The organism is Mycetocola sp. Y719 (assembly GCF_056713205.1).
Map to the genome: position 1 here is coordinate 797,161 of NZ_JBWYGY010000001.1, position 56,278 is coordinate 853,438.

At 66.2% G+C, this 56,278-nt stretch carries 55 protein-coding genes and 1 tRNA gene (2 of these 56 running past the window's edge); 16 read left to right on the forward strand and 40 right to left on the reverse strand.

The features are described 5' to 3' along the window. From AC1M0F_RS03670 to AC1M0F_RS03680, 3 genes are all read right to left on the reverse strand, one after another. A protein-coding gene (locus tag AC1M0F_RS03670; protein ID WP_480236836.1) for an AAA family ATPase crosses the window boundary here: on the reverse strand, window positions 1-568 show its 5' portion. Its footprint begins 470 nt before the window's first position; only the first 568 of its 1,038 coding nucleotides appear in the window; it begins with the start codon at window positions 566-568; the stop codon falls past the left edge of the window. Next, window positions 565-1,047: a pantetheine-phosphate adenylyltransferase gene (gene coaD / locus AC1M0F_RS03675; RefSeq protein ID WP_480236837.1), complete on the reverse strand. Its 483-nt coding sequence runs from the start codon at window positions 1,045-1,047 to the stop codon at window positions 565-567. Before coaD ends, AC1M0F_RS03670 begins: the two co-directional genes overlap by 4 nt. A gap of 90 nt (window positions 1,048-1,137) precedes the next feature. Continuing rightward, window positions 1,138-3,321 carry an ATP-dependent DNA helicase RecG gene (locus AC1M0F_RS03680; RefSeq protein WP_480236838.1) on the reverse strand — a complete coding sequence of 728 codons (2,184 nt, stop codon included), beginning with the start codon at window positions 3,319-3,321 and terminating at the stop codon, window positions 1,138-1,140. A 56-nt stretch (window positions 3,322-3,377) separates the two neighbouring features. Between AC1M0F_RS03680 and rsmD the strand changes: the two genes are divergently transcribed. Then, entirely contained in the window at window positions 3,378-3,947 is a 570-nt protein-coding gene (gene rsmD, locus AC1M0F_RS03685) for a 16S rRNA (guanine(966)-N(2))-methyltransferase RsmD (RefSeq protein ID WP_480236839.1), read from the forward strand. 234 nt (window positions 3,948-4,181) lie between these two features. Here rsmD and thiL read toward each other — a convergent pair whose 3' ends face one another. Next, window positions 4,182-5,195, reverse strand: a complete 1,014-nt coding sequence (gene thiL, locus AC1M0F_RS03690; RefSeq protein ID WP_480236840.1) for a thiamine-phosphate kinase — start codon at window positions 5,193-5,195, stop codon at window positions 4,182-4,184. A 24-nt stretch (window positions 5,196-5,219) separates the two neighbouring features. On the opposite strand from thiL, the gene AC1M0F_RS03695 reads away from it, so the two are divergent. Next, window positions 5,220-5,741 (forward strand): DUF3515 family protein, encoded by a 522-nt coding sequence (locus AC1M0F_RS03695; RefSeq protein WP_480236841.1) that lies wholly within the window; start codon window positions 5,220-5,222, stop codon window positions 5,739-5,741. Here AC1M0F_RS03695 and AC1M0F_RS03700 read toward each other — a convergent pair. From AC1M0F_RS03700 to AC1M0F_RS03730, 7 genes are all read right to left on the reverse strand, one after another. Continuing rightward, on the reverse strand, window positions 5,730-6,848 hold the full coding sequence (locus AC1M0F_RS03700; RefSeq protein ID WP_480236842.1) for a D-alanine--D-alanine ligase family protein: 1,119 nt from the start codon (window positions 6,846-6,848) through the stop codon (window positions 5,730-5,732). The genes AC1M0F_RS03695 and AC1M0F_RS03700 overlap by 12 nt on opposite strands. Continuing rightward, window positions 6,751-7,878 carry an NAD(P)H-dependent glycerol-3-phosphate dehydrogenase gene (locus AC1M0F_RS03705; RefSeq protein ID WP_480236843.1) on the reverse strand — a complete coding sequence of 376 codons (1,128 nt, stop codon included), beginning with the start codon at window positions 7,876-7,878 and terminating at the stop codon, window positions 6,751-6,753. Before AC1M0F_RS03705 ends, AC1M0F_RS03700 begins: the two co-directional genes overlap by 98 nt. Further along, entirely contained in the window at window positions 7,875-8,636 is a 762-nt protein-coding gene (locus AC1M0F_RS03710; protein WP_480236844.1) for a lysophospholipid acyltransferase family protein, read from the reverse strand. Before AC1M0F_RS03710 ends, AC1M0F_RS03705 begins: the two co-directional genes overlap by 4 nt. Before the next feature lie 7 nt (window positions 8,637-8,643). After that, window positions 8,644-9,969, reverse strand: coding sequence for a UDP-N-acetylglucosamine 1-carboxyvinyltransferase (gene murA / locus AC1M0F_RS03715; protein ID WP_480236845.1), 1,326 nt, complete (start codon window positions 9,967-9,969; stop codon window positions 8,644-8,646). 63 nt (window positions 9,970-10,032) lie between these two features. Further along, a complete protein-coding gene (leuD, locus tag AC1M0F_RS03720) occupies window positions 10,033-10,629 on the reverse strand; it encodes a 3-isopropylmalate dehydratase small subunit (RefSeq protein ID WP_480236846.1) in 597 nt (198 codons plus the stop codon). 2 nt (window positions 10,630-10,631) lie between these two features. Continuing rightward, window positions 10,632-12,122: a 3-isopropylmalate dehydratase large subunit gene (gene leuC / locus AC1M0F_RS03725; protein ID WP_480236847.1), complete on the reverse strand. Its 1,491-nt coding sequence runs from the start codon at window positions 12,120-12,122 to the stop codon at window positions 10,632-10,634. 210 nt (window positions 12,123-12,332) lie between these two features. Next, entirely contained in the window at window positions 12,333-13,334 is a 1,002-nt protein-coding gene (locus AC1M0F_RS03730; protein ID WP_480236848.1) for a TerC family protein, read from the reverse strand. A gap of 342 nt (window positions 13,335-13,676) precedes the next feature. On the opposite strand from AC1M0F_RS03730, the gene AC1M0F_RS03735 reads away from it, so the two are divergent. Both AC1M0F_RS03735 and AC1M0F_RS03740 read left to right on the forward strand, forming a co-directional pair. Further along, a complete protein-coding gene (locus AC1M0F_RS03735; protein WP_480236849.1) occupies window positions 13,677-14,348 on the forward strand; it encodes a TIGR00645 family protein in 672 nt (223 codons plus the stop codon). A 92-nt stretch (window positions 14,349-14,440) separates the two neighbouring features. Then, window positions 14,441-16,228 carry a glycoside hydrolase family 15 protein gene (locus tag AC1M0F_RS03740; protein ID WP_480236850.1) on the forward strand — a complete coding sequence of 596 codons (1,788 nt, stop codon included), beginning with the start codon at window positions 14,441-14,443 and terminating at the stop codon, window positions 16,226-16,228. Window positions 16,229-16,247: 19 nt separating this feature from the next. Here the strand turns inward: AC1M0F_RS03740 and AC1M0F_RS03745 are convergent, their stop codons facing one another. From AC1M0F_RS03745 to AC1M0F_RS03775, 7 genes are all read right to left on the reverse strand, one after another. Further along, window positions 16,248-17,255: a DUF418 domain-containing protein gene (locus AC1M0F_RS03745; RefSeq protein ID WP_480236851.1), complete on the reverse strand. Its 1,008-nt coding sequence runs from the start codon at window positions 17,253-17,255 to the stop codon at window positions 16,248-16,250. Window positions 17,256-17,276: 21 nt separating this feature from the next. Continuing rightward, the gene (locus tag AC1M0F_RS03750) at window positions 17,277-18,965 is read right to left on the reverse strand and encodes an ABC transporter ATP-binding protein (protein WP_480236852.1); all 1,689 of its coding nucleotides are present in this window, start codon (window positions 18,963-18,965) and stop codon (window positions 17,277-17,279) included. Continuing rightward, window positions 18,962-20,020, reverse strand: coding sequence for an ABC transporter permease (locus AC1M0F_RS03755; protein ID WP_480236853.1), 1,059 nt, complete (start codon window positions 20,018-20,020; stop codon window positions 18,962-18,964). Before AC1M0F_RS03755 ends, AC1M0F_RS03750 begins: the two co-directional genes overlap by 4 nt. 2 nt (window positions 20,021-20,022) lie before the next feature. Further along, window positions 20,023-21,141, reverse strand: a complete 1,119-nt coding sequence (locus AC1M0F_RS03760) for an ABC transporter permease (RefSeq protein WP_480236854.1) — start codon at window positions 21,139-21,141, stop codon at window positions 20,023-20,025. A gap of 81 nt (window positions 21,142-21,222) precedes the next feature. Beyond that, window positions 21,223-22,851 (reverse strand): ABC transporter substrate-binding protein, encoded by a 1,629-nt coding sequence (locus AC1M0F_RS03765; protein ID WP_480236855.1) that lies wholly within the window; start codon window positions 22,849-22,851, stop codon window positions 21,223-21,225. A gap of 252 nt (window positions 22,852-23,103) precedes the next feature. After that, window positions 23,104-23,176 (reverse strand) — tRNA-Glu (locus AC1M0F_RS03770). Between the two features lie 41 nt (window positions 23,177-23,217). Continuing rightward, window positions 23,218-24,132 carry a diacylglycerol/lipid kinase family protein gene (locus AC1M0F_RS03775; protein WP_480236856.1) on the reverse strand — a complete coding sequence of 305 codons (915 nt, stop codon included), beginning with the start codon at window positions 24,130-24,132 and terminating at the stop codon, window positions 23,218-23,220. 79 nt (window positions 24,133-24,211) lie between these two features. On the opposite strand from AC1M0F_RS03775, the gene AC1M0F_RS03780 reads away from it, so the two are divergent. Continuing rightward, on the forward strand, window positions 24,212-24,850 hold the full coding sequence (locus AC1M0F_RS03780; protein WP_480236857.1) for an MBL fold metallo-hydrolase: 639 nt from the start codon (window positions 24,212-24,214) through the stop codon (window positions 24,848-24,850). Here the strand turns inward: AC1M0F_RS03780 and AC1M0F_RS03785 are convergent. From AC1M0F_RS03785 to AC1M0F_RS03820, 8 genes are read right to left on the reverse strand one after another with little or no spacing between them, the layout of a single operon-like run. Beyond that, window positions 24,847-26,610, reverse strand: a complete 1,764-nt coding sequence (locus AC1M0F_RS03785) for an ATP-binding protein (RefSeq protein WP_480236858.1) — start codon at window positions 26,608-26,610, stop codon at window positions 24,847-24,849. The two genes, AC1M0F_RS03780 and AC1M0F_RS03785, sit on opposite strands and share 4 nt — an antisense overlap. Next, window positions 26,607-27,008, reverse strand: coding sequence for a response regulator (locus tag AC1M0F_RS03790; RefSeq protein ID WP_480236859.1), 402 nt, complete (start codon window positions 27,006-27,008; stop codon window positions 26,607-26,609). The genes AC1M0F_RS03785 and AC1M0F_RS03790 overlap by 4 nt, the downstream gene beginning before the upstream one ends. Then, window positions 27,001-27,366 (reverse strand): response regulator, encoded by a 366-nt coding sequence (locus AC1M0F_RS03795; protein ID WP_480236860.1) that lies wholly within the window; start codon window positions 27,364-27,366, stop codon window positions 27,001-27,003. Before AC1M0F_RS03795 ends, AC1M0F_RS03790 begins: the two co-directional genes overlap by 8 nt. Continuing rightward, window positions 27,363-27,533, reverse strand: a complete 171-nt coding sequence (locus tag AC1M0F_RS03800; RefSeq protein ID WP_480236861.1) for a hypothetical protein — start codon at window positions 27,531-27,533, stop codon at window positions 27,363-27,365. Before AC1M0F_RS03800 ends, AC1M0F_RS03795 begins: the two co-directional genes overlap by 4 nt. Next, complete coding sequence (locus AC1M0F_RS03805) at window positions 27,530-29,029, reverse strand: glycosyltransferase family 2 protein (protein WP_480236862.1); 1,500 nt, start codon at window positions 29,027-29,029, stop codon at window positions 27,530-27,532. Before AC1M0F_RS03805 ends, AC1M0F_RS03800 begins: the two co-directional genes overlap by 4 nt. Further along, window positions 29,026-29,760 carry a PHP domain-containing protein gene (locus tag AC1M0F_RS03810; RefSeq protein WP_480236863.1) on the reverse strand — a complete coding sequence of 245 codons (735 nt, stop codon included), beginning with the start codon at window positions 29,758-29,760 and terminating at the stop codon, window positions 29,026-29,028. The genes AC1M0F_RS03805 and AC1M0F_RS03810 overlap by 4 nt, the downstream gene beginning before the upstream one ends. After that, window positions 29,757-30,758 (reverse strand): ATP-grasp domain-containing protein, encoded by a 1,002-nt coding sequence (locus AC1M0F_RS03815; RefSeq protein WP_480236864.1) that lies wholly within the window; start codon window positions 30,756-30,758, stop codon window positions 29,757-29,759. The genes AC1M0F_RS03810 and AC1M0F_RS03815 overlap by 4 nt, the downstream gene beginning before the upstream one ends. Continuing rightward, complete coding sequence (locus tag AC1M0F_RS03820; RefSeq protein ID WP_480236865.1) at window positions 30,755-31,834, reverse strand: PIG-L deacetylase family protein; 1,080 nt, start codon at window positions 31,832-31,834, stop codon at window positions 30,755-30,757. The genes AC1M0F_RS03815 and AC1M0F_RS03820 overlap by 4 nt, the downstream gene beginning before the upstream one ends. Before the next feature lie 251 nt (window positions 31,835-32,085). Here AC1M0F_RS03820 and treS point away from each other — a divergent pair, with 251 nt between their 5' ends. Further along, window positions 32,086-34,326: a maltose alpha-D-glucosyltransferase gene (gene treS / locus AC1M0F_RS03825; protein WP_480236866.1), complete on the forward strand. Its 2,241-nt coding sequence runs from the start codon at window positions 32,086-32,088 to the stop codon at window positions 34,324-34,326. Between the two features lie 24 nt (window positions 34,327-34,350). Here the strand turns inward: treS and AC1M0F_RS03830 are convergent, their stop codons facing one another. Beyond that, window positions 34,351-34,935, reverse strand: coding sequence for a M23 family metallopeptidase (locus AC1M0F_RS03830; RefSeq protein ID WP_480236867.1), 585 nt, complete (start codon window positions 34,933-34,935; stop codon window positions 34,351-34,353). A gap of 252 nt (window positions 34,936-35,187) precedes the next feature. Here AC1M0F_RS03830 and AC1M0F_RS03835 point away from each other — a divergent pair, with 252 nt between their 5' ends. From AC1M0F_RS03835 to AC1M0F_RS03855, 5 genes are all read left to right on the forward strand, one after another. Beyond that, window positions 35,188-36,339 carry a LacI family DNA-binding transcriptional regulator gene (locus AC1M0F_RS03835; RefSeq protein ID WP_480236868.1) on the forward strand — a complete coding sequence of 384 codons (1,152 nt, stop codon included), beginning with the start codon at window positions 35,188-35,190 and terminating at the stop codon, window positions 36,337-36,339. A gap of 101 nt (window positions 36,340-36,440) precedes the next feature. Continuing rightward, a complete protein-coding gene (locus AC1M0F_RS03840; RefSeq protein ID WP_480236869.1) occupies window positions 36,441-37,706 on the forward strand; it encodes an extracellular solute-binding protein in 1,266 nt (421 codons plus the stop codon). Continuing rightward, the gene (locus tag AC1M0F_RS03845; RefSeq protein WP_480237357.1) at window positions 37,706-38,662 is read left to right on the forward strand and encodes a carbohydrate ABC transporter permease; all 957 of its coding nucleotides are present in this window, start codon (window positions 37,706-37,708) and stop codon (window positions 38,660-38,662) included. Before AC1M0F_RS03840 ends, AC1M0F_RS03845 begins: the two co-directional genes overlap by 1 nt. 10 nt (window positions 38,663-38,672) lie before the next feature. Next, entirely contained in the window at window positions 38,673-39,563 is an 891-nt protein-coding gene (locus AC1M0F_RS03850) for a carbohydrate ABC transporter permease (RefSeq protein ID WP_480236870.1), read from the forward strand. Between the two features lie 40 nt (window positions 39,564-39,603). Beyond that, complete coding sequence (locus AC1M0F_RS03855) at window positions 39,604-40,809, forward strand: glycoside hydrolase family 1 protein (RefSeq protein ID WP_480236871.1); 1,206 nt, start codon at window positions 39,604-39,606, stop codon at window positions 40,807-40,809. Between the two features lie 47 nt (window positions 40,810-40,856). Here the strand turns inward: AC1M0F_RS03855 and AC1M0F_RS03860 are convergent, their stop codons facing one another. The 6 genes from AC1M0F_RS03860 to AC1M0F_RS03885 form a co-directional block, all read right to left on the reverse strand. Then, window positions 40,857-41,285 carry a hypothetical protein gene (locus AC1M0F_RS03860; RefSeq protein ID WP_480236872.1) on the reverse strand — a complete coding sequence of 143 codons (429 nt, stop codon included), beginning with the start codon at window positions 41,283-41,285 and terminating at the stop codon, window positions 40,857-40,859. Window positions 41,286-41,403: 118 nt separating this feature from the next. Further along, the gene (locus AC1M0F_RS03865) at window positions 41,404-42,087 is read right to left on the reverse strand and encodes a flagellar basal body-associated FliL family protein (RefSeq protein WP_480236873.1); all 684 of its coding nucleotides are present in this window, start codon (window positions 42,085-42,087) and stop codon (window positions 41,404-41,406) included. A 382-nt stretch (window positions 42,088-42,469) separates the two neighbouring features. Further along, complete coding sequence (locus tag AC1M0F_RS03870; protein ID WP_480236874.1) at window positions 42,470-42,787, reverse strand: ArsR/SmtB family transcription factor; 318 nt, start codon at window positions 42,785-42,787, stop codon at window positions 42,470-42,472. Then, complete coding sequence (locus AC1M0F_RS03875) at window positions 42,784-43,263, reverse strand: SRPBCC domain-containing protein (RefSeq protein WP_480236875.1); 480 nt, start codon at window positions 43,261-43,263, stop codon at window positions 42,784-42,786. The genes AC1M0F_RS03870 and AC1M0F_RS03875 overlap by 4 nt, the downstream gene beginning before the upstream one ends. A 118-nt stretch (window positions 43,264-43,381) precedes the next feature. After that, window positions 43,382-44,368 carry an aldo/keto reductase gene (locus AC1M0F_RS03880; RefSeq protein WP_480236876.1) on the reverse strand — a complete coding sequence of 329 codons (987 nt, stop codon included), beginning with the start codon at window positions 44,366-44,368 and terminating at the stop codon, window positions 43,382-43,384. Between the two features lie 49 nt (window positions 44,369-44,417). Further along, complete coding sequence (locus AC1M0F_RS03885; RefSeq protein ID WP_480236877.1) at window positions 44,418-45,299, reverse strand: helix-turn-helix transcriptional regulator; 882 nt, start codon at window positions 45,297-45,299, stop codon at window positions 44,418-44,420. Between the two features lie 133 nt (window positions 45,300-45,432). On the opposite strand from AC1M0F_RS03885, the gene AC1M0F_RS03890 reads away from it, so the two are divergent. From AC1M0F_RS03890 to AC1M0F_RS03905, 4 genes are read left to right on the forward strand one after another with little or no spacing between them, the layout of a single operon-like run. After that, window positions 45,433-46,680, forward strand: coding sequence for a multidrug effflux MFS transporter (locus tag AC1M0F_RS03890; protein WP_480236878.1), 1,248 nt, complete (start codon window positions 45,433-45,435; stop codon window positions 46,678-46,680). A 32-nt stretch (window positions 46,681-46,712) separates the two neighbouring features. Beyond that, window positions 46,713-47,735: a zinc-dependent alcohol dehydrogenase family protein gene (locus AC1M0F_RS03895; protein ID WP_480236879.1), complete on the forward strand. Its 1,023-nt coding sequence runs from the start codon at window positions 46,713-46,715 to the stop codon at window positions 47,733-47,735. A 58-nt stretch (window positions 47,736-47,793) separates the two neighbouring features. Then, window positions 47,794-48,204, forward strand: coding sequence for a (R)-mandelonitrile lyase (locus tag AC1M0F_RS03900; protein WP_480236880.1), 411 nt, complete (start codon window positions 47,794-47,796; stop codon window positions 48,202-48,204). 14 nt (window positions 48,205-48,218) lie between these two features. Continuing rightward, entirely contained in the window at window positions 48,219-48,560 is a 342-nt protein-coding gene (locus tag AC1M0F_RS03905) for a carboxymuconolactone decarboxylase family protein (protein ID WP_480236881.1), read from the forward strand. Between the two features lie 11 nt (window positions 48,561-48,571). Here AC1M0F_RS03905 and AC1M0F_RS03910 read toward each other — a convergent pair whose 3' ends face one another. From AC1M0F_RS03910 to AC1M0F_RS03940, 7 genes are all read right to left on the reverse strand, one after another. Continuing rightward, window positions 48,572-49,189 carry a dihydrofolate reductase family protein gene (locus AC1M0F_RS03910; RefSeq protein ID WP_480236882.1) on the reverse strand — a complete coding sequence of 206 codons (618 nt, stop codon included), beginning with the start codon at window positions 49,187-49,189 and terminating at the stop codon, window positions 48,572-48,574. 106 nt (window positions 49,190-49,295) lie between these two features. Then, window positions 49,296-50,234 carry a patatin-like phospholipase family protein gene (locus tag AC1M0F_RS03915; RefSeq protein WP_480236883.1) on the reverse strand — a complete coding sequence of 313 codons (939 nt, stop codon included), beginning with the start codon at window positions 50,232-50,234 and terminating at the stop codon, window positions 49,296-49,298. Window positions 50,235-50,447: 213 nt separating this feature from the next. Further along, window positions 50,448-51,524: a thioredoxin gene (locus AC1M0F_RS03920; protein ID WP_480236884.1), complete on the reverse strand. Its 1,077-nt coding sequence runs from the start codon at window positions 51,522-51,524 to the stop codon at window positions 50,448-50,450. A gap of 221 nt (window positions 51,525-51,745) precedes the next feature. Beyond that, the gene (locus tag AC1M0F_RS03925; protein WP_480236885.1) at window positions 51,746-52,408 is read right to left on the reverse strand and encodes a TetR family transcriptional regulator; all 663 of its coding nucleotides are present in this window, start codon (window positions 52,406-52,408) and stop codon (window positions 51,746-51,748) included. An 11-nt stretch (window positions 52,409-52,419) separates the two neighbouring features. Beyond that, the gene (locus AC1M0F_RS03930; protein ID WP_480236886.1) at window positions 52,420-53,340 is read right to left on the reverse strand and encodes a shikimate dehydrogenase; all 921 of its coding nucleotides are present in this window, start codon (window positions 53,338-53,340) and stop codon (window positions 52,420-52,422) included. Then, window positions 53,340-53,639, reverse strand: coding sequence for a Dabb family protein (locus AC1M0F_RS03935; protein ID WP_480236887.1), 300 nt, complete (start codon window positions 53,637-53,639; stop codon window positions 53,340-53,342). The genes AC1M0F_RS03930 and AC1M0F_RS03935 overlap by 1 nt, the downstream gene beginning before the upstream one ends. Continuing rightward, complete coding sequence (locus AC1M0F_RS03940) at window positions 53,636-55,480, reverse strand: bifunctional sugar phosphate isomerase/epimerase/4-hydroxyphenylpyruvate dioxygenase family protein (RefSeq protein WP_480236888.1); 1,845 nt, start codon at window positions 55,478-55,480, stop codon at window positions 53,636-53,638. Before AC1M0F_RS03940 ends, AC1M0F_RS03935 begins: the two co-directional genes overlap by 4 nt. A gap of 135 nt (window positions 55,481-55,615) precedes the next feature. Between AC1M0F_RS03940 and AC1M0F_RS03945 the strand changes: the two genes are divergently transcribed. Further along, window positions 55,616-56,278, forward strand: partial view of an IclR family transcriptional regulator gene (locus AC1M0F_RS03945; RefSeq protein ID WP_480236889.1) — the 5' portion only. 93 nt of this gene lie beyond the right edge of the window; only the first 663 of its 756 coding nucleotides appear in the window; it begins with the start codon at window positions 55,616-55,618; the stop codon falls past the right edge of the window.

Consider the following 56,278-nt stretch of genomic DNA (forward strand, 5'->3'; position numbering starts at 1 on the left):
ACCGGTCGCGCTGGGCCTCAGGGAGCGCGTACGTCCCCTCCATCTCGATCGGGTTCTGGGTGGCGATCACGGTGAACGGGCTCGACAGCGGGTAGGTGGAGCCGTCGACGGTGACCTGGCGTTCCTCCATGCATTCGAGGAGCGCCGACTGGGTCTTCGGCGACGCACGGTTGATCTCGTCGCCGATGACGATGTTCGCGAACACGGCTCCCGGTTTGAACTCGAACCGGCGGTCGGCCTGGTTGTAGACCGAGATTCCGGTGACGTCGCTGGGCAGCAGGTCGGGGGTGAACTGGATCCGCGACACCGTCGCATGCACCGATTTCGCCAGAGCCTTGGCGAGCATCGTCTTGCCCACACCGGGAACGTCCTCGATGAGCAGGTGCCCTTCGGAGAGCAGGACCGTGAGGGCGGTGCGCACGGCGTCACGCTTGCCGTCGATCACCGACTCGACGTTGCGGATGATGTCCCCAGCCAGCCGGTGGGCCTCGGTCGTCGGCAGCCCGTCGACGCTTGGCGCGAAAGCCGATGAGCCGTCGGTCGGGGCGTGGGTGGGCAGGCTGGTCATGATCGCTGGAGGAATCGGGCCACTGCCGGCGGAACGTAAGGCGAGACATCGCCTCCGAGCGACGACACCTGTCTCACCAGCGAGCTGGAGACGTGGGCGTGGGCGGGGTCTGGAAGCATGAAGATCGTCTCCACTCCTGCGAGGTGCCTGTTGACGATCGCCATCGGTGTTTCGTAGGCGACATCGACCTGCGATCGAATGCCCTTCACGAGAACGGATGCTCCGACATCTGTCGCGTAGTCGACGAGGAGTCCGACGTTCCAGGAGGCGATGACGATGTTGCCGGGAGAACCGGCATCCTCGATCGACTTCTCCAGGAGCGAGACACGCTCGGCGATCGGCAGGAGCGCCGTCTTGGCCGGGTTGTGCACGACGAGGACATGGAGCTGGTCGAAGAGCCCTGCGGCGCGCTGGATGACATCCATGTGCCCCAGGGTGACGGGGTCGAATGAGCCCGGAACGACGGCGATCCTCTGCATTGCTCAAGCCTAGCGGGAGCACCAATCCCGCGGCCACGACAGACAGAAAACGGTCAGGCTCGGAAACCGTCCGTCAACGGCCCGATTTCGTCAGTTCTTCGACAGCGCGGCTCGCGCCGAGGCGTCGACGCGCTGCTCGAGGGCGGCGCGGAGCGCCGGGTGATCAGACAACGCCGGGTCGGCGTCGAGCACCGCGGATGCCTCCGACCTGGCCCTGGCGATGAGGTCGGCGTCGTGGACGACCCGGAGAAGCTTGAGCGACGACCGCCCGCCGGACTGGGCGCTGCCGAGGACGTCGCCCTCCTGCCGCAGTTCCAGATCCACCTGGGCGAGCTCGAAACCGTCGAGTGTCGCCGCCACGGCGTCGACGCGTTCCCGCGCGATGCTTCCCGGCTCCGCTGCCGTCACCAGCAGGCACAGGCCCGGAAGGCTTCCGCGCCCGACCCGGCCGCGCAGCTGGTGCAGCTGCGACACCCCGAAGCGGTCGGCGTCGAGCACGACCATCGCGGAGGCGTTGGGGACGTCCACCCCGACCTCGATGACCGTCGTGGCCACGAGGATGTCGATACCCCCCGAAGCGAAGAGCCGCATCACGGCATCCTTCTCGTCACTGGGCATCCGGCCGTGGAGTGCGGCGATGCGCAGCGAACGGGTGGCTTCCGTGGCCGCGAGTTCGGCGACGGTGCCGACGACGGTCGCGCGCTGCCGCTCCTGTGCGCCTTCCGTGGCAGGCGGTTCGTCGTCGACGGCGCTCTCCCCGTCGTCTTCAGGCTGCCCGACGTCGATGGCCGGGCAGACGACGAAGGCCTGCCGCCCGGCGGCGACCTCCTCTGACACGCGCGCCCAGACCCGGTGGATCCACGCCGGGTGGTCGACGAGACCGACGACGAACGATTCGATTCCCGCCCGTCCCGCCGGCAGCTCACGGATGGTGCTCACGTCGAGGTCTCCGAAGACGGTCATGGCGACCGTTCGCGGGATCGGAGTCGCCGTCAGCACGAGCACGTGCGGCGGCTTGTGACCCTTCTGCCTGAGCGCCTCACGCTGCTCGACGCCGAACCTGTGCTGCTCGTCGACGACGACGAGGCCGAGGTCGAAGAAGGTCACGTTCTCGCTGAGGAGCGCGTGGGTGCCGATCACGATCTTCGCCTGGCCGCTGACGATCCGGAGCATGGCCCGTTTGCGCTCCGCTGTCGGCAGCTGCCCGGTGAGGAGGGTCGGCATGAGGGTGGCGGCGAGATCGGGTCCGAGCGACCGCACGATGGAGCGGAGGTGCTGGGCGGCGAGCACTTCCGTCGGCGCGAGAAGGGCGGCCTGCCCGCCGGAATCCGCGACGGCCAGCATGGCGCGGAGGGCGACGAGGGTCTTCCCGGAGCCTACCTCGCCCTGCACGAGCCGGTTCATCGGGACGGGATCGGCGATGTCTCCGGCGATCTCGGCGCCGACGAGCTGCTGGTCGCCGGTGAGATCGAACGGCAGCGCTGCGTCGAAGCGTTCGAGGAATCCGCCCGGCGTCGGCACTCGTGGGGTCGTCTCTTCGAAGCGTGCGATCTGCCGCTGCTGGAGCAGGGCGGCCTGCAGGAGGAACGCCTCCCGGTGACGGAGGGTGTCGCGGGCGACGTGCGCGTCTGCATCCGTTTCCGGGCGATGGATGCGTTCGATCGCCTCGCGGTAGCCGAGGAGGTTCTCGCGTTTGCGGACGGCGTCCGGCAACGGGTCAGGGAGCTCGCCGAGGCCGTCGAGAACGATGGCCATGGCCTTCGCGACCTGCCAGCTGGCCACACTCGCCGTTGCCGGGTAGATCGGGATCGGTGTCAGGGCCCACTTGCGTGCGGCTTCTGCACTCGTGCCCTGCTCCGCCGCTTCGAAGAGTTCGTAGTCGGGATGCGCCAGCTGCAGGGCGCCCTTGTAGTCGCCGACCTTGCCGGCGAAGATTCCGCGGACGCCAGGCGCTAGCTCCTTGGCCCGCCAGGCCTGGTTGAAGAAGGTGAGGATGAGGATGCCCTGGCCGTCGGTGATGCGGACCTCGAGGATCGATCCCCGCCTGGCCTTCATCGGCCGCTCGCGTACGTCGACGACCTCGGCGACGATGGTGACGCTGTCACCGACCGGGATACGGCTGAGCGCGGTGAGTTCGCCCCTGCTGGCGTACCGGCGCGGATAGTGCTCGAGGAAGTCTCCGACGGTGACGACGCCGAATGCACGCTGGAACGCCGCGGCCGTCCTGCCGCCGAGCACGCCCTCGAGCTTCATGGCGGTGGCGTCGATCGGCATACGTCGAGTCTAGGCACCGCCGCCGACGCAGGAGGCTGCACCGGTACTGTTGAGCGGTGACGAGAATCGTGTCCGGGTTTGCCGGCTCCCTGACGCTGAAGGTGCCGAAGTCGGGCACCAGGCCCACCAGCGACCAGGTGCGAGAGGCGATGTTCTCCGCCCTCGAGGCACGCGACGCCATCGACGGGGCACAGGTGCTCGACCTCTACGCCGGGTCCGGTGCCCTCGGCCTCGAAGCGGCGAGCAGGGGTGCCGTCGAAGTGGTCCTGGTCGAACGGGCCGCCCCCGCTGCTGCCGTGTGCCGCGAGAACGCGCGCGCCGTGCAGAAGGCGGCTCCAGGCAAGCTGCTGGTCACCGTCGCCCCGCGTTCGGTGCAGAGTTACCTGGACTCGGCGGTCGGAACGTTCGACCTCGTCTTCCTCGACCCGCCGTACGACCTGCCTGAGGGCGAACTGTCGTCCAACCTCGCCGCGCTCCCTCGCGTGCTCTCGGAGCACGCCCTCGTCGTGGTCGAGCGGAGCACCCGGTCGCCTGAGCCGACCTGGCCTGGCGGTCTCACCCCGTTGCGCTCGAAGAAGTACGGCGAGACGACGGTGTGGTGGGCAGAGCCCGCGCACGAGGAGTAACGCCGCCCGCCCTGCTGGTCGGCCCCGAAGGGCTGCCCGGGCCCCCGGCGAACGACCACTCGGAGCCACCCGAACACAACGAAGGAGCGACCGTAGGCGCGGATCGCGATTCGCCACGATTCGTCGTCCACTGCGCGCCTGGAGGACACGTTGTGGCGACCCGCGCACGCTGACGACGCATTGTGGAATCTCGAGCGCATACGGGCGTCAGGAACACCGGCCCGCCGCAGGCGCCTAGCCCGCGCGGCCGTCCCAGCCGACGTACGGGTCCCAGCCGAGCACCCCGGCGATCTCTTCGCCGTCGAGGGTCACTCCGCTGCCGTCCACAACACTTCCGATCACCCGGAACGCCTCGGGGAGCGTGGCTTCGGCAGGGAACGTGGCGAGTAGCGCGTGGTCCTCCCCACCCCGCAGCGCGGACTCCGCATCCTCGCCGAGCGCGGACGCCCACAGGTCGACACACACGCCGCTCGCTGAGGCCAGGCGTCCGGCGTCGAGGGCGAGTCCGTCCGACACGTCGAGCATGGCGGTCGCGCCCGCGACGGCGGCATCCACGCCGGACGAGATCGGCGGTTCAGGGGCCAGTTGAGCCCCGACGAGGCCCGGCTCGCTCTCGCGCAGCCGGGTGGCCGCCTCACGATCCGGGATGCCGTCGAGGTCGACCCCGCGCTCGAACAGCAGGCGAAGCCCGGCAGCGGCATGACCGGCCTTCCCGGCCAGCGCGACAACGTCCCCGACTGCCGCGCCAGACCTGAGCACCGGGGCGCGCCCATCGAGGTCGCCGAACGCCGTCACGGCGATGGTGAGCGTGTCGGAGACGGAGAGGTCTCCCCCGACCACGCCGCAGCCCGGTGCGAGCTGCGCGCAGGCATCCCTCAGTCCGGCGGAGATTCCCTCGAGGACGCCGACCGGCGTCTCTGGGGTGGCCGCGATCGCGACGACGAGCGCCGTCGGCCGAGCACCCATGGCGGCCACGTCGGCGAGGTTGGATGCCGCGGCCTTCCAGCCGAGATCGTGCGGTTCCGACCAGGCGAGTCTGAAGTCAGGGCCGTGGATCATCATGTCGGTCGTGACGACGTAGCGTCCGTCAGGCGCGGCGACGACGGCCGCATCGTCACCAGGGCCAAGCAGCTGGGCCGACGAGGTGGGCAGCAGGGGGAAGATCCGCCGGAGGATGGCCGACTCGTGCACCTCGTGCACGGTATCGGCGCCTGGGGCTGCCGCCGGCTGCTCACCGCTTTCTGTCATGCGTTCAACGGTAGCCTGAGAGTGATGTCTCCCCGCACCGTGCTTCTCCGTTCCCTCGCCCGCACGACCGTCCTCGTCGCTGTCGCCACCACGCTCCTCACCGGGTGCGCCCAGGCCGTGCCGCTGTCCGCCGCAGACGACGCGAACAACCCGGCGTGCGCGGACGTCACCGTGCGACTGCCTGAGGTCGTCGCCGAGAAACCGCAGCGCGAGACGGCCGCACAGGCGACCGGTGCATGGGGCGACCCCGCAGCGGTGATCCTGCACTGCGGGGTCGCCGTTCCGGGTCCGACCACCGACGCGTGCATCTCGCTCAACGGTGTCGACTGGATCGCCGACGAGTCCGAAGCCGCAGACGACACCTACCGCTACACGACGTACGGCCGCGACCCCGCGATCGAAGTCGTGGTCAACGCGGATGCCGCAACAGGCGGCGTCTCAGGGACGACGGCACTGATCGACCTGACCGCCGCCGTGCAGGCGGTCCCGGCCACATCGGCGTGCGTCGGCGCCGAAGACCTCCTCGAGCCGGAATCAGCCGACTAGCACCGCGGCCGCCGGGCGACGCGCTGCAGCGACGTCGAGCAGTTCGGTGATGAGGTCTTCGTAGCTCAGCCCCGACTTGATCCAGCAGGTGGGGAACATCGAGATCGGCGTGAATCCGGGCATCGTGTTGACCTCGTTGACGATGATGCGGCCGTCTGCGGTGAGGAAGAAGTCCACCCGGGCCAGCCCCTCGGCACCGATCGCGTCGAACGCGCGGATCGCGACGCCTTGCACGCGCGCGAGTTCGTCAGCAGAGAGGTCTGCGGGGCAGACGAGGTCGATACCAGGGGCGTCGAGGTACTTGGCGTCGAAGTCGTAGAACTCACGACCACTCAGCACGATCTCACCGGCGACGGATGACCGGGCGGGCTCCCCAGGACGACCGCCGAGGACGGCGATCTCGACTTCACGCCCAGGCACACCGGCCTCGATGAGCACCTTGGAGTCCTCGGCGAGAGCGACGCGCATCGCGGCATCCAGTTCCGAGACATCTGACACGCGGCTGACGCCGACACTGGAGCCGGCGCGGGCAGGCTTGACGAAGACGGGGGTTCCCAGCGCCTCGAGTGCCTCAGCGGCCACCTCGGGTCGCGCCAGGTACTCGCTGTCGCTCACGGTGCGCCACGGCGCAACGGCGATGCCTGCGTGCTCGAGCACGGTCTTGGTGAAGTGCTTGTCCATCCCGAGCGCAGACGCGAGGACACCGCTGCCGACGTAGGGATAACCGACGAGTTCGAGCATCCCCTGCAGGGTGCCGTCCTCGCCGAACGGCCCGTGGAGGATGGGGAACACGATGTCAGGACTGCCGAGCGAGCGTTCAGCACCGTCCGCGTCTGTGACACGGAGTTCGCGGGAACGGATGCTGTCAGGCCAGCGCACCCGGCTGCCGTTGTCGACGACCTCTGGGAGCCTGGCAGGGTCGAGCGCGAATTTCGCCGGGTCGTCCTGCTCGAGCACGAAAGCGCCGTCACGGGTGATCCCGACAGGGATCACGTCGAAGCGGCTGCGATCAATTGCTTTGAGGACTCCGCCCGCCGTCGCGCAGCTGATCGAATGCTCGCTTGATCGACCTCCAAACAACACCACCACCAGGCGCTTCTGCGTCATCGTTCGTCCTTTCGCCCTGCGGCTCGTCGCTGTCTGTCGTGAGGTGAGGTGCAATGTCTTTGGGGTCGAGGGTGCCGTCGAGCACCTGTTTGACCTGCTCGACGATCGGCATCTCCACGCCGATCGACCTGGCGAGTTCGAGCACGGGCGCGACGGATGCGAGGCCCTCTGCGGTCTGCTGCATCTGCTTCACCACCGCCGAGTAGCTGTAGCCCTGACCGAGAAGCCTGCCGGCCGTGTTGTTGCGTGACAGAGGCGACTGGCAGGTGGCGATGAGGTCGCCGAGACCGGCCAGCCCTGCGAGGGTCTCGGCCTGCGCGCCCTGGGCCACCGCGAAGTCTGTCATCTCGACGAGACCACGGGTGATGATCGACGCCTTGGTGTTCTCGCCGTAGCCGACGCCGTCGACGATGCCGATGGCCACGGCGATGAGGTTCTTGAGCACACCGCCGAATTCGGTGCCGATGACATCCGTGTTGACGAACGTGCGGAAGTAGCGGTTGCGGGCGAGCAGAGCGACGGCCTGGGCCGTCTCCAGGCTCACCGAGGAGACCACGGCGGCCGTGGGCTGTTCCCTGGCGATCTCGAGCGCGAGGTTCGGACCGGATGCCACGGCGATGCGCGTCGGGTCGATGTCGAGACCCTGCCGGATCACCTCACTCATCCGCAGTCCCGAACGCTTCTCGACGCCCTTCATCAGCGACACGACGATGGTCTCAGGCCCGATGAACGGTCGGATCGCGACGAGGTTGTCCCGGAGCGACTGGCTCGGGACGGCGATGAACACCTGCTGGGCGCCGTGCAGGGCCTCGGACAGGTTCGACGTCGCCGTGAGGTTCGCAGGAAGGTGGATGCCAGGCAGGTAGTCGCTGTTGCGGTGCTGCTTGGCGATCTCCCTGGCGAGCTCTGGTCGACGGGCCCACATGGTGACGTTGGCACCGCCGTCGGCGAGGATCTTTCCGAAAGTGGTGCCCCAGCTGCCGGTCCCGAGCACGGCGACGCGCGCCGGTGCTGTCAGTCGTCGGCTCAAAATCGACCTGTGTCCTTCTGGTTGTGCTTGCTCGGGTCCCAGGGCTCGGCGGGTGCCTTCTCGCCGCGGAGGTCTTCGAGCAGAGCCGTGATCTCGGTCATGACGACAGCGGTCGCCTCGGAGAGGGTGGCCGCGTCGAGTGGACGGTCGGCGAATGCCGAGAGGTCGACGGGGTCGCCGACCTTGACGCGGATCTCTTTGGGCGGGAAGAAGCTGATCTTGCGTGAGTATCGCGCCATCACTTTGTCTGTGCCCCAGTGGGCGATCGGAGTGATGGGGATGCCGTGGGTGAGCGCCACCCGCACGGCACCGGTCTTGCCGCGCATCGGCCACATGTCTGGGTCGCGGGTGAGCGAGCCCTCCGGGTAGATGACGACGCCCTGACCCTTCTCGACGAGCACTCCGCCGGCGCGAACGGGATCGTTCCCCCGCGTCGTCCCGGCCCGCTCGACAGGGATCTGGCCTGACTTCGTCAGCAACCAGCCGATGACGGGAACCTTGAACAGCCCGGCCTTCGCCATGAACCGGGGCTGCCTGCCCATCTTCCAGACAGCGACGCCGATCACGATCGGGTCGATCTCACTGAAATGATTCGGAGCGAGCACGAACGGGCCGTCGATGGGCAGCTTGTGCCCGTCCGTGATCCGAACCTTCATCATCAATCCGGCAGGCGGGAGTGCGATGCACGCCAACAGCCAGTAGATCGAGGGCCTGGTCTTCTCGTGGCTCGCCCTCCTGCGCTTCTGCGTCGTGGTCACCCGCGCATCAACCTTCGAGAACGAAGTCGGCTCCCAGCTGCTCCAGCTTGGTGATGAACTTCTCATAACCGCGGCTGATGATGCCGACGTTCGAGACCCTCGAGGTTCCCTCCGCACTCAGGGCCGCGATGAGGTGGGAGAAGCCACCGCGCAGGTCAGGAACGACGATGTCGGCGCCGTGCAGGTGGGTCGGACCGGAGATGACGGCCGAGTGGTTGAAGTTCCGCTGTCCGAACCGGCATGCCTGGCCTCCCAGGCACTCCTTGTGCACCTGGATGGTCGCGCCCATCTCGACGAGCGCGTCGACGAACCCGAAACGCTGTTCGTAGACGGTCTCGTGGACGATGGAGACACCCTTCGCCTTGGTCAGCGCGACGACGAGAGGCTGCTGCCAGTCGGTCATGAAGCCGGGGTGCACGTCGGTCTCGATGATGACCGGGTTCAGTTCGGTTCCCGGGTGGTAGAACCGGATGCCGTCGTCAGCGATGTCGAACTTGCCGCCGACCTTGCGGAAGACGTTGAGGAAGGTGAGCATCTCCGGCTGACGGGCCCCGCCGACGAAGATGTCTCCCTCGGTGGCGAGTGCGGCTGCGGCCCAGCTGGCGGCCTCGTTGCGGTCGAAGAGTGCGGTGTGCGAGTACCCCTCGAGGCGGGCGACACCCTCGATGCGGATGACGCGGTCGGTGTCGACCGTGATGATCGCACCCATCTTCTGCAGGATGTTGATGAGATCCATGATCTCGGGCTCGATCGCCGCGCCGCGGAGTTCGGTGATGCCCTCGGCACGGACGGCGGTGAGCAGGACCTGCTCCGTCGCCCCGACGCTCGGGTACGGCAGGTGCACTTTCGTGCCCTTGAGCCCGTTCGGCGCGGTCATCTTGATGCCGCTGGGCAGCTTGTCGACAACGGCGCCGAACTGGCGGAGCACCTCGAGGTGGTAGTCGATCGGGCGGTCGCCGATGCGGCATCCGCCGAGGTCGGGGATGAACGCCTCGCCGAGACGGTGCAGCAGTGGACCGCAGAACAGGATCGGGATCCTGCTCGAACCCGCGTGCGCGTCGATGTCGGCCATGTGGGCGCTCTCGACGTTGGACGGGTCGAGGTGCAGCACACCGTCTTCGTCACTGGTGACCTTGACGCCGTGGACGTCGAGGAGGCCGCGGACGACTCGGACGTCGCTGATGTCTGGCACGTCGCGCAGGACGCTGGGAGTCTCACCGAGGATCGCTGCGACCATGGCCTTGGTGACCAGGTTCTTCGCGCCCTTCAGTTCGATACGGCCGCGGAGCGGACGTCCACCGTGAATGGTGATTGTGTCGCCTGTGAGGCCCACGCTGGCTCCTGCCCGTGATGCGTCCTGAAGAAGTGAAGTCAAATGAGTTACCTGCGCTGCCTGTTACTTGATCGGAAGAGTCTTGGGTCTCCAGGACTCTCGTGCGGCCTCGAACCGGGTGATTTGCGCTTCGTTACGCAGGGTGAGACCGATGTCGTCGAGGCCTTCGAGGAGCCGCCACCTAGTGTAATCATCGATCTCGAATGAAACCGTGAGGTCACCTATAGTGGCCGTCTGTGCAACCAGATCCACCGTGATCTCTATTCCCGGCTGCTCGTCGATCTTCGCCCAGATCTTTTTCGTGTCCTCTTCGGAGATCTGCGCGGCCAGCAGGCCCTGCTTGCCCGAATTGCCTCGAAAGATGTCGCCGAAACGCGGGCTCAGGATGACCTGGAACCCGAAGTCCCTGAGCGCCCAGACGGCGTGTTCACGCGACGAACCTGTGCCGAAATCCTGACCGGCGACCAGGACTTTGGCGCCCTGGAACGGAGGCTGGTTGAGCACGAAGTCGGGATCCTGCCTCCACGCGGCGAAGAGGGCATCCTCGAAGCCGGTCTTGGTCACCCGCTTGAGGTATACGGCGGGGATGATCTGGTCGGTGTCGACATTCGACCGGGTGAGCGGCGCGGCGATACCGGTGACTATGGTGAATTTCTCCATGGTCAGTTCGCTCCTTCGAGGTCGGCGGGGCTGGACAGGGTGCCGCGGATCGCCGTCGCCGCTGCGACCAGCGGTGAGACGAGGTGGGTGCGTCCGCCCTTGCCCTGGCGGCCTTCGAAGTTACGGTTGCTCGTCGATGCGCATCGCTCCCCCGGGGCCAGCTGGTCCGGGTTCATTCCCAGGCACATCGAGCAGCCGGCGAAGCGCCACTCGGCGCCGAAATCGGTGATGATCTTGTCGAGGCCCTCTGCCTCCGCCTCGATCCGCACGCGGGCCGAGCCCGGCACGACCATGACACGAACACCGTCGGCTTTCTTCTTGCCTTCGATGACCGAGGCGAACGCCCTGAGGTCCTCGATCCTGCTGTTCGTGCACGAGCCCATGAACACGGCGTCGACGGGGATCTGCTTCATCGGCGTGCCCGCCGCGAGGTCCATGTATTCGAGGGCGCGCTCGGCTGCTGCGCGTTCGTTCGGGTCTGCGATGTCGTGCGGGTTCGGGACGGCGTCGCTGAGCGAGACACCCTGCCCGGGGTTGGTTCCCCAGGTCACGAACGGATCGAGCGTGTCAGCGTCGAGGAACACTTCGGCGTCGAACGTTGCGCCCTCGTCAGTGGGCAGGGTGTCCCAGTAGGCCACGGCCTCGTCCCAGTCGGCTCCCTGAGGAGCGTGCGGGCGACCCTTCAGGTATTCGTAGGTCGTCTCATCCGGTGCGACCATCCCCGCGCGGGCGCCGGCTTCGATCGACATGTTGCAGATCGTCATCCTGCCCTCCATCGAGAGCGCACGGATGGCCGAGCCGCGGTATTCGAGCACGTAGCCCTGGCCGCCGCCTGTGCCGATCTTCGCGATGACGGCGAGGATGATGTCCTTCGCAGTGACGCCGGGTCGCAGCGTCCCCTCGACGTTGATCGCCATCGTCTTGAACGCTTTGAGCGGAAGGGTCTGGGTGGCGAGCACGTGCTCCACCTCGCTCGTCCCGATCCCGAACGCCATGGCGCCGAAAGCTCCATGCGTCGAGGTGTGCGAGTCACCGCAGACGACGGTGATCCCCGGCATGGTCAGTCCGAGCTGGGGCCCGACGACGTGCACGATGCCCTGCTCGATGTCGCCGAGCGAGTGCAGGCGGACACCGAATTCGACGGCATTCTTCCGCAGCGTCTCGATCTGGGTGCGGCTCGTGAGGTCGGCGATGGGCTTGTCGATCGCCAGTGTCGGCGTGTTGTGATCCTCGGTGGCGATCGTCAGGTCGGGCCGGCGCACCGGGCGGCCCGCGAGCCGGAGTCCGTCGAACGCCTGCGGGCTGGTGACCTCGTGCACGAGGTGGAGGTCGATGTAGATGAGGTCAGGGGTGCCGTCTTCGCCCTTGGCGACGAGGTGGTCTTCCCAGATCTTTTCGGCCAGGGTGCGCGGCTGACGTGCCGGCGCGGCATGGCGGGGGTGCTTGGCGGTGTCGGTCTCCTGACCGGCAGACGTCACGGTGTTTTGCTGCATCAGTGTCCTCGCAAGAAAGGGTGGATCAGGCAAGTCGAACCCCGCGACGGGGAGGCCTGGAAAGTTAGGCCCCGTCGCGGCGACTAAGAAGGAGCCCGAACAGCACGAAGCCAGAATAACATCCGCTCGCGGTCGCCTCCCGCTGGCGCGCCTGAAACGAGGACGGCGCCCCGGGAGGAAACCCGGGACGCCGACATCTGCTGAGCGTGGTCAGTCGATCGAGATCGATTCCTTCTTGCGCGCGTCGCGGCCTGACTTGATGAGGCTTGCGATGGTGGCGACGGCCATCGAGATGATGATGACGCCGAGCGAGGTCCAGGTGTTGATCTCGGGCGCCCACTCGATGTGCTGGCCGTTGTTGATGAACGGAAGCTCGTTCTCGTGCATGGCGTGCAGCACCAGCTTCACGCCGATGAAGGCGAGGATGAAAGCGATGCCGTACTTGAGGTACTCCAGGCGCTCGAGAAGACCGCCGAGCATGAAGTAGAGCTGGCGGAGACCCATGAGCGCGAAGATGTTGGCGGTGAACACGATGAACGGACTCTGCGTGATTCCGAAGATCGCGGGGATCGAGTCCAGAGCGAACATCACGTCGGTCGTACCGATCGCGATGAACACGATGAGCATCGGCGTCCACACCTTCTTGCCGTCGATGACGGTGCGAAGTTTCGAGTCGTGGAACTCGGGCGAGATGCTGATGTGGCGCTTCATGTATGTGATGAGTGCGGTCTCGCCGTCCTCGGCATCGTCGTTGTGGCCGAACGCCTGCTTCCACGCCGTGTAGAGCAGGAAGGCGCCGAAGAGGTAGAACACCCAGCTGAAGCTCTCGATCAGCTGCGCGCCGAGGACGATGAAGATTCCGCGGAAGATGAGGGCGATGATGATGCCCACCATCAGCACTTCCTGCTGCAGCCGCTTCGGCACCGAGAACCGCGCCATGATGATGACGAAGACGAACAGGTTGTCGATCGACAGGCTGTACTCCGTCAGCCAGCCGGCCAGGAACTGCCCCGCGAACTCACCGCCGGAAATGAGGAACATCAGCCCGGCGAAGATCAGCGCGAGGGTGACGTAGAAGACGACCCAGAGGGTGGATTCCTTCATCGATGGGATGTGCGGCCGCTTGACGACGAGCAGGAGGTCGGCGAGCAGGATGAGTCCGAGCACGACGTATGAGCCGATTTCGAACCAGAGGGGCAATACCGGGTGCATCCGGGACCTTTCGGTGGGAGTGTGAGTGGGTGCGGTGAACGCCCGAAAGTCTCTCCCGCATCGGCCGGGGAACGGCCGTGCCACGACGCCCGGGGTCTCAACGATGTGACCCGTGATGACGGATGCCGTGCAGAGGGATACTCCCCTTCGCTGTGTCCACTTTAGCCGATCCTCACGGCCTGCCGTGCACACCACCGCGGCGGAAACTCGCAGGTTCTCCACCCTAGGATTTACGCAACGCGCCTTCGCGCGGCATCCGTCGCCCCTCATCCCCCAGGAGCTCCTGTGTCCTCATCCCCGAATCCGCCCGTTCGCAGTTTGGCGGTTTCCAGCATCGGCTACATGATCTTCCTCAGCCGCTGGCTGCAGGCTCCGCTCTACCTGGGACTCATCGTCGCCCAGCTCATCTACGTGTGGGTCTTCATCCAGGAACTGTGGCACCTGGGTGATGACGTGATCAACCACTCCGCCGACGTCACCGAAGCGAGCGTGATGCTCGCCGTGCTCGGCCTCATCGACGTGGTGATGATCGCGAACCTGCTGATCATGGTCATCATCGGCGGGTATGAGACGTTCGTGTCGAAGATCAACCTCAACGGGCACCCTGACCAGCCCGAGTGGCTCTCCCACGTCAACGCCAACGTGCTCAAGGTCAAGCTGGCGATGGCCATCATCGGGATCTCGTCGATCCACCTGCTCAAGACCTTCATCGAGGTGGGCAACATGACGGATGCCGGAAGCGGCCAGGAGGTGACGGACGAGAACTACACCTCGCTCGGCGTCCTCTGGCAGGTCGTCATCCACATGGTGTTCATCGTCTCGGCGCTCGCTCTCGCCGCCATCGACCGGATGTCGAAGAGCACGGCACACCCCGCGCAGCCGCTGCCGGGGATGCCGGGTGCCGACGCGGACCCTGCGGGACACGGAACGGCCGAACGACGGCTGACCGACAGCCATGTCGACCACGACGCGATCGCCAGGGCCGCAGCGGACCGCTCGCCCGCCCGGTTCTGAGGCAACTCCCGCCTTCAGCTCCGTGATCGGCTTTGCTGGGGAACCGGCGGGAGAACGCCGACGACCCGGTCCACGGATGACACACTGAACCCGTGGCCATGGGAATCGAAGACTACGCACTGATCAGCGACTGTTACACGGCGGCGCTCGTCGGCGCCGACGGCAGCATCGACTGGCTGTGCATGCCGAGGTACGACTCCCCGTCGATGTTCGGCGCACTGCTCGGCACCGAGGACCACGGCCGCTGGCACCTGGCGCCGACCGACCCCGATGCGACAGCGACCCGGTCGTACGAAGGCGATTCATTCACACTCATCACACGGTGGACGACCGCGACCGGCATCGTGGAGGTCACAGACGTGATGCCTCGCGCCGACCACCGCGCCGACATCATCCGCCGCGTGCGTGGCATCTCCGGCCACGTCGAACTCAGCCAACGGCTGCGCATCAGGTTCGGCTATTCGATGGCCATGCCCTGGGTGCGGAAGATCCACGGTGAAGACGGCACAGCGCTCGTCGCCGTTGCCGGACCCGATGGCGTCATCGTCCGCGGGCCGGAGATGGCCGCCACCGACCACGAGCACGCCGGTTCCTTCGTCGTGACCACGGGCGAGATCGTCGACATCACGATGACCTGGTTCCCCTCCCACCGCGAACCGCCTGCCGCGATCGACGTCGACTCCCAGCTCGCGATGACCCGCGACTGGTGGGAGGACTGGTCGGGGATCTTCGAGCAGCACGGCGCGTACTCCAGCGAGGTGGCCAGGTCCCTGCTCGTGATGCGGGCGCTCACGCACGAGGAGACGGGCGGCATCGTCGCAGCCGCGACGACGTCTCTGCCCGAGAACTTCGGTGGCAGCAGGAACTGGGACTATCGGTACGTCTGGCTTCGCGATGCGTCGCTCACGGTCACCGCGCTCCTCTCGTGTGGCATCACCGAGGGAGTCGACCGCTGGCGGCTGTGGCTTCTGCGGGCCATCGCCGGCGATCCGAAGGACGTGCAGATCATGTACGGCCTCGGGGGTGAGCGCGACCTGCTCGAGCGGGAGATGCCGAGCCTGCCCGGTTACGCCGGGTCGTCGCCGGTGCGGATCGGCAACGCAGCGGCACTGCAGTTCCAGTCGGACGTCATCGGCGAGGTCATGATCGCCCTCCACGATGCTCGCGTCGCCGGGGTCGAGGAGACCTCGTTCTCATGGTCGCTGCAGCGCTCCCTGGTGAGCTTCATCGAGACCCACTGGCAGACACCCGACCAGGGCATCTGGGAGATCCGTGGGGAGCCCCGCCGCTTCACCCACTCCCGCGTCATGATGTGGGCGGCGTTCGACCGCGCGATCCGGGCGGTCACCGACTTCGGTCTCGACGGCCCTGTCGACCGGTGGATCGAGATGCGGGCGCTCATCCGTGAGGAGATCGAAGCTGAAGGCTTCGACGAAGCGCGGAACACCTATACGCAGTTCTACGGCACCACCGAGGTCGACGCCTCGCTGCTGCAGCTCGTCGACGCCGGTTATTGTCGAGCGGACGACCCGCGGATGCTCGGCACGGTCGCCGCCATCGAGGCAGACCTGTTGCGCGAGGGCCTGCTGCTGCGCTACCGGACACAGGCGGGAGTCGACGGGCTGCCGGGCGACGAGCATCCATTCCTGGCCTGCTCGTTCTGGCTGGTCTGTCAGTACGCCCGCACCGACCGGCTCGATGAGGCGCGTGCGCTCATGGACCGGCTCGTCGGCTTCTCGAACGATGTCGGCCTGCTGAGCGAGGAATACGATGTGACGAACGGCCGCCAGGCGGGCAACACCCCTCAGGCGTTCTCCCACCTCGCGCTCGTGCTCGCCGCGAAGGCGATCCGCGCCGGTGACGCCCGCAGGGCCGCCTGATCGCCGGGGCGGCCGCTGATCACCTCCTGCCGGACGCCAGGGCCATCAGCCGCTCCATCGGCCCGCGACCGAAGACGTACCGCCACAGACTCGCTCCGACGATCGACGCCACCGCCAGACCGATCAGCAATGGCCAGCCCGGGTAGTCGGGACCACCGGCATCCCGGGCCCCTGCCACCATCGCGAGCACGACGATCTGGGTCGTGTAGACGGTGAGCGCCAGCGCCCCTGTCGCACCGAGAGGCCACAGCACGAACCGGACGGCGCGGGGCGCCCCTTCGCCCGTCGTGGCGAGGACAAGGAGACCGATGACGGCGAACGCCGTTCCGCCCGAACCGAGCATCTCGGCTGTCGATGAGGAATGGGCTGCCGCCGTGACGTCGGGAAGCACGGCTGCGCCGCCGTAGCCGGCCACTGCGCCCGCTGACCCGCCGAGAATCATCCAGGCCTGCGTTCGGCGCCGGCGCAGGCCGGACCGCGCGGCGATGAGTCCGGCGATGAGGACGGGTAGCCAGACGAGTGCCGGGTACGCCCCCGTCAGGAGATAGTCCCGGGCGAGCTCGATCGCCGAACGGACGACATCATCCTCCGGAGCGACCTGCCGCGCGAGCGCAGGCGCTGCGAAGAGGAGCACGGCGGCGATCACCGCCAGCGCGACCCGCGGCAGGAAGAGGAGCGGGAGCAGAAGCAGGAACATGACGGCGTAATAGTCGAGGATGATGGCGATCTCGCTGCCGAGGGTGGCGAGCAGCACGCCGAGCAGGAACACGAAGAGGGCACGGACGAGGACGACGCGTCGGATGCCTCCGCGCGCACCGCGAGCAGGCGGCTCCTCCCCTCCTGACAGCAGCCCGAGCGAGACGCCGGCGAGTGCGGCGAAGAGGATCGATGAACGCCCGTCGACGAGGAGTTCACCGTCACCGTCCCTCGGCATCGCGTGAGCTACGAACATCCCGAGGATGGCGAGGCCGCGCGCGATGTCGACCCCGGCGATGCGGGGAGTTCCCACAGCGACGGGGTCGGACACGGCGGTCACCTGCGGTGAGACTCAGGCAGGCGCGTCTGCTGAACGCAGGGTCGCCAGCACGCGGCGTCGTTCGGCCTGCGCGATCGGATCCGGCACCGGCAGCGAAGCCAGCAGCCTCTGTGTGTACGGGTCCTTCGGGGCCCCGAGGACCTCGTCGCCCGTCCCCTCCTCGATGAGTTTGCCGTGGTAGAGCACGGCGATCCGGTCGGAGAGGATGTCGACGACCGCGAGGTCATGGCTGATGAACAGCGCTGCGAAGCCGAGTTCACTCTGCAGCTCGGCGAACAGCTCGAGCACACGGGCCTGGACGGAGACGTCCAGCGCCGATGTGGGCTCGTCGGCGATGAGCAGGCTCGGGTCCAGGGCGAGGGCGCGCGCCAGGCTGGCACGCTGACGCTGGCCTCCGCTGAGTTCGTGCGGGTACCTGTTGCCGAAAGCCTTCGGCAGCTGAACCGCCTCGAGGAGTTCACCCACACGCTGGGTGACGGCTCTCTGGTCGAGATCCTTACGGTGCACCTTGAGAGGCTCTGCGACGCACTCGGTGATGGTCAGCAGCGGGTTGAAGCTCGTTCCGGGGTCCTGGAACACGAATCCGATGGAGCGGCGGAGCGGCCGGAACCTGCTCTCCTTCACCCCGTTCATCTCGGTTCCGAGCACGGTCAGCGACCCGCCGGTCACCGTGGTGAGTCCGGCGATGGCGCGACCGATCGTGGTCTTGCCTGACCCCGACTCCCCCACCAGTCCGACGACCTCACCGGGGGCGATGGAGAAGGAAACGCCGTCCACGGCGACGAACCCAGGCCGGCCGAGACGGCCGGGGTATTCGATCTGCAGGTTCTCGGCACGAACGACAGGGACGGCGGCTGTGTCGACCGGAGCCTTCCTCTCGGCGGCCTCGATCTTCTGCCCGATCCTCGGCACTGCGGCGAGGAGCTTCTTCGTGTAGTCGTTCTGCGGGTTCGCGAAGAGGGTCAGGGCATCCGCTTCCTCGACGACGCGCCCCTGATACATCACGGCCACCCGGTCGGCGAGGTCGGCGACGACACCCATGTTGTGGGTGATCAGCACGATCGACGCTCCGAATTCGTCGCGACAGCGCCGCAGAAGGTCGAGGATCTCGGCCTGCACGGTGACGTCCAGGGCGGTCGTCGGCTCGTCGGCGACGATGAGTCCCGGGTTCAGCACGAGCGCCATGGCGATGACGACACGCTGCTTCTGGCCACCGGAGAACTGGTGCGGGTAGTAGTCGACGCGGGTCTCCGGGTCGGGGATGCCCACCTGGGTCAGGATCTCGACGGCACGAGCGCGTGCCGCCTGGCGCTTCAACTTCGGGTCGTGGGCCCTGAGGCCGGCGGCGATCTGCCAGCCGACGGTGTAGACGGGGTTCAGGGCGCTCGACGGCTCCTGGAACACCATCGAGACGTCTGCGCCACGGATCCGGCGGAGTTCGTCCTTCGACACCGAGACGACGTCGTTCTCGGACATCCCGTCCCTGCTCCGCAGGATGATGGCGCCGGCGCTCGTCGCCGTCTCGGGAAGGAGACCGAGGATGGTCTTGGCTGTGACGGTTTTGCCGCTGCCGGACTCCCCCACGATGGCGAGGACTTCGCCTGGTGCGACGGTGAGGCTCACCTGGTCGACAGCCTTCACGGCTCCGGCGTCCGTCGCGAACGAGACGTCCAGGTTCCTGATCTGCAGCACGTCGCTCATGGTCGTCCTTCGTTCTCGAGCCCGGCGAGTCCGCCGGGGCCTGCAGTGAGCGTTCCGCCGGGTACGACGGATGTCTCGGCGACGGTACCTGACGCGGCTCCGACGGCACGGCGGCCGCGCAGGCGCGGGTCGGCGAGGTCGTTGAGGCTCTCGCCGACGAGGGTCACGCCCATCACCGTGAGGACGATCGCGAGACCGGGCGGGATCGAGGTCCACCAGATCCCGCTGGACACGTCTGCGAGGGCCTGCTTGAGGTCGAAGCCCCATTCTGCTGCCGATGTGGGCTCGATGCCGAAACCGAGGAATCCGAGACCCGCCAGGGTGAGGATGGCCTCGGAGGCGTTGAGCGTGAAGATCAGCGGCAGGGTCCGTGTGGCGTTCCTGAGCACGTGGCGGAACATGATCCTGACGTTGCTCGTGCCGACGACCTTCGCCGATTCGACGTACGCCTCCGACTTGATCCGCACGGTTTCGGCGCGGATCACCCGGAAGTACTGCGGGATGAAGACGACGGTGATCGAGATCGCCGCCGCGAGGATGCCGCCCCAGAGGCTGGACTGACCACCCGAGATCGCGATCGACATGACGATCGCGAGAAGCAGCGTCGGGAAGGCGTAGATCGCGTCGCAGATCACGACGAGCACGCGGTCGAGCCAGCCGCCGAAATAGCCGGAGACGAGGCCGAGAGCGACACCGGCGAAGATCGACAGGATGACGGCAACGACGATGACGCCGAGCCCGGTCTGCGCTCCCCAGATGACCCGGGACAACACGTCGTACCCGCCGACGGTGGTGCCGAGCAGGTGCTCGGGATTCGGGGGCTGTTGTGCGCCGAACGGCCCGTCCGCGTCCCGCAGCTGGCTGAACCCATAGGGCGCGAGCACAGGGGCGAAGATCGCCGTGAGGATGAACAGGGCGGTGAGAACGAGGCCGGCGACGAGCATCCCGCGCTGGATCCCGACACTCTGGTGCAGCTGGTGGACGACGGGCAGGCGTCGCCAGAGGCTCCGCTTGCGCACGGGGGGAACCGTCGATGTCTGAGGTGTGGTCACCATGGTCAGTACCTCACTCGCGGGTCGATGAGCGCCGCGATCACGTCGACGATGAAGTTGGTCACGGCAACGATCACGGCGAGGAGCACGACGATGCCCTGAACCGCGACGAAGTCACGTGCCTGCAGGTATTCGGTGAGCTGGAATCCGAGCCCCTTCCATTCGAAGGTCGTCTCGGTCAGGACAGCGCCGCCGAGCAGCAGGGCGATCTGGAGTCCGATCACCGTGATGATGGGAATGAGCGCCGGGCGGTAGGCGTGCTTCGTGACGAGACGGTACTCGCTCACCCCGCGGGACCTGGCCGCGTCGACGTAGTCCGTTGACAGCGTCCCGATGACATTGGTCCTGACGAGACGGAGGAAGATTCCCGCCGTGAGCAGTCCAAGTGTCAGTCCGGGAAGGACCGCGTGGGCGACCACGTCGCCCAGGATCTCGGGATCCCCGATGCGGAGTGCATCCCAGAGGTAGATCCCAGTCTTGCCCTCGAGCAGTTGCATCTCGAGTTCGGTGTTCGTGGTGCCACGCCCGGAGACGGGCAGGACCTTGAGCCAGACCGAGAAGACGAGCTTCATCAACATGCCGGCGAAGTACACCGGGATGGCGTAGAAGAGGATGGCGAGCACGCGGAGAACGGCGTCAGGCACCTTGTCGCGGAAGTAGGCCGAGACCATACCGAGCGGGATTCCGACGGCGAAGGCGACGACGAGCGCATACAACGCCAGTTCCAGCGTCGCGGCGCCGTAGACGAAGAGCACTTCGATGACGGGCCGGTTGTCGCTGAGGGTCGTGCCGAAGTTCCCGGTGAAGATCTGTCCGAGGTACTCGAAGTACTGCACGAAGATCGGCCGGTCGTAGCCGGCGGCGGCGATGCGCTCGGCCAGCTGGTCGGCGGTCAGTCGGTCGCCGAGGGCGGCCGTGATCGGGTCGCCTGTCGTGCGCATGAGCACGAAGACGAGCGTCACCAGGATGAAGATCGTGGGGATGATCAGGAGGAATCGGATGAGGAGATAGCGCCAGAGGTTGCCGCCGAGGCGCTTCCGGGAGCGTGCGGGAGCCGGCTTCGTCGCCGGTGTCTGACTCCCGTTCGCGGGGAGAGTGAGGGAACTCAGGGTTCGACCTGCCAATCACAAAGGGTGTGCAGGGCGACCGGTCTGTCGACCGATCGCCCTGCACGAGGAGACCGAAGAATACTTCGGCCGGTTACTTTACTTGGTCAGCGTCGCGTAGCGGAACTTGAACGACGCGTCGAGGGTGACCCCGCCGACGTCGGCTCCGGCGACCGCGACCTGCGATCCCTGGAGGTACGGAACCGTCGAGAGGTCCTCGGCAACCTTCGCCTGGATCTCTTCGAACACGCCGGCACGCTCGTCGGGGTCGACGGTCGATGCCTGCTTCAGGATCAGGTCGTTGACTTCCTCGTTCGCGTAGTGGTTGGCGAGGAAGTTCTCGATCAGGAAGAACGGCGTGAGGTAGTTGTCACCGTCGGAGTAGTCCGGGAACCATCCGAGCTGGTACGCCGGGTAGACGTCGCTCGAGCGGTCCTTCGAGTACTGCACCCATTCCGTGGTCTGCAGGTTGACCGTGAACAGTCCCGACTCTTCGAGCTGCGACTTGATCAGCGCGTACTCGTCGCCAGAGGACGGACCGTAGTGGTCGTTCGAGTACTGCAGGTTCAGTTCAACTGGCTCGGTGATCCCCGCGGCCTCGAGACGTTCAGCGGCCTTCTCTTCAGAAGGTGCGCCGCTGCCGTCGCCGTACAGGTCCTTGAGCACGGTGGTCGCGCCGGTCAGGCCGTCAGGCATGAAGGAGTACAGCGGCGTGTATGTGCCCTTGTAGACCTCTTCAGCGATCTCGTCGCGGTCGATCAGGTCGGCAACGGCCTGGCGGACGGCGAGCGCCTTGGCCGGGTCGGCCTCCGCGGTCGTCGCGCCGAACGGCTGAGTGTTGAAGTTGAAGACGATGTAGCGGATCTCTCCACCGGGGCCCTGGTGGACCTTGACGTCCTTGTTGCCCTCGAGGTCGGCGATGTCCGTGGCGCTGAGGCTGCGGAATGCCACGTCGATGTCGCCCTCCTGAACGGCGAGCTTGAGGTTCGAGGACTCGGCGTAGTACTTGACGTTGACCGTCTTGGTCTCGGCCGCACCGAGCAATCCCTGGTAGTCGGGGTTCGCCTTGTACGAGATCAGGTTGTTGAAGTCGTAGCTCGCGATCGTGTACTGGCCGGCGAAGGCTTCACCGTCGACGATCTCCTTGTCGGGAGTGATCGCGTCAGCCGCGAAGACTTCCTCATCGACGATCGGGCCTGCGGGGCTCGAGAGGATCTGCGCGAAGACCTGGTCGTTCTCCTGCTTGAGGTTGAAGACCGCGGTCAGCTCGTCAGGGGTCTCGACGCTGTCGAGGTTGTAGAGGAGCGAGGAGGGACCGTTGTCATCGGCGATGGCCAGCTGGCGGTCGAACGAGAACTTCACGTCTGAGGAGGTGAGCTCGTTGCCGTTCGCCCAGGTGAGTCCTTCCTTGAGCGTGACCGTGTACTGGGTCGGCGAGGTGAACTCGGCGCTCTCGGCGATGTCGGGTTCGACGTCCGGGCTGCCGTACGGGGTGTTCATGAGGAACGGGAACACCTGGTTCATCACGGCGAATGAGCCGTTGTCATACGAACCGGCCGGGTCGAGGGTCGTGACCTTGTCGGTCGTTCCCACCGTGATCGATGACGCTTTGCCGTCTGCTGACTTGTCGCCGGACGTGCCTGCGCAGCCGGAGATCGCGAGGGCCGTGACAGCGAAAGCTGCTGTGACCGTTGCGATTCGCTTGCCGTTGGTGGATGCGGATGCCATATCCGTCTCCCCTTCTGTGAATGTGCGGACAGAGGGCGCGCAGACAGTTCTCTGCAACGCCGCAGTGCTTTGGTGTGTTCCTTTACTAGCACAGGACTATGCAGGACGTGAGGCACTACGGCCCAGGACGCGCGGGATTTACACATTCGCAACAATACGGCGAAGATACTGCAGCGAATTGCGGAGATCGCTGTACGAGGGAGAGAAAGCAAAAATGCCCGGCCCCCTTTTTCAAGGGAACCGGGCGTGTTGTGACCCCAACGGGATTTGAACCCGTGTTACCGCCGTGAGAGGGCGACGTCCTAGGCCGCTAAACGATGGGGCCGGAAACAACGTGTTCGAGTATGGCACACGAATCGGCGGTGATCAAATCAGCCCGGGAGCGAGAACCCGGAGCGCTCCTGGGAGCACGTGGATGTCGATCGGGAGCGGGCCGATCCGCTCTCCATCCGCGTACGCGACGACACCATCTGCATCGATCCTGACTCTTTCCAGAGTGCGAAATGACACGACATCCAGCTGTGTATGCGTTCCGGAGAATACTTTGGGGAAGAACCGCAGCAGCCGGAATCTGCCGACAGGAGCGACCGTGAAGAGGTCGAACCGCCCGTCGTCCACCCGGGCATGCGGCACCACCTTCATCCCGCCTCCGATGGACACGTTGTTCGCCACAGAGATGAGGACGGCGTCCACGGCGGTGGGCACGCCATCGACAACGAGGTCGTACCGTCTGGACGACAGGAAGAGAAGCTCACGGAGCAACGCGAGGGTGTACCGGCTCTTGCCCCTGGGCCGCCGCCACGAGTTGGCGCGGTCGTTGACGAGGGCGTCGAACCCGGCCGAGACGACGCCGACGAACCGGGTCTCGGAGATACCGTGACGCACGACACCCACGTCGATCACCCGCGGCGCAGTGCCGAGAGCGCTCAGCAGGCCACTGATGGCCGCGACGGTGTCGTCGACGGGGATCCCGAGACCGCGTGCTGTGTCGTTCCCGGTTCCGCTCGGCACGATCCCCAGGGGGATGCCGCTGTCCCCGAGTTCGTTGACGGCCAGGCTGACCATCCCGTCGCCTCCGACGACAACGAGGGCGTCCACGCGGTCGTCGACGGCGCGGGCGACGGCGATACGCAGAAGCTCGGCGTTCGGCTCCTTCAGCGCCCTCACGTGGTGGCCTGCTGCCAGGAGAGCGTCGACCACGGCAGGGCCGACGTCTCGGGTCCGGCCGAAGGATGCGGTCGGGTTGATGGCCACGGCGATGTGGCGTGTGATCGGGTTCACGCTGTTGATTATGGCAGCGGAACACACCGCCTCTGCGCGCCGTCTTGAAAGCGCACCCGCGAGGGTATTAGCTCTGGGTATGCGATTGACCAAGCTCGAGCACGCCGCCCTCATCCTCGAAGAAAACGGACGCAAGCTGTTCATCGACCCCGGGTCGTTCACGACGGCGATCACCGAGTCGGCCCAGGCCGTGGCGATCGTGATCACCCACGAGCATCCCGATCACTGGACCCCAGAGCAACTCGGTCGCATCCTCGACAAGAACCCGGATGCGCAGGTGTTCGGGCCTGCCGGCGTGGTCGCCGCTGCTGCGCCGTTGCCCGTGCGGATGGTGCAGGCCGGGGACGTCGTCGAGGTCGGCGGATTCACCCTCGAGTTCTTCGGCGCCAGGCACGCGGTCATCCACGAAAGCATTCCCGTCGTCGACAATCTCGGCGTGCTCGTCAACGGGTCGGTGTACTACGGCGGCGACTCGTACACCGTGCCGGAGGGCGTCGAGGTCGACGTCCATGCCGTGCCTGCAGGCGCCCCCTGGTTGAAGATCGGCGACGTCATGGACTACGTTCTCGCGGTGAAGGCGAAGCGCACCTTCCCCACCCACGAGATGACCCTCTCGAAGGCGGGCAAAGACATGGCGAATCTGCGGATCACCTGGGCCACGGAACAGAACGGCGGAGAGTTCTTCGCCCTCAACCCCGGGGACACCCTCGACATCTAGGAGTGCGCGGGAACCTTCGCGTCGAGCGGGAGACGCAGGGTGAAGACCGTGCCCGCCCCCTCCACGCTGGCTACATCGAGCTCTCCCCCGTGAGCCTGCACGATGGCCTTGGTGATGACGAGGCCGAGCCCCACCCCAGGCACTGCGTTCGCCGTCGCCGTCGTGGCCCGGAAGAACCGGGTGAACAACTGGTCGAGTTCAGCGGCCGGGATTCCGATGCCGGTGTCGCGCACGGTGATCTCCAGAGGGCGATCGCCGTGGGGCTCGACGAGTCCGACGCTCACGCTTCCTCCACGAGGCGTGAACTTGATGGCATTCGAGATGAGGTTGTCGATGGCCTGCCCGAGCCGTCCCCGATCACCGAGGATGACGAGGTCGCTGGAGTTCCCCTCGGCGGACAGCTGGATGCCTGCGGCCTCTGCGACCGGCCTGGCCGAGTCGACGGCACTCGACACGAGTTCGCTCGGAACGACCTCTCCGAGGGAGAGCGGGAAGCCGCCTGAGTCGGCCTGTGCCGTGAAGAGGAGGTCGCCGACCAGGCCGAGCAGACGGTGGGCGTTGCGCTCGGCCACGCCCAGGTAGAGCTGCTGCTCCGCGGAAAGCGGTGAGTCCTCGTCGTCCTTCATGAGCTCGAGGTAGCCGAGGATCGAGCTGAGCGGTGTGCGGAGCTCGTGGGATACGAGCCCGACGAACTCGTCCTTCAACCGGGACACCTCGACCGCCTGCGTGATGTCTGTGGCGACGAAGATGTACCCGCTCGTGGCGCCGGCAGCGTCCACGCGCGGCGTCACGGCCACCTCGACAGGGAACTCCTCGCCGTTATGCCGCCGGTAGGTCCAGTCATGCATCTCGGGCACCCCGAGACGAGCGGATTCGACCAGGGCTGAGAAGCCTGGGTTCAGTACCGTCGCTCCTGGAGGATAGTTCAGCTCCCGTGAGCGGTTCTCGAGCTCGTCTTCCCGGTGGAAGGCGAGGATGGACGCGCGTCCGATCGTCTCCTCCGCCGTCCAACCCAGCATCGAAGCCGCACCCGGATTCCACACATTGATCGTTCCCGTCAGATCCGTCCCGATGATCGCCTGGACGGTGACGGCGTCGAGCACGCTGCTCGTGAGCTCGTTGGCTTTGCGCAGTTCGAGGCCGGACTGATGAAGCTGTGCTGCCTGCTCCTGGGCCTCGGCGAGGGCCGCCTCACGCTCCTCGGCGAGGGCGCGGATGGACTGCAGCCGGGCGCGATTCTGACGGGACATTTCGTTGACGACGGCAGCGACGACGGTGAAGACGAACGGCGCGACGACCCCGCGCAGCCATTCGGCCCTCCCGTCGGGCACCTCACCGAGGACGATGAACGGCATCATGAGGGCAACCGCCGTGCCGACGCCGGCGACCAGGATCCAGCGCCGTCCCTCCTCTGCCGCGATCCAGACCACCGGCAGGATGATGAGCGACGAGAAGAGCGAGGTTGCCCCTCCCGTACCGACCCGGAGCAGGGCAATCGCGAGGAGGGCGATCAGGGGGACGACGAGTGCGACCGTCGATGACACCGGCCTGCGGGTGAAGACGAAGGCCAACACCACCGAGAACAGCCCGACGAGGATCGATGCGGTGAACGCCATGGGCTGGGTCACCGGCAGATCGGGCGCCGTCAGGGAGATGGCGACGGCGACACCGAGGGCGATGGTCGTCGGGACGTGTTTGATCAGAGGACTCGGCCGGTCGACGCTGACCCAATGGCTGACGACTGCGAACAGCGATCTCACTCCGCGCGCCCCCGTTCTGCGGCGAGGGCGATGAGTTTCTCGGACAGCAGCTTCGGGCTGAACGGCTTCGGCATGAAGTCGTCAGCACCCGCCTGGGTTCCGGCCTCACGCGAGGCGCCGCTGACGCCGGCGGAGAGCAACAGCACAGGGATGTGGGCGAGCGACGGTTCGCTGCGCACGAGGCGGCACACGTCGAGTCCGCTCATCCCCGGCATGGACACGTCGAGGACGACGAGTTCCGGCTTGTGATCCTGGATGGCTCGCCAGGCGTCGTCTCCGTCGACGGCCGTGGCCACGAGCTCGAGGCCTGCCTTGCGAACGGCGATCTCCACAAGCATCCGCATGTCCGCATCGTCGTCGGCGATCACCACGCGGCGGGTCACAGCGGATTCACTCATCGGTACTCCAGTCAGGGAGGCAGCTCGCGAGCACGTCCTCGACCTGCGCGCGGGTGAACGGTTTGGGCAGCACGCCGTCCGAGCTCGGGAAGTCGCTGGGGTCGAGCACGCTCGTCACCACGATCGCGCACTCAGGACGTTCGCGCTTCATCTGGGTGATGAACGTCGGACCGTCCATTCCGGGCAGGATCAGGTCGACCACCGCAAGATCCGGCGTCGTCTCCCTGTACGAGACGATGGCCGCTTCGGCAGATTCTGCCAGGACCACGGTGCAGCCGGCACGCTCGAAATTGAGACGGAGAAGGTCACGCTGATCGACGTTGTCCTCGACGATGAGAACCAGGGGGCCAGCGCTCATACGAAGAACAACTCACGGATGACGACGAGGACGACGACGAACGCGAGGGCGATGACCGCCTTCGGGATGAGAGCCCACTCACCGGAGCGGTTGCGATCGATTTCTTCCTGGAGGACGGCGTCACCGGGATTTCGCGGATCGACGGGTGCTGCATGTCGAGCGGTCATGCGGTGACCCTTCCCGTCTTTTCGGTCTTGTCCCACTTCGCCTCAGCGTGTCGGAGTTCCTTGATGTACGAGTCGAATGTGATCGCGCACAGTAGAGAACCATATCCGACGAGATAGACGAGAGTGGGCGTGAGCACGCGGCCGATTGCCGTGTTCTCGATTTTCCGTGCGAGCCACGCGCCAAGCATGGAGACGGAGATCCAGAGGTAGATCGACAGGGTGATCCAGAACAAGCCGCTCTCGGTCAGTTCAAGACCGAACAACGATGGCAGCCACTCCAGGAGGAACCCGGGGAAGAACGCGGTCAGCATGACGAGCATGGAGATGATTCCGGGGAAGGTGAGCACTTCACGCCAGGTCTTCCGCGTCAGTTCAGGATCGAGCTGGACCGCGAAGGCAAGCGTGAAGACGAACGTGCAGGCCGCAGAGATCCAGAGTGCCCGGAAGATGACCGATGCCAGGTCACTCTGCAGCAGGAGGAGCCCGACCAGGCCGACCGACGACAGAATCATGGCGATCGGCAGCAGCCAGAGACTGAACCAGACAAGTCCGAACGAGATCGTGCCGAGCTTGTGGGTGCGGGAGGGGCGGAACCAGATGTTGCGATACCTCGAGGTGACCGTCACGTTGCCGCGTGCCCACCGCAACCTCTGCTTCCACAGCGCGTCGATCGATCCGGGCTCCTCGGCGAGGACGATGGCGAGCGGTTCGAAGACCACGGAGCGGCCGCCGAGTTGTGTCTCGAACGTCGTGATCGTGTCTTCGGCCAGCGACGACGTGTCGATCTGACCGCCGATGGCGAGGAGGTTCTCCCTCGAGTGCAGCTGGGCTCCCCCGGCGAGGCAGGCCTGCGCGCCGAGGACATTCTGGGCGCGCCTGGCCGCAGGCTGGGAGAGCACATACTCCAGCGCGATGAACCGCGTCAGGTAGTTCTTGTCCCTGCTGCCCTCGCGGATGTAGGCGGAAACCGCCCCGACCTCAGGGTCCGCAAGGTGGCGGGTCATCCGCCGAAGCGAATTGGGCGAGTAGATCACGTCGGCATCCATGACGAGCAGGGCTTCCATCCAGTCGTCTTCGAGGATGACCCGGATGCCGTGGTTGAGGGTGTGGGCCTTGCCCTGGCCACCCTGCTCACGTCGCAGGTGGAACACGTTGCCGGGGAATTGTTCGGCCTTCGCGCGGATCACGTCAGGGGTGTCGTCGGTGCTGGCGTCGTCGACCACGTAGAGCCGGAGCGATTCCAGAGGGTATTCGAGGGCCATCAGCCGGTCTATGGACGCACCGATCACCGCGCCTTCGTTCCAGGCAGGGATGACGATGGCCACGCGCGGCGTGTACGGCTTCGCCTTGGCATAGTGATTGCGGAACGCGTGGAGAGGGATCGCGAGGAATGAGTATGCCGCTGAGATCACGGGAATCGCACCGGTGCCGACGAAGACGAGGAGCACGATGGTCAGGGCGCCGAGAAGGATTGTGCCGATGTCGAGGGCGTTCATCGGGCACCGGCATCCGTCAGAAGTGTCACGACCTCGGCGTATCGGCCGACGTCCTCGGCCGAGTGGCTGTCGGTCGACGCGACGAGCTCGACCCCTGCGTCGAGTGCGGCCCGCAGCGTCCGCGGCCCTGGGCACGCCCACTTCTCGTTCACTTCGAGGAGCGTCCCGGTGCGTACGGCGGCCGTGGCCCACGCGGAGAGGTGCTCGTCGGTGAGATCGGACTCGTCCAGCCCGATCTTCGGAAGGATCGAGAAGCAGTGGGCGAGCTGGCCGGCCGGCACGGACTCCATCGCCCCGATCAGAGCCCCCACGAGAAGGTCTATCGCGTCGGATGCCGCGAGGCCCGCATCGAGTCGCTCGCGGGTCTCCCGTGGTGACCAGGGCCCGTCCGGCCCGGGGAACTGGTGGTCGGCGATGAGAACGGCGTCGATCCCGTTTTTTCCGAACTGCAGGCCGGGAGGCACGTCGAGGGTTCCCCTGGCGTCGAGGATCTTCGCTTCGACACCGCTGAGCACTGTGAGCCCGTCGGGGACGTCGAGTTTCCTCACCGACTCAAGGAACTCGGGCACCCACGCGGTCGACTGCCGGACGTGGTCCACGAGGCGGATCCGCTCGAGCCCACGTGCCGCTGCAGCGGCGACGTTCTCGGACAGTGTGCTCGTCGCGTCGTCCGAGTACGTGGAGTGGACGTGGTGGTCCCCCGCGAGGATCGAGCGGACCCCAGCTGTCACTGTTCGGGTCCTTCGTCGTGCGCCGCGTTCTCGGAGTACAGGATGTCGTCGATGGGCACGAAGACGTCTTCGAGGAACCTGACGTTTGCGATCTCGGCGAATGGGACTGATTCGGGCAGCTGCACGCCGAGCGCGAGGTCGAGGGCCAGGGACGGCATGTCGACGCCCGCCGCGATGGTGAGCGGCATCGCCCCTGGAAACCTCGGGTTCACTTCGAGAAGCGCCGCGACTCCATTGCGGTCGTACCTGAGTTGCACGTTGGCGACACCGACGAGGCCGATGGCCGTTGCGACGGAGGCTGCGGTGCGCTCGAGTTCGTCGTTGGTGACCGTGCGCCCGGCGATGGAGACACCGGAGTCGACCCGGGTGCGGGTGCGGGGCACGGCTGCGATCACACTGCCGGAGGCGTCGGCGAAGACGTCGACCGAGAACTCATCACCGGGGAGGTGCTCCTGGATGATCAGGGCATCGTCGTAGCCGAGCGCGGTGAGCGCGTCGCGGTCATCGACGACACGCACGCCGCGCGAACCGGCCCCCCGGCGGGGCTTCACGATGACCGGGAATTCCCACCCCTCTGCGACACCGTCGGCGTCGAGCAAGCGGGTCTCTGGAACGCGGACGATCCCTGTGCAACGTTCGGCGAGGAGGAATTTGTCGAGTGTGACCTCGAGGGTCTCGATCGACGGCGCCGCGAGGACGGCTCCGGTCCCGTCATGGAGCTCGTCACGGCGGGCAGCCAGTGCCGGCAGTTCGGCATCGACGGTGGAGAAGACGACGTCGATCTCGTCCGCCCGGCAGATGTCGATGATCGCGTCGACGAACTCGGGGGCGAGACCGCGCGGGACGATGCGACGACGGTCAGCCGGCACGAGGTACAGACCACTCGCCCAGCCGTCCATGTCCGCCGAGAACAGGTCGACATCCGCCCGCTTCAGCAGCGAACGGACCACGGCGACACCGGCAGGACCTCCGGTTCCTGTCACGAGTACTCGCGTCATCGTTGTGCTCCCTGCTCGTAGTTACGCTGTCTCTCGGCGCGCGCGGCGCTTTCGATGTCGGCGTGCGACGCCTTCACGTCGGATGCTTCCCTGATGATCTCGAGAGGCTCGCTGCTCTTCCCCGCGCCGTAGCGACTCCAGTACCGCGCGGTCGCCAGCACGAAATCAGGTTCGAGGTAGTCGCGGATGTCAGCCTGCGACGCGAAGCAGGCCAGCAGCGCGAGCTTCTTCTCGGTAAAGCCGTCGATGGAGGCGAACCGGTTGGGTCGGAAGTCGACCGTGGCCGACGGGCTCTGGAAGCATGCGACCGTCTTCACCCGGCGCGTGGCGACGAGGGCGGCCGCGTGCACGGCACGGTGGTCCTGGTGGCGGTCGTGGTCGCTGTGCGTGTAGACGATGGTCGGTTTGACCTCTGCGACGACCCGCTCGATGATGCCGACCGTCGGGTCGGCGTTGCTGATGGCCGTGTCAGGCAGGTCTTCGAGGAAGAGGCGAGCACCGAGCATCTCCGCCGATGCCAGGGACTCGTGCTGCCGGCCGTCTGCCTCGCCGCCGCGGGCGCCGCGGGACAGAGTGAGGATCGCGACCGTGTCTCCTGCGGCCCTGTGCGCGGCGAGCAGACCACCCACACCGATCTCCACGTCGTCAGGGTGGGCGCCGATCGCGAGGACGACATTGCGGCTGACGGACGCCTGTGCTCGGCGGAATTCTTCGGCGAGCCGGGTGGACACGCTCACGAGATCGGCGGATGAGACGGGTTTCGTCAGGAACTCGTCCGCTGCGTTCCGCAGGGCGGAAACCGCGTAACTGACAGAGACGTGGGCGGTCATCACGACGACAGGGGTGCCCGGCTGGACGTCGCGGACCTGTGCGATGAGGTCGAGTCCGCTGAGCCCCGGCATCTCGATGTCGGTGATCACGACGTCTGGCGCGAAATCGCGTACGGCCTGTGCGGCCTCCAACGGATCGGAAAGCGCCTGGACCTCGAATCCACGCCGCGTGAGCACGGTGCGGACGTAATACAGGACGTCGAGGTCGTCTTCCACCACGATCGCGCGGAACGGGTTGGTTGTCACAGGTCTCCCCTCAAGGCCGTCCGACTACTCTAGGTCCCAGAGGATCGGCGTCACCGCATATGTCCCGCTCACCGCCCGGCGTTTTCACTATCGGCCGCTTACCGGCGTAGCGTCATCCGTTACACCACAACCCGACCATCGCACCACGGGCACCACCTCGTTACCGCTCGATGCGGACAGCGGGCATATTCTACAAACGCGGGAAGGCCGACCGCCGCTCCGCGGCCACCTGACCAGAGGAGCACGACACGATGACTGACGAACCGGAGATCGAGCCGATCGAGATCACCTATGACGAGGATCTCTACCCGGCACGGCCCAAGCGCCTGCGACCCCGCTCCAACATGCGGGCCAGCAGCATCCGCCGTTCTTTCTCCGACCCGAGGTCCGCTGACGGATCGAACCCGTCGTACGTGGAGTGGCTGACCCGCCAGTCGATGCTCAGGGATGCCGAAGTCCTCGGTCGGGGACTGTCAGGGCAGCCGAGCATGTGGAGGAACCCCTACGCCCGCCCGGATGCCCGCCGGGCGATTCGCACGGCATCGGTCTGGTTCACGGCGTACCCGATCTCGCTGATCACCGGCGAGCAGTCCTACCTCGCCTCGCTCGGAGACGAAGCGCTGTGGGAGGCCTTCGAAAAGATCGGTATCACCGCGGTGCACACCGGTCCGGTGAAGCAGGCAGGCGGAATCACCGGCTGGGCGAGCACCGCAAGCGTCGACGGTCACTTCGACCGCATCAGCACCCAGATCGACCCTGCGTTCGGGTCAGAGGACGAGTTCAGGCAGCTCTCCGACGTCGCCGACCAGCACGGCGGCAGCGTCATCGATGACATCGTTCCCGGTCACACCGGAAAGGGCGCCGACTTCCGCCTCGCCGAGATGGGTTACAAGGATTACCCGGGGATCTACCACATGGTGGAGATCCCTGAGGAGGACTGGCACGAACTGCCCCCGGTGCCGGACACGCGGGACTCCGTGAACCTCGACGCCGCGACGGAGGCCAGGCTCGCCGACCTGGGATACATCATCGGTCAGTTGCAGCGCGTCATCTTCTACTCCCCCGGCACGAAGGAGACGAACTGGAGCGTCACGGCCCCGGTGCTCGGTGCCGACGGCCGGACCAGGCGATGGGTGTACCTGCACTACTTCAAGCAGGGTCAGCCGTCGATCAACTGGCTCGACCCCACCTTCGCCGGGATGCGGCTCGTCATCGGCGACGCCCTCCACTCACTCGGAGACCTCGGATCCAGCGCGCTCCGGCTCGATGCGAACGGATTCCTCGGCGTCGAGAAGAGCGCAGAAGGCACCCCAGCGTGGTCGGAAGGGCACCCCCTGTCCGAAGCCGCCAACCACCTCATCGCCGGCATGGTGCGCAAGGTCGGGGGCTTCTCGTTCCAGGAGCTCAACCTGACCATGGAGGACATCCGCGACACCGGTCGTGTCGGCGCCGACCTGTCGTACGACTTCATCAACCGTCCCGCGTACCAGCACGCCCTCGCGGTGGGTGACACGGAGTTCCTGCGCCTCACGCTTCGGACCTCGCTCACGACGGGCGTCGAGCCGGTCGGGCTCGTCCACGCCATGCAGAACCACGACGAGCTCACCTACGAGCTGGTCCACTGGGCGACGAGACACCGCGCGGACATCTACCCGTTCCGCGACGAGGAGATGACCGGCGCCCAGCTCGCCGAGACGATCCGCGGCGACCTCCTGGAGAAGCTCACCGGGGACGCGGCCGACTACAACCTCGTGTTCACGACCAACGGGATCGCCTGCACCACGGCATCCGTCGTCGCGGCCGCACAGGGACACACCACCCTGGCGTCGATCACCGAGGCACACGTCGACGAGATCAAGCGCGCTCATCTCCTGCTCGTGATGTTCAACGCCTGGCAGCCAGGGGTGTTCGCGCTGTCCGCGTGGGACCTCCTCGGCATGCTGCCCCTGCCGTCGAGCGAGGTCACGGACCTCATCGCCGAAGGTGACACCCGCTGGGTGCATCGTGGCGCCCACGACCTCATGGATGTCGACCCGGAAGCGACCGTCTCCAGTTCGGGAATGCCTCGAGGGCGGTCCCTCTACGGGTCGCTTCCCCACCAGCTGGCCACTGAGAATTCCTTCGCCAGCGAGGTGTCGCGGATCCTGACGATCCGGTCGACGCTCGGAATCGACGTCGGAACACAGCTGGACATCCCTGATGTCGCCCACCCGGGCATGCTCGTGATGGTGCACAGGCTCGACGACGGCGACGCGTCGATGGACGACGCCCAGGTTCAGGTCACCGTGCTCAACTTCACCGGCGAGCCGATCGAAGGCACCGTGCGCTCCGAAGCGCTCATCGCGCGACGCTCGGTCATCGACGCCGAGAGCGGGCTCGAGATCGGGCGGGTCGACGACCTCGAGAGCTTCGCCGTACGGCTGGAGCCGTACGCGGGTCTGTGCCTGCTGATCGGCGATTCCGAGGAGGATGCGTCGGTCTCGAGCGACTGACCAGGGATCCGTCGCCGGAGACGGTCAGAGCTTGATGCCGCGGAACGCCATCCACGGTGCCGGGTCGATGAACACCCCGCCGACGCGGATCTTGAGGTCGAGGTGGCAGCCGGTGGCGACACCGGTTGCTCCGACGTTCGCGACGATGGTCCCTGCACGGACCTGTTGTCCGACAGTCACCTTGAGCGAGTTGAGCTGGGCGTGCCCGTAGACGGAGGCAACGCCTGCGCCATGGTCGATGATTATTCGCTGGCCGAACCCGCCTCCATCCCCGGAGAAGGTCACCCGGCCGGGTGACACGGCCTTGATCGGCGTTCCGCAGGGCGAGCCGAAGTCGATTCCCTCGTGAACGGACGAGGAGCAACCAGCGGGGTTGCAGATGATGGGTCGCGGTCCGAACACCGAGGTGACCCGCCCGGGGACCGGTCTGATCCATGCGGCGTCAGCGTCGTGCATGTAGTTGCCGTCCGCGGTCACGGCAGCCCCAGCCGGCAGGGCGACGCCACCGAGAAGGCTGGGGACGCCCACCAGCAGTGCGAGGAGCGACAGGGCCGCCGTGCGACGCAACCGCGACATCGCCGGCGGAGCGGTGGAGGCTCGGCGGGTCATCGGGGCACAGGTCCGGCGCTCGAACGGGGCAGCTGGTCAGCCATGTGAGTGTGTCCTGTCGGTCGGAAAGATCGGAGGCCGCGCGAGCGGATACCGTCGAGGACTCCCCCACCACCGGCAACCCTCGACGGGATGACGGTGCGCTGACCGGTACCCAGTGTCGCACGCCGACAGCGTCTCGGGGAGGCCTCTTTCGCGGGGTGCCTGGCGCGCCGCCGCTTTCCGATGGCTAAGGTTTCCTGTGGAGGGAAGATGAAGACTGGTCGACGGCGCCCAACGGTGTACGACGTTGCCGAGCGCGCCGGGGTGTCGATTGCGACGGTGTCGTTCTCGTTCCGCCGCCCGGATCAGGTGCGCGAGGAGACCCGAAATCTGGTTCTCGCCGCCGCCAAAGAGATCGGATACATCCCCAGCGCTTCGGCGAGAAGCCTCGCGCACGGGCGTACCGGCGCCTTCGGACTTCACTCGTTCGATCTGCTGCTCGAGGAACCACAGGGCGGCGATACGACCGCGTCCGATCGGGTCGGCTCCTCGCAGACCCTCGACATCTCCCAATCGATGATCCCGTGGGACGACGCCAACGACGACCTGCTGTCGAATCCCAGGGCGTTTCCCCTCTACGTCGACGAAGTCCAGCGCGGATTCGAACTGGAATGCAACAGCCAGGGCCGCCCTGTCCTCCTCAGCAGCGGCGCTGGGGCAAGCACGTCTGTGGCCGAGACAGCCGGGCGGGTCGACGGACTCGCGATCTTTCCGGCGCAGACCGGACTGGCCGCACTCGAGCACGTGTCGTTGAAGATGCCCGTCGTCTTGTTCAGCGCTCCTCCTGCTGACGACGGCCACCACCGCGTACTGGTCGACAACGACGGCGGCATGCGCGAGCTCGTGACCCATCTTGTCCGCGAACACGGACAAACGGATCTGGCGTTCGTCGGTGCCCTGACGGTCGCGGACTACCGAGAACGATTCCTCGCCATGCAGGACACCCTCCGGAGTTTCGGTCTCCCCGCTCCCGAGTCGGAACTGGACGCAACGGTGCTCGGAGAAGGTCGTGGCTTCGCGCGGGTGCTCGAACTGCTCCGATCGGGCAATCTCCCTGGCGGACTCGTCTGCGCCAGCGACCAGCTCGCCCTCAACCTCCTCGACCTGCTCCAGAGCCACGGCGTGCGGGTGCCGGAGGATGTCGTCGTCACCGGTTTCGACGGCATCCTGGCCGGCCGGTTGTCGCAGCCGTCGATCACCACGGTGCGGCAGCCGATGGAGACCATGGGCCGCGTGGCCGCCCGTCTCCTGATGGACGAAACGTCTACTCCTGCCGCTGAGGCCCGGGTGATCCGGCTCGGAACGAAACTGGTTCTGCGGGCCAGTTGTGGCTGCCCGGCCCGCACGATTCACGCCGTTTAGTTGAACTGGCCCCATTCTCGTGCCATACTCGTGGGCATCCGATCTATGCGCTTAGATTCGGACGCCTCGCTGAGGCGAGCTACTTGTTCAAGGAGGAACACGTGAAGAAGACCACCCAACTCGGCGTCCTGGCGGTGACGATGGCTGCGGTACTCGGGCTCACCGGCTGCGGCCGTGCCGACGAGTCTGCGTCCACTCCGGATGACGCGAGCACGATCGGATCCGGCCCCGCCACAGGGACTGTCACCATGTGGGCCATGGGCGCCGAAGGTGAGAAGCTGCCCGAATTCGTGAAGGAGTTCGAGAAGGCGAACCCTGATGCCACCGTCGAAGTGACCGCGATCCCCTGGGATGCCGCTCACAACAAGTTCCAGACCGCGATCGCCGGGGGCAACACACCGGACATCGCGATGATGGGTTCGACGTGGATGGCTGACTTCGCCGATGCGTTCACCACCGTCCCGACCGACCTCGACACGTCTGACTTCTTCGAAGGTGCGCTCAGCACCACCGAGGTCGCCGACCGTGCGACCGGTGTGCCGTGGTACGTCGACACCCGCGTGCTCTACTACCGCACCGACCTGGCCGAGAAGGCCGGCTGGAGCGAGGCTCCCACGACGTGGGACGACCTCAAGCAGATGGCCTCCGACATGAAGACCAAGGCAGGAGCCGACTTCGGGATCCGCCTCCCTGCGGGGAACGACTCCTTCCAGGGCACGCTCTGGATGCCCTGGTCCAACGGTGCGAGCCTGACCGCGGACGACGCCTGGACTCTGGACACGCCCGAGATGGTCGAAGCCTACGAGTACTACCAGAGCTTCTTCGCCGACGAGGTTGCTGACGCTGACGCGGATGTGTCCGCCGGCGCCCAGGAGGCCGCGTTCGTCGACGGAAGCACGCCGATGCTCATCGAGGGTCCGTTCATGATGGGCCAGCTCGACACCCTCGGTGGCGAGGGCTTCGCCGACAAGTACACCACCGCTGTGCTGCCCACGCAGGAGTCGTCGACGTCCTTCAGTGGCGGGGCAAACCTCGTCGTGTTCGATAAGAGCGAGAACCAGAAGTCGGCGTGGAAACTCGCCCAGTGGCTCAGCACTCCCGAGACCCAGCAGGCCTGGTACGAGCTCACGGGTGACCTGCCGGCAACACCGACGGCATGGGATGCCCCTGCACTGGCCGACGACCCCAAGCTCGCCGTGTTCGGCACCCAGCTGGAAACCGCTGAGGCGCCTCCGGTGAGCACCACCTGGGTTCAGGTCTCAGCGGCAGCCGACCAGGCGCTCGAGCAGATCCGACGCGGGAACGTGTCGGTCGCTGATGCGCTGAAGGATCTTCAGGGCAAGGCTGACTCGATCGGTCTGGACTGATCTTGTCTCTCCCAGCCGTCCTCCCGGCCGAGGTGCGCCAGCGCCCCGGCCGGGGAGGCAAGACCAGAATCCGGCAGTCGCCGCGAGCACGTCGGCAGGCGCTCATCGCGTGGGGCTTCGCGCTCCCGTTCGTGATCGTCTTCGCAGTTTTCATGCTCGTGCCGATCGTCGGCTCGTTCGCGATGTCGTTCACCGATTTCCGGGCCAGCGACATCCAGACCCCGTTCGCGGTGAGCTTCACCGGCTTCGAGCAGTACGCGACGCTGTTCGCCGACGACCGCTTCCTGAAATCGCTCGGTGTCACCGGGATGTTCGTCATTGTCGGCATCCCCCTCACCATGGCGGTCGCCCTCGCGCTCGCCCTCGGCCTGAATACCGGAAGGGGACGGATCGTGTCCGTTCTCCGGGTCGGCTTCTACGCTCCCGTCGTCACGAGCATCGTCGCCATCTCCGTCGTGTGGCGCTACATCCTCCAGCAGGACGGGCTCCTCAACAGCGGTCTCGCGATGATCGGCATCACCGGTCCCAACTGGCTGAACGACACGACCTGGGCGCTCCCGTCGCTGATCATGATGGCGGTCTGGCGCAACGTCGGAACCCTCATGGTCATCTTTCTCGCCGGCCTGCAGGCCATCCCGGAAGACGTGCAGGAGGCTGCTCTCATGGACGGCGCCGGCCCGTGGCGCCGACTGCGCTCGATCACGATCCCGCTCCTGCGCCCGACGCTCCTTCTCGGTGCTGTCCTGATCTCAGTGGGCTACCTCCAGTTCTTCGAGGAAGCGTTCGTGATGACTAAGGGTGGGCCGCTGGATTCGACCCTGTCCATCGCCTATTACACCTACCAGCAGTTCGGATTCGGCGAGTACGGTCTCGCGTCGGCTGCCAGCTATGTTCTGTTCCTCGCGATCGCTCTCCTGGCGCTGGTTCAGTTCCGCGTCCTGCGTTCGAAGGATTGAGGGAAAAGCCATGACCGCGACAACCACCTCACTCTCCGCTCCGGCCTCCGTGCAGGACACACCACCTCCCGCACGGCGTCGCCGCCGTGTCAGCGGACGCGCCCTGACCTTCATCGTTCTCGGCCTGGGCCTCCTGGTCTGGCTGGTGCCGTTCGTCTGGATGGCACTCGGGTCGGTGAAGACCCAGAGCGAGATCCTCCAGCGACCACCCACCTGGTGGCCGGAGAACCCGACATTCGATAACTTCGCCCAGTGGTTCGGGCCGCTGAACTTCGGCACGTTCTTCTCGAACAGCCTCATCGTCGCCGTCATCACCGTGCTCGGCAACATCGTGTTCTGTTCCATGGTCGGCTACGCCCTCGCGAAGCTGGAGTTCCCCGGCAAGAACGTGCTCTTCACCCTGGTGATGGTGACCCTGATGGTCCCTGGCGTCGTCACCTTCGTGCCTCTGTTCGTGATGGTGTCCAAGCTCGGTCTCGTCAACACCTATGCCGCGCTGATCCTCCCGTTCATCACAGCCCCGATCGGGGTGTTCCTGATGCGGCAGTTCATCCTCGGCATCCCGGATGCGCTCATCGAGGCCGCGAGGATCGACGGCGCCGGGGAGTTCCGGATCTTCTCCCGGATCGTCATGCCGCTGTGCGGTCCCCCGCTGGCGACTCTCGGCATCCTGACCTTCCTGGCGTCGTGGAACAACTTCCTTTGGCCACTCGTCGCGGCGCAGAGCGAGTCGAAGTACACCCTGCCGGTCGCGCTCTCGCTGTATTCCACCGGTCAGAACGCCACCAATTACGGCATCCTGCTCGCGGGATCGGTGCTCGTCATCACCCCGATCCTCGCTCTGTTCGTGCTGCTCCAGCGCTACTTCATCCGTGGCGTGGCCACAGCGGGACTGAAGTAACTCGTCCGGTCCGCTCCATCGACCTGAAAGATACGACTCCATGACACCGAACGACCTTCGCTTTCCCGACGACTTCATCTGGGGAGCGGCGACCGCCGCACACCAGATCGAGGGCAACAACGTGAACACGGACTGGTGGGTGCGCGAGCACGCACCAGGCACGGACATCGCCGAGCCCAGCGGAGACGCCGCCGACAGCTTCCACCGGTACCCGGAAGACATGGCCCTGCTCGCGCGGCTGGGCTTCAACACCTACCGGTTCAGCATCGAATGGGCTCGCATCGAGCCGGAGCAGGGATTCGTCTCGAAGGCGTCTCTGTTGCACTATCGGCGCATGATCGACACCGCGCTCGAACTTGGGCTCACCCCGATGGTGACTCTGCACCACTTCACGAACCCGAGGTGGTTCGCCGAGGGCGGGGGCTGGACGCGCGAAGACGCACCTGAGCTCTTCGCGAGGTACACCGAGATCGCGTCGACGATTCTGCACGGGGTCCCGTGGGTGTGCACGATCAACGAACCCAACATGGTCGCCATGACGCGCGGCACCGAGGGCACCGACATGGCGGCGGCCGCCCTGCCCTCCCCCGACGCCCGCATCACCGGGCAGCTCATCAAGGCGCACAAACGTTCCCGCGAAGTCCTCGCGGCGACAAGCAGCGCGAAGACCGGCTGGACGATCGCCGGCCAGGCCTTCCACGCGGCGCCAGGATGCGACGCCGAGATGCGCGCATACCGGTACCCGCGGGAGGACATCTTCCTCGAGGCCGCTGCCGGCGACGATTACGTCGGCGTCCAGGCATACCTGCGCACGTTCATCGGCAAAGACGGCCCGCTCCCCGTCGCCGAAGGCCGGGAGACCACGCTGACCGGCTGGGAGTACTTCCCGCAGGCACTCGAGATGGCCGTCCGCCATGCCTGGGACCTGACGGACCGGACTCCGATCCTCATCACCGAGAACGGACTCGCGACCTCAGACGACACGCGCCGCATCGACTACACGCATGTCGCGCTGTCCGGACTTCACGCCGCGATGAGCGATGGGATCGACGTACGGGGCTACTACCACTGGTCGGCTCTCGACAACTACGAGTGGGGCAGCTTCACACCGACGTTCGGTCTCATCGGCTGGGACAGGGAGACTTTCGAACGCACGCCGAAGCCGAGCGCGCACTGGCTCGGCGACGTCGCCCGCACCGGGACGCTCGCCCACCGGGCCGAGTCCGTGCCAACGCCCGCAGGCTGAGGCGGGACTCACCCGAGTTCAGGCCCGATGCTCTCAGCGTCGCGTCGTCAGCTCAGCAGCACGAGGTTGTCGGACAGCCGGATCCAGTCGTCGTGCTCTATCTCCGGCGAACCTGGCGGGAGATAGCGAACTGCGCGTTGACCGTTCATATGCGTTGTGAGCTCTCCGCCGCCGCTGCACGCGCGGTACCCGGCCTGCGGGGACTCAGCGGGCACGACGAGAATGCACACCCCGTTCTTCGTGTCCGTGTCGGTGGACCGAGCGAGGAAGTAGTCGTTGCCTTCATGCGTCCCGACCAACCGGACCGAGTCGGCGTCGATGCCGTCCTGGTGCCCGTATCCGTCCGGGAGGAGATCAGACGACGTCTGCTTCGAGGACAGCTCGGTGTACGCCGGCGGCGTGGCCGCTCCACATCCGCTCATCAACAGAACCAGGGCAGCCATCACGCCGATTCGCCTCACCGCTGAACGACCCATGTCCCCCACTTTCGTTGGTTCACGGTATCGGATCAGTGAGACGAAAACACGGCCCCATCAGGGTGAGCTCCTGGTTCGGGTTCCTGACCGCGTGAGTCAGAGTCCCCGACGCCGCCGACTACGGCCAGAGCGTGTCATAGACCGGCTGCGTGGTGTCCGCCATGGTGCCAGCGGTGCTTGCTCGCCAGCTGCTCACAACGAGCCCGTCGCGGAAGTAGAGCTCTTCTGACACCGTCCACTGATCCGGGTCTTCCTCCGGGCTCAGCTGGACGGAGATCGAACACACCGTGAACGAGTCCGCGTCATTGTCGACGCAGGTGAAGTCTTCGGCAGTCGCTGCGGCGATGAGGGCGGCCTTCTGCTCGGGCGTTGTCGAGTTCACAGCGTTCGAGGTGCCGCCTTCGGTCGCGCCTCCCCAGAGGCAGTCGATTCCCGGGAGCGTGACGCGGATGTCTTCGATCGCAGGGTGACGGGAGATGCCGACACCATCGAGCTGGGGCGAGTTCAGTTCCTCGCCTGCCCACGCGTCCAGGAACTCCTGGGTGTAGATCTTCCTGCAGTCGGTGGGAAGCGCAACGGGCTGGACGGTCGGTGTGGGCTCCGCCGTGACCGTGGGAGTCGGGGACGGGGTGTCCGTCTGTGTGGGTTCGGCTGCCGCGGGGGGCGTCCGCGCAGGCTGATTGCTGAGAGTGAAGGCAATTCCGGCGCCGACGATGACAACGACGGCGAGTGCGATCGCTGTTCCCCAGAGGAGTCTGCGCTTGCGCCGGCTCGCGTCAGGAATGGAGGTGTTCGGAGTCATGGTGGCCCTTCGCTCAATTGTGAGAATAGGCGGCGTCGGCGACATCCGCGTCCACCTCGGTGATGACACGCGGCGCCCACCCACCGCAACACGACTGAGTCGCCGCAAACGGTCGCTCCGCGACATCGCGAGCGACGCTCTGTGGCAACTCGAGCGCGCGGCCTCGACCAGCGGCGGGTGCCCCGCCCGCGCCGATTGGCGGGGCAGGGCGCGCCAGCACTCATCCCGACGAAAGGTGTAAGCACTGGCTTGAACACGCTATCCGTCGCCGCCTGTCTGCCCGCACCCCAGTGCGGGGCACACCGTCGGCGCCTCAGACTGCCGCAACCCGATCGACGACATGGCCCGTGCCCAGTTCCTGCGACGCCTGTGCGAACAGGACCTAAAGTCCTTCCGCGATCGTCTTGATCGCGGAGAGGCGGCGGTCCCATTCCGCGGCGACGGCGTCGAGCCGGCGCGCGGTGGCGTTCAGCTGCGAACCGATCACCCGGTACTTCAGCTCGCGACCGGCGCGCACCGGTTCGACCAGGCCGACCTCATGGAGCACCGCGAGGTGCTTCGCGATGGCCTGGCGGCTGACCGGGAGACGCCCGGCGAGAGCGGACGCTGATGCGTCGCCCTCGCCGAGCGCCTCGAGGATGCTCCACCGAGTCTCGTCGCCGAGAGCCGCGAAGACGGGAACCATCGTCACAGCGGTCATGACGCGGTCTCAAGCACAGCAACGAGTTTGTCGAGTTCCGCTGTCCACCCGTCGACGTGGCTCGCGAGGTTCGCGGCCGGGTCCGACGTGCGGTCGAAGCCTGTCTCGACGACGGTGAGTTGCGTGCCGTCCGCCGTGGGCTCAAGAGTGAAGGTGAATACGGTCGAGGTTCCGTCGTCGAACTCCCTGGGAGGCCGACCGAGCGCGTCGTCGTTGTTCCATCGGTAGGAGACCCGGCGCTGCGGGTCGATCGCCTCGATCCGCAGCGGAATGGCGCCACCGCCTTCGAACGTCATGGTCCCCTGGGCCCCCGCCTCGGTCCCGTCGAGCTCGGTACGCCCGAACCATGCGGAGATGTGGGCGGGTTCGGTGACCGCGGACCATACCTTCGCCAGAGGAGCGGCGATCCGGATCGTGCGCCGCACCGAGTACTCACCCTCATCGGCGACGGCTGGCTGATTGGTTGTCAGGCTCATGCTGATCAGTCCCTTCGATTCGTGTCGCAGTCTCTGCGTTCACTGCGATCTGCAATTCAACGATTGCAGATCGCTCACCGAAATGCAACCCCAGAGTTGCATCAGGTCTCCGATCGGTTCAGAGGCCGACTGCCGCCATTCCGGCATCGTCGTAGCGATTCCCCGCGACGCCGATCCGGTCGACCAGGCGGTTGAGGTCGGCGACATCGTCGGCGGACAGCGCGACGGATGTTGCCCCCGCGTTCTCGTCGAGACGTTCACGTCGCCGAGTGCCAGGGATGGGCACGATGAACGGATGCTGGGCCAGCAGCCAGGCCAGAGCCACCTGTGCGGGTGTGGCTCCACGGTCGGCGGCGAGGCCACGGACGTGGTCGACGATGGCCTGGTTGGCACGCAGGTTCTCCGCCTCGAACCTCGGCACCCTGGCACGGATCTCGTCAGCGGCGAACGTCGCGTCCGGCGTGACCGTTCCGGTGAGGAATCCTTTGCCGAGCGGGCTGAACGGCACGAATCCGATGCCGAGCTCGATACACAAGGGCAACACCTCCGGCTCGGGGTCTCGAGTCCACAGCGAGTATTCGCTCTGGATCGCTGAGACGGGAGTCACCGCATGAGCGCGGCGGATCGTCGCGGCGCTGGCCTCGGAGAGCCCGAAATGCCTGACCTTGCCCTCGGCGATCAGCTCGCCGACGGTGCCGGCGACATCCTCGATCGGGACGTTCGGGTCGACGCGGTGCTGGTAGAGCAGGTCGAGTGAATCCACGCCGAGTCGCTGGAGAGAACCGTCGGCGGCGCGGCGGATGTGCTCCGGACGTGAGTTCACACCCTGCGAGCGTCCGTCCACGAAGTTGAATCCGAATTTCGTGGCCACGGTGACGCGATCACGGATCGGTGCGATCGCTTCGCCGACGAGCTCCTCATTGTCGAATGGGCCATAGACCTCAGCGGTGTCGATGAGCGTGACACCCTGCTCCACGGCGTAGCGGAGTACGCCGATCATGTCCTCGCGGTCGCCGGGGTTCGGCCCATAGCTCTGGGACATCCCCATTGCTCCGAATCCGATCGCGGAGACCTCGAGGCCCTGTCCGAGTTTTCTCGTGTGCATGTCTTACTCCTCCTGTGTGAACGTCATTGGTCGGCATCACCCTGGAGAACTACGGCCGCGTGATACCCGAAGCGTAATTCGGGTCGGCGCTCCACGACGCAAGAAGTTTAAGCCGCTCCGCAGACGGGGACCCGGGCTCGGCGGTGTAAATCAGGAGCACGTTGCCCGGCTCGGCGGTGATCGCGAGCTCCTCGTACGCGAGGACGATTTCACCGACGAGCGGATGCTGGAATCTCTTCGTCCCCGAGCCGTGGGTCCTCACGTTGTGCGCCGCCCACAGGGTGCGGAAGGTGTCACTGCGAGTCGAGAGTTCGCCGACGAGGTCCTGGAGCGCTTTGTCGTGGGGGTCCCGGCCGGCTTCCGCCCGCATGATGCCGACACACATTTCAGCGAACAGGTCCCAGTCGGGGTAGAAATCACGGGAAGCAGGGTCGAGGAATTGGAAGCGGGCGAGGTTCGGCGTGCGTCCACCGTCGCCGATGACCAGCGAATAGAACGCCCGGCCGAGTTCGTTGACGGCGACGAGGTTCTGCCGTGGGTCTCGCACGAACGCGATCCCGTCGGTGATCGATGCCAGCGCCCACTCCAGACTCGGCCGTGGGGCGGAGGGCTTGCCGACGCGGCGTCGGGGCCGGCCGGACGTCGGAATGCCGTCGGCGGCACGGGCGAGGTCGAGCAGGTGAGCACGCTCGGTGTCGTCCAGTTGCAGCGCACGCGATATGGCGTCGAGGACGGATGCCGAAGCGCCGGCGATCGCTCCGCGCTCGAGCTTCGAGTAGTACTCCACGCTCACACCGGCGAGCGCCGCGACCTCGGTGCGCCGCAGTCCGGTCACGCGCCGGTTGGGTCCGGCGGAGATGCCGGCGGCGTCGGGGGTGACCCGGGCTCGGCGGGTCATGAGGAATTCGCGTACCTCTGCTCGGTTGTCCATACGACCAAGGGTAGATCCGCTGCCCCCAAGAAGGGATGCCCTGTCATGGCACCCCTGAGGATGAGGGGTCCTCTCGCAGTACACCCCTCATCAGAGACTCCCACCCGGGGACCGCGGCACGAAGACTGGGTTCATGCCAGACACCACAGCACCGTCCCGATCGGGAGCCGTCGCCCTGTTGCCGACGCTTCTCCTGCTACTCACGGTGTTCGGTCCGATCTCGATGGACCTCTACCTCCCGGCGCTTCCTGCTCTCACGGTCGAGCTCGGCGCCGCCACCTCCGTGGCCCAGCTCACCGTCACGGCCTGCCTGATCGGCCTGGCCGCCGGACAGCTGATCGCCGGGCCCCTCTCCGACAGGTTCGGCAGGCGGGGCATCCTGCTGATCGGTGTCGTCGCGTACATCGCGACCTCGGCGCTGTGCGCGTTCAGCCCGACCATCGAACTCCTCATCGCCGCACGATTCATCCAGGGCCTCGCGGGTGGAGTCGGGATCGTGATCGCTCAGGCCGCCGGCCGGGACGTCTACTCCGGCGGTGCGCTGATCCGGTTCTACGGGCGGCTGACCGTCATCGGCGGGTTCGCCGCCGTCGTCGGCCCCTTGCTCGGCGGTGTGCTGAACACGGTTCTGGACTGGCGGGGACTGTTCGTCTTCCTTGCCGTGGTCGGCGCCGGCATTCTCATCATCACTCTCTTCGTCTTCCGGGAAACGCTTCCGGCGACGCGCCGCACCCGCGGCGGGCTCAGGCAGACCGTGCACGATTTCCGCACCTTGCTCGCCGACCGAGTGTTTCTCGGCGCGGTCCTCAACCAGGGATTCCTCTACGCGGCTCTGTTCGCCTACCTGGCAGGAGCGACCTATGTGCTGCAGGACGTCTACGGGCTCTCTCCGCAGGAATATGCGGCGGCATTCGCCCTCAACTCCGCCGGATTCATGATCTTCGGATATCTCGCCGGCCGTTCTTCGGAACGATGGAGCATCCCGGGTACCCTCACGATCGGCATCCTCGTCGCCGGTATCGGAGCGACGGGCCTGCTCGGATCCGGCCTGACGGCAATGCCGTTGTGGGTGGTCATCGTCTCGCTGTTCGCCCTCGCCAGCGGTGTCGCGATCTCGTCGACCCCGGCGACGACCCTCGCCCTCACCGAATACCCGCAGATCGCCGGAACGGCGTCTTCGCTGCTTGGGATGGTCCGGTTCGGGTTCGGCGGCGTCGCAGCCCCGCTCGTCGGCGTCGCCGGCGCCACCAGCATCCTCCCGCTCGGGGTGGTCACGGTCACTGCGGTGATTCTCGCCGCTGCCGCCTATCTCGTCCTCGTCCGCCCCTCCCCTTCCCGGTCTGTCACCACGACGCTGTCGGCGTCTGAACCAGCCGAGTAGCCACCCAACCCCAACCGAAGGAGAACACCACCATGCGTGGAGTCACCATGTACGCCCCAGGCGATGTCCGGGTCGAAGACCGCGAGATACCGGCGATCGTCGATCCGACGGATGCCATCATCCGCGTGTCGGCGAGCTGCATCTGCGGGTCAGACCTCTGGCCGTATCGCGGAGCCGAACCCGTGGACCACCAGGCGATGGGACACGAGTACGTCGGCGTCGTCACCGAGATCGGTTCCGAGGTCTCGACCATCGCCGTCGGCGATTTCGTCGTCGGCTCGTTCTTCGCCTCAGACAACACCTGCGAAATCTGCCGGTCCGGCTACCAGACTCACTGCATCCACCGGCAGCCCGGTGCGCCGACCGGTGCGCAGGCGGAGTACGCCCGCATCCCTCTGGCCGACGGCACCCTGGTGGCCACCCCCGGGCACCCGGACGCCGACCTCATCCCCTCGCTGCTGGCGGCATCCGACGTTCTAGGCACCGGCTGGTTCGCTGCTGTCGCCGCCGAGGTCGGCCCAGGGAAGACCGTGGCCGTGGTCGGAGACGGCGCGGTCGGTCTGCTGGGAGTTCTCGCCGCCCGGGAATTGGGCGCAGAACGGATCATCGCCATGTCCCGTCACGCCGACCGTCAGGCGCTGGCTCGCGAGTTCGGAGCCACAGACATCGTCGAGGAACGCGGAGACGACGGAGTGGAGAAGATCAAGGAACTGACCGGGGGGCTCGGCGCTCACAGCGTCATCGAAGCCGTCGGCACTCAGGAGTCCATGCGTCAGGCGATCCAGTCCACCCGTGCCGGAGGTCACGTCGGCTACGTCGGAGTCTCACACGATGTGACCATCGACGGGCTCGAACTGTTCTTCTCCGGCGTGCACCTGCACGGCGGCCCGGCCCCCGTGCGCCGCTTCCTTCCCGAGCTGATCCAGCTGATCTGGGACCGCAAGATCGACCCGGGAAAGGTCTTCGACCTCACTCTCCCGATCGAGCGCGCTGCCGAGGGATACACGGCGATGGACGAGCGTCGCGCCATCAAGGTTCTGCTCACCACCGACTGATCGAACCGGGTGACCGGGCGCCTGGGTGCCCGGTCACCCGCCAACCCCAAGGAACACAATGAACATCGAACCGACCACACCTACTGTCAAGAACGCGCCCGAGCAGTTTGCCGGCGACGTCTGGGTCGACGTGATCGCCTCACCACACACGCCCGACCAGCGGATGACCGTCGCCACCGTTCGTTTCGCACCTGGCGCCCGCACCGCGTGGCACTCCCACGCCCGAGGCCAGTACCTGCGCGTCACCCAGGGCGTCGCCCGATTCGGCGACCGCGACGGCAACGTCATCGAGGTCCACCCCGGGCAGACGTTGTACACACCGCCCGGCCAGGACCACTGGCACGCTGCCGCACCTGGCTGCTTCATGGAGCACATCGCGATGCTCGAAGCGGCAGACGACCCGGCCGCCACCACCCAGTGGAAAGAGCACATCACCGACGCCGACTACACCGGACGCGCCGGCGCCTGAGGAGGCCTCGAACTATGACGAATAAACAACCGTCCGCAGCCCGGCGAACGCTCGGCGGGTTCGCCGACAAGCTCGTCGACCTCACCGACGACGTCCTCTTCGGGGACGTCTGGGAACGCCCGGAGCTCGCCGCGCGCGACCGAAGCCTCATCACCATCGCGGCCCTGGTCGCCGGCGGCCACACCGAACAGCTGCCGTTTCACCTCGACCTCGGGAAAAGCAACGGGCTCACCGAGGAAGAGTTGGTGGAGGCCATCACGCATCTGGCGTTCTACACCGGTTGGCCCAGGGCCATGTCCGCCATCGCCGCCGCGCGGACGGCATTCACTCCACAGACGGACTCCACCGCAGAGTAGAGGGGGCGAACCTACGCCGCAGGTGGCACCTGGGACCGCACAGGCCGATAGGTGATGTGCGTCACGAGCGATGCCTCTCGCACCGAGATCCGCTCAAGCGCCTGCGCGGGCACTCCGTCGAACACGCGCTCACCAGCGCCGAGGATGCAGGCCGTAACGTGCAGCCGGAGCTCGTCGAGCAGCCCGGCGGCAAGGAATTGATTCACCGTCCCCGCGCCGCCCGCAATCGAGATGTTCTCATCGCCCGCCGCGGCCCGTGCTCTCTCCAGGGCGGAATGGATGCCGTCGGTGACGAAGAAGAACGTCGTACCGCCTTCCATCTCGATGGGCTCATGCTCGAAGTGGGTGAGGACGAAGACGGGCCCGTGGTACGGCGGCTCAGGACCCCACCAGCCCTGCCAGTCGCGGTCCCACTCCCCCCGGACCGGACCGAACATGTTCCGTCCCATGATGGTTGCGCCCGAGTCGACGATCGCGTCGACCTCTTCGCGGTTCTCCTCATACGTCTCGAACATCCACCGGTGCAGCCAGTTCTCATCGATGTCGCCGAGCGGCTTCTCCTCGCTCTGATTCACGCCGGCGGCAAAACCGTCGGCCGAGACCGCGATGTCGCAGAACACTTTGCCCATGGTCGAACTCCCCCTTCCTGGAAATTTCCGTTGATTGGCAGGCTAACGAACCGGGTCGAAACCGCAAGGGGCGGTTTCGACCGTCGTCGCTCAGGCCTCACGGGCGTCAGACCCAGAATTCGGTGAGCCGCTCGGCCTGGGCTGCCCCCTGCTCGTATCCGGCTCGAGCAGCGAGCGGACGCAGCGACAGGTCCATCGCGTTGGGGCCGAACAGGTGCTCGACAGTGCTCTCCGGGAACACCGTTTCGACCTCGCTGCCGCGCGCACGGAGCTCGTCGACTTGTGCGGCGAGATGCGTACCCCAGTCGACCGGAGTCAGGGATCTGCCCCCGAAGGGTGACAGCACCAGCACTCGCCCGTATCCGGCTGCCAGATCGGCGTTCTCGGCGTTGGATCGGTATCCACCGTCGATGTATCGGTGGACTCCGATCCGGTAGGGACGGCCGCTGGAACAGCTGGCGGCGACGGCATCCACCAGGTCGACGTCGCTGAGCTGGTCGAATACGACCGGCTCACCGGAGTCGGCATCCACCGCCGTGATGAGAACAGCGCGTTGCGGCCAGCGCACACCGGGCAGGCGTGAGGCGACCGTGGCACGCCACTGTGTTTGCCAAGAGCCATCGGACGCATCCATGTCGATCGCCGATGCGCCCATTCTGCGGCGCATGTCGGCGGCATCCGCAGAGGAGGCGATGATCGCGGTGATCCTCTCCATATGGTCCGTCACCGGCCGGGTCGGTGCCCGTCCTCGATCGGATCCGACGGGACCGGTCGGATGCTTCGGCGCAGTGGCTTGGATGGCCTGGAAAAGCTCGGTCGGCATGGCACCGGCGATCTGGGCCGCGGCCGTCGAGCCGGCCGATGTCCCGATGGTCAGGTCGGCAGTGGTCACGTCCAGGCCGGCATCGAACAGACCAGCGAGAACGCCGATCAGCCAGGCGTTGCCTGTCGATCCCCCACCGCCGAGGACCAGGGCCGTCCGGGTGGAGTGTGACCGGATGCCGTCGGAGACTGTCTCCGGATTGAACTGAGGTGAAGAACTCATCGTCGTAGCTTTCTGAGAGTGGATGCAGCGCTCCCCGCGACGGCTACGTCAGTCGCGCGATCGTGAACTAGAAGGAGCGCCCAGAGTGGACAGTGTGTGCATCGGGCTCACCTCCTCGAATCGTGTCACGTTCGTCGAGGACTCTACCGCTGCGCCGGCCTGCTCGCCATCCGCCCTGTCGCGCTGACCCGCGCGGACGCCGGCGCCATTCGGTCATCCGAACGTGAAGCAGTAGGCCTCGACCCCTGCCTCGAGGAACTCGATTTCACATCTGAGGTCCTCGATCGGTCCCGGCTGGCGGACGAGTTGATAGACGTTGTGGTCGCGAACCGTGCCGCGCCCGTCCTCGTCGACGTCGCTGCCGCTGGCATCGCCGAGGGAGTGGCCGTCGACGGTGACCACGAAGGGAATGGCGGTGTCCGGCTTGGCCGAGCCCATGACGAGGTTGACGTCCCTGGCATGGAACTGGAAGGCGATGCGCGAACCTGGGCTGTTCGAGCGCGCGGTATTCGCGGCCACTGTCCAGTTTCCCGAGAGGTCCCACGCGTTGAGCGGCAGCCAGGATGCTGCGTAATAGTCGTGAGGCATGTCCAGTGCGGCCTCCGCTTCCGATGCGAATCCCTTGCTCCGGGTGTAACCCAGGTAGGTCTCAGGGGAACGTAATGCTGGCCAGTCCGCCGCGACTTCGAGCCCGCGCGGCGTGGGCTCAACGAGGTCCATGTCGATGTCGGCTGCGCCAGCGTTCAGCAGAAGCCGCTGGATCACCATCTCGGTCTGCGCGTACTCCCCCTCGCCGAAGTGATGGAATCGGATTCGACCGTCGGCATCCGCGATGTAGACCGCTGGCCAGAACCGGTTCGCGAACGCACCCCACACGCGATATTCGCTGTCGATCGCGACCGGGAACTCCACGCCCAGGTTCCGCGTCTGGGTCACGACGTTCGCGACGTCGCTCTCGAAGTCGAACTCCGGAGTATGTACGCCCACGACGGTGAGTCCGGCTGTTTCGTACTTCGCCGCCCATGCGCGCACATAGGGCAGCGTGCGCAGCCAGTTGACGCAGGTGTAGGTCCAGAAATCGACCAGCACGACTCGTCCGCGAAGTCCGTCCGGAGTCAGGGGCTCGGAGTTCAGCCATCCGGTGGCGCCATCGAACGCTGCGAGTCGCCCCTCGACAGGCAACTCTCCTGTGTCCCCTGCGAGCCAGTGAGCTATCGTGCGGACGACGCCGGTGCGGGCAGGCGGCGGCGATCCGCTCGCATCGTTGTCGGGATCCGGCTGGTCAGACACGAGCGACCTCCTGTTGTGAGTGTGACTCCGATGTCAGGCAGGACCGAATGCAGCGCGCCGACGCAGCAGCCGATGCCGTCGGCGGGGTGACCGAGGACGCGCGCACCTGCGGCCTGGCAGCGAGCCGAACTGAACCATCGATTTGCGACGAAACTTACTCCGCACCATGCCGGTGCGCAACCGGGAGGGGGCCCGCGGAGCGCCGCGAGTTGCGTCGAGAGTCAGCCGGCCGCCCGCGCAGTCATCGTCGCCACGATCATGTCGCCGATGAGACGCCGGTGCGGCTCCTGGAGGGCGGGCTCGAGCATGTCGCGGTCGAAAATCGCGGCGAAGGTGTGCCGGTTGGCGACGTGAAAGCACGCGAAAGCGCTGATGATCATGTGCACGTCAAGCGCGTCGATGTCATCACGGAAGACGCCTTCGCCGACACCCCTCTGGATGACCCCTTCGAGCACTGTGATCGCGGTCGCATTCTCGCGCAGGATTGTGGGCGACTGCCGAAGATGCTCTGCGCGGTGGATGTTCTCGATGCTGACGAGCTGGATGAACTCCTGATGCGTGGTGTGGTGGTCGTACGTGGCTTCGGCCAGTTTGCGCAGGGCATCGCTCGGTGACAGCTCGTCGATCCGGACCCCGCGCTCGACCCGACGGATCTGGGCGTAGACACGCTCGAGGACGCTGAGATAGAGCCCCTCTTTCGAGGTGAAATAGTAGTAAATCATCCGTTTGGTCGTCCGGGTCCGCGCGGCGATCTCGTCCACCCTGGCGCCGGCGTATCCGTTGGCAGCGAACTCTGCTGTGGCGACATCGAGGATGTCTTCCCTCGTTCGTACGGCGCGCGCCGTCGATCCGGTGTCTCGAGCCTCGCGCAACTCTTCAGTCATCTCAGTTTCCATCACCCTCGTACCGCCCGTCCAGACGTCTCCTCCGGTCGGATGAGTGCACGGAAGTGCTCTTCCATCCGTTCCCGGTCGGGCTGCTCACCCGTGATGATCTGAAGGCTAGCGTAGGCCTGACCGACGGCCATCCAGCCACCATCAAGCACGGGATGGCCTCGGTCGACCGCCCGGCGGATGAGTTCCGTCTCCAACGGCCGGTAGACGACGTCCGATACCCACGCCTCCGATCGAAGGAGTTCGACGTCGAACGCGACTCCCGGATGGTGGTGCATCCCCATCGGTGTCGCATGCACGACGCCGCTGGCCTTGGCAATCATCCCCGCGAGACCGTCGCGCCGAATTATGGCGACGGTCTGCGTCGGAAAGTGTGAGCGCATGCGTCTGGCAAGCTCCTCCGAGCGTGCGTGGTCGACATCGAACAGGTCGAGCCTCGCGGCTCCGCACGAAAGAAGCGCATAGGCGGTCGCCGCCCCGGCACCACCGCAACCGATTTGGACGACGCGCTCGAAGGAAGCATCCGGCAACCCGGAGACGAGACCGTCGCGGTACCCCATCCAGTCCGTGTTGAACCCGATCATGCCCTCGTCGTCGAACAACACCAGGTTGACCGCTCCGAGGTGTTCAGCTCGCGGGTCCAACCTGTCGACGACGTCGACCACCAGCTGTTTGCAGGGGTGGGTGATGTTCATCGCGGAGAAGCCCTGTCGGCGAGCATCGGCGAGCAACGTCCCGACATCCTCCGCCTGCTTTCCCAGCTCGATGAGGTCGATGATGCGGTATTCGTAGTCGAGCCCCAGTGCTGCCGCTTCGACCTCGTGCATCGGCGGAGTGAAAGACGCCGTGATCCCTTCGCCGATGAGACCGACCAGGTGGCGGTCACGGTGCGTGCGCGACCCACCGTGCTCTTGTCGGGTCATCACGTTTCCGGGACCTCGAAGTCGACGGTGGCCAGCGATAGCTTCACTGGTGCGGAGATCCTCAGGACCTCGACGTGCGCCGGGTGCCGGTTGTACGCTTCGAGCCCGTCGAGGTCTTCGAAGTCAGCGACGATGGCGAGTTCGTGCGAGGTGACCCCGCCGAGCACATCGACGCCGACACTCATGCTTCGCAGGGACGGGATCTGCGACGGCAAGGCCCTCAGCAGCGACATCCAGTGCTCTCGTTGGTCACTGGTGAACTCAGGCACGAACCGGAACACTGCGACATGTCGGATCACGCCGGTACTCCTCTCGCCTCACGCCGCTGCTGGTACTGAGCAGCAAGGCGGACGGGTGCGTTGAGAGCCCCGTATCCCTCATAGCCGTCGCGGCGCTCGACGACCTCGAGGAACACCGTCCCGATCGGATGGGTGTAGAAGTGGAGAAAATCTCCCGTCTCGTCCCGGTCGTACATGACGTTGAGCTCTTTGAGCTCGTCGAGAAGCGACGGCGGAATCTCGTACCGCGCCTCGATGTCGTCGTAGTAGTTGGCTGGGATGTCGAGAGGGTGGAATCCTCGCTGTCGCGCCTCTCTCGCCAGCGCGAGGACGTCGGATGCTGCGAAGGCGACGTGCTGCGGAAGGATCGCGTCGTCGTTCGCACCGGAAGGCACGAGGTTGAGTGCAATACGAATGACCCCATCGGCCGCCCGGAGCACCTGACTGCGTACGAGACCGACAGGGGCGGCCACCTCCATCGAAGGCTGCGAACGGAGATCAAGCACTGAATGGAAGAAGAGCACTCCGGCGTCGAAATGATGCCAGTGCTGCGCAAGGTTGATGTGGTCCACTCGCGCGATGCGGTCGACGCCGGTGCCGGCTGGCTCCCCGAACTCCCGCACCCACCCTGGTGCAGACTTTCCCTCAGCGCCGAAGAAGATCTCAGATCCATCCGGTGCCCGCACGCCGACCAGCGGCTCATCGCCAGGGCCTTCCGAACGGTGGATCTCCGGCGCGAACAGCTCGATGGCCCGCAGGAGAGCCGCCTTCGGATCGTGTACCGACAGTCCGATTCCCGCGACGGTGGGGATCGGTTGGTGTGACTCGGGACGGCCGAGCACGACACGCGCGGCCCCCTGAGACCAGAGCTCGACATTCTTGGTGCGGTGGCGGCCGTGCGCGGAGAATCCGAGCTGCTCGAGAAGGGTTCGCAAGTCTTCGACCGCGTCAGTGCGCAGCTCCACATAATTGATGTCGGCGGGCGGCTCCACCACCGGCAACGGTCTGGCGGACATCTGGCCCGCGCGACCACCAGAAGTCCCACCCAGCCAGGACAGCGTCTCGTCCTCAAGCAAACGGAGGGAGCGTTTGGCGTCGATTGCCGTCGCCCGCGGATCCGACTGGCGGAACGTGTCGTTGAAGATCTCGAGCGACACCGGCCCGTCGTAGCCTGTCCTCATCAAATGACCCATGAATCCAGGGAGGTCGAATCCACCCTCTCCGGGAAAGAGGCGGTGGTGGCGGCTCCAGGAGAGCACATCCATGGACAGGATCGGAGCGTCGGCGAGCTGGACGAAGAATATCTTGTCGGCGGGGATCGTCTCGATCGCCGCTGGGTTGTGCCCCTTGGACAGAATGTGGAAGCTGTCGAGGCAAAGCCCGACTCTCGGGTGATCTGTGAGCCGCACGATGCGGGCGGCCTGCTCGTAGTCGTCGACGAATCGGCCCCAGGCGAGTGCCTCATAAGCAACGCGGACGTCGAAGCGCTCCGCCAGCTCGCCGAGTTCGCGCAACTGCGAGGCCGCGAGCTGTTCGTCTCCGCTTCGGGCCGTCGCAACGTTGCTGCACAGCAACATCGTGTCGATGCCGAGGCGGTTCATGAGTGCGAACTTCGCCGCCGCGCGTCGCAGGTTTTGCTCCAGTAGGTCCGGCCCCACCCCTTCGAAGTCGCGGAACGGCTGGTAGAGGTCGAGTGACAGTCCGAGTTCCTGCGCCCGTGCGCGAATGTCCTCGGGTGAGTCCGGCGATGCGATGAGATCGGGCTCGAATATCTCCACCCCGTCGAACCCGGCCTCAGCGGCGGCCACGAGCTTCTGGTCGAGCGTCCCCCTGAGACATACCGTCGCGATCGAAGTTCGCATGTTTCCTCCAGCGGGCACCGACGCTGGTGCCCCGTCCGATGTTCAGAATGGGCGTTGCAGAGAAACGTACTAACTAGTACGTTCGACCACAACGGGCGATCATGGACGATTCAACCCGCAAAGAGGAGATCTTCAATGATGAGTTTCGCCGAGTGGAACACGCCGAGTGACCCGGCAGCCGATTCGGCGTCGGTGCTCGAACGTATTGTGGCAATTCTCGAGGCCGTGAAGGAATCGGGTTCCCTCTCGGTCACCGCACTCGCGGTACGAACCGATATGCCGAAGTCCACCGTGTCGCGGCTGGTGGGCGAACTGGTCCAGCAACGCTACCTGGAGCGCACCGAGGACGGTGTGACGCTCGGTTTCCGACTCTTCGAACTCGGGGCGCGCGTCAGCCTCCCGCGTCGACTTCTCACGGCTGCGGCCCCGGTGATCCGAGAACTCGTGGAAGTGACCGGCGAGCGTGTCGGTCTCTGGGTGCACCGGGGAACCCACATGATCTCCATCGCGGCGGTGGCCGGACGGCTCCCGATGCTGCCAACGCGCGCCGGCATGCGTTCGCCCGCCCTGACGACGGCCAGCGGAAAGGCATACCTTGCATTCTGCGAGGACCGCAGTGTCGTCGAGCGAGCGGCTGCCCCCCTCGTCGATGATGCGGCCGACCAGTTCCGAGACGAATTGAGCCAGGTGCGGGCGACGGTGGTGGCCACTGACAGAGGGGTCGCGTACCCGGGCATCCTCGCTGTGGCGAGCCCGGTGCTGTCTGCGAACCGCGTCGTCCTCGGCGCGATCTCCATT

Excerpts from the sequence above, each read along its gene's own strand:
- coaD (WP_480236837.1), bottom strand. The coding sequence starts at position 1,047 with ATGCAGAGGATCGCCGTCGTTCCGGGCTCATTCGACCCCGTCACCCTG.
- AC1M0F_RS03680 (WP_480236838.1), bottom strand. The coding sequence starts at position 3,321 with ATGCCGATCGACGCCACCGCCATGAAGCTCGAGGGCGTGCTCGGCGGC.
- thiL (WP_480236840.1), bottom strand. The coding sequence starts at position 5,195 with ATGACAGAAAGCGGTGAGCAGCCGGCGGCAGCCCCAGGCGCCGATACC.
- AC1M0F_RS03695 (WP_480236841.1), top strand. The coding sequence starts at position 5,220 with ATGTCTCCCCGCACCGTGCTTCTCCGTTCCCTCGCCCGCACGACCGTC.
- AC1M0F_RS03700 (WP_480236842.1), bottom strand. The coding sequence starts at position 6,848 with ATGACGCAGAAGCGCCTGGTGGTGGTGTTGTTTGGAGGTCGATCAAGC.
- leuD (WP_480236846.1), bottom strand. The coding sequence starts at position 10,629 with ATGGAGAAATTCACCATAGTCACCGGTATCGCCGCGCCGCTCACCCGG.
- leuC (WP_480236847.1), bottom strand. The coding sequence starts at position 12,122 with ATGCAGCAAAACACCGTGACGTCTGCCGGTCAGGAGACCGACACCGCC.
- AC1M0F_RS03730 (WP_480236848.1), bottom strand. The coding sequence starts at position 13,334 with ATGCACCCGGTATTGCCCCTCTGGTTCGAAATCGGCTCATACGTCGTG.
- AC1M0F_RS03735 (WP_480236849.1), top strand. The coding sequence starts at position 13,677 with ATGATCTTCCTCAGCCGCTGGCTGCAGGCTCCGCTCTACCTGGGACTC.
- AC1M0F_RS03750 (WP_480236852.1), bottom strand. The coding sequence starts at position 18,965 with ATGAGCGACGTGCTGCAGATCAGGAACCTGGACGTCTCGTTCGCGACG.
- AC1M0F_RS03755 (WP_480236853.1), bottom strand. The coding sequence starts at position 20,020 with ATGGTGACCACACCTCAGACATCGACGGTTCCCCCCGTGCGCAAGCGG.
- AC1M0F_RS03765 (WP_480236855.1), bottom strand. The coding sequence starts at position 22,851 with ATGGCATCCGCATCCACCAACGGCAAGCGAATCGCAACGGTCACAGCA.
- AC1M0F_RS03780 (WP_480236857.1), top strand. The coding sequence starts at position 24,212 with ATGCGATTGACCAAGCTCGAGCACGCCGCCCTCATCCTCGAAGAAAAC.
- AC1M0F_RS03790 (WP_480236859.1), bottom strand. The coding sequence starts at position 27,008 with ATGAGTGAATCCGCTGTGACCCGCCGCGTGGTGATCGCCGACGACGAT.
- AC1M0F_RS03795 (WP_480236860.1), bottom strand. The coding sequence starts at position 27,366 with ATGAGCGCTGGCCCCCTGGTTCTCATCGTCGAGGACAACGTCGATCAG.
- AC1M0F_RS03800 (WP_480236861.1), bottom strand. The coding sequence starts at position 27,533 with ATGACCGCTCGACATGCAGCACCCGTCGATCCGCGAAATCCCGGTGAC.
- AC1M0F_RS03805 (WP_480236862.1), bottom strand. The coding sequence starts at position 29,029 with ATGAACGCCCTCGACATCGGCACAATCCTTCTCGGCGCCCTGACCATC.
- AC1M0F_RS03815 (WP_480236864.1), bottom strand. The coding sequence starts at position 30,758 with ATGACGCGAGTACTCGTGACAGGAACCGGAGGTCCTGCCGGTGTCGCC.
- treS (WP_480236866.1), top strand. The coding sequence starts at position 32,086 with ATGACTGACGAACCGGAGATCGAGCCGATCGAGATCACCTATGACGAG.
- AC1M0F_RS03830 (WP_480236867.1), bottom strand. The coding sequence starts at position 34,935 with ATGACCCGCCGAGCCTCCACCGCTCCGCCGGCGATGTCGCGGTTGCGT.
- AC1M0F_RS03835 (WP_480236868.1), top strand. The coding sequence starts at position 35,188 with ATGAAGACTGGTCGACGGCGCCCAACGGTGTACGACGTTGCCGAGCGC.
- AC1M0F_RS03850 (WP_480236870.1), top strand. The coding sequence starts at position 38,673 with ATGACCGCGACAACCACCTCACTCTCCGCTCCGGCCTCCGTGCAGGAC.
- AC1M0F_RS03855 (WP_480236871.1), top strand. The coding sequence starts at position 39,604 with ATGACACCGAACGACCTTCGCTTTCCCGACGACTTCATCTGGGGAGCG.
- AC1M0F_RS03860 (WP_480236872.1), bottom strand. The coding sequence starts at position 41,285 with ATGGGTCGTTCAGCGGTGAGGCGAATCGGCGTGATGGCTGCCCTGGTT.
- AC1M0F_RS03865 (WP_480236873.1), bottom strand. The coding sequence starts at position 42,087 with ATGACTCCGAACACCTCCATTCCTGACGCGAGCCGGCGCAAGCGCAGA.
- AC1M0F_RS03870 (WP_480236874.1), bottom strand. The coding sequence starts at position 42,787 with ATGACCGCTGTGACGATGGTTCCCGTCTTCGCGGCTCTCGGCGACGAG.
- AC1M0F_RS03875 (WP_480236875.1), bottom strand. The coding sequence starts at position 43,263 with ATGAGCCTGACAACCAATCAGCCAGCCGTCGCCGATGAGGGTGAGTAC.
- AC1M0F_RS03880 (WP_480236876.1), bottom strand. The coding sequence starts at position 44,368 with ATGCACACGAGAAAACTCGGACAGGGCCTCGAGGTCTCCGCGATCGGA.
- AC1M0F_RS03885 (WP_480236877.1), bottom strand. The coding sequence starts at position 45,299 with ATGGACAACCGAGCAGAGGTACGCGAATTCCTCATGACCCGCCGAGCC.
- AC1M0F_RS03890 (WP_480236878.1), top strand. The coding sequence starts at position 45,433 with ATGCCAGACACCACAGCACCGTCCCGATCGGGAGCCGTCGCCCTGTTG.
- AC1M0F_RS03895 (WP_480236879.1), top strand. The coding sequence starts at position 46,713 with ATGCGTGGAGTCACCATGTACGCCCCAGGCGATGTCCGGGTCGAAGAC.
- AC1M0F_RS03900 (WP_480236880.1), top strand. The coding sequence starts at position 47,794 with ATGAACATCGAACCGACCACACCTACTGTCAAGAACGCGCCCGAGCAG.
- AC1M0F_RS03905 (WP_480236881.1), top strand. The coding sequence starts at position 48,219 with ATGACGAATAAACAACCGTCCGCAGCCCGGCGAACGCTCGGCGGGTTC.
- AC1M0F_RS03910 (WP_480236882.1), bottom strand. The coding sequence starts at position 49,189 with ATGGGCAAAGTGTTCTGCGACATCGCGGTCTCGGCCGACGGTTTTGCC.
- AC1M0F_RS03915 (WP_480236883.1), bottom strand. The coding sequence starts at position 50,234 with ATGAGTTCTTCACCTCAGTTCAATCCGGAGACAGTCTCCGACGGCATC.
- AC1M0F_RS03925 (WP_480236885.1), bottom strand. The coding sequence starts at position 52,408 with ATGACTGAAGAGTTGCGCGAGGCTCGAGACACCGGATCGACGGCGCGC.
- AC1M0F_RS03930 (WP_480236886.1), bottom strand. The coding sequence starts at position 53,340 with ATGACCCGACAAGAGCACGGTGGGTCGCGCACGCACCGTGACCGCCAC.
- AC1M0F_RS03940 (WP_480236888.1), bottom strand. The coding sequence starts at position 55,480 with ATGCGAACTTCGATCGCGACGGTATGTCTCAGGGGGACGCTCGACCAG.